This window comes from Leclercia sp. UBA7405 (assembly GCF_037152215.1).
In the GTDB taxonomy this organism is placed as follows: Bacteria; Pseudomonadota; Gammaproteobacteria; order Enterobacterales; family Enterobacteriaceae; genus Enterobacter; species Enterobacter pneumoniae.
Genome location: NZ_JBBCMR010000004.1, coordinates 170069 through 227544, shown reverse-complemented (window position 1 = coordinate 227544; position 57476 = coordinate 170069). Strand labels below are relative to the sequence as shown.

Sequence of the window (57476 nt, the reverse complement as noted above, 5' to 3'; positions counted from 1 at the left end):
CTTTGAGTGCCCACACAGATTGTCTGATAAATTGTTAAAGAGCAGTGCAACGCGGCTTTCAGCTCACCGTTGCGAGGTGGCGTATATTACGCTTTCCTCTTTCAGAGTCAAGCGTTTATTTTCGCTTTTCTCTGCTGGCGTTCATCTCTGAACCCCGCTAACCCGGCGGCCTGTAAGCCGTTGTTCCGTGTCAGTGGAGGCGCATTATAGGGAGTTCTTCGGCGGTGACAAGAGTAAATTTGAAAAAAGTTTCTGACCGTGTTTTTTTTCACCAGATTGACCATTCCAGCGCCAGTAATTGCGCTATTTGCTGTTTTTGCCACCATAATCACACTGCTGATGGCATACTCAATAGCATGAGAAATTAAGGAATATGCGTTATGCCATTAAGCGCACAGCAGCTGGCGGCCCAAAAAAACCTCTCTTATATGCTGGCAGAGAAGCTAGCCCAGCGAATTTTGACGGGTGTCTATGCGCCAGGAACGATTCTCCCGGGGGAACTGGAACTCGGTGAACAGTTTGGCGTTAGTCGTACCGCCGTTCGGGAAGCCGTAAAGACATTAACCGCAAAGGGCATGGTATTACCTCGCCCGCGTATCGGTACGCGCGTATTGCCGCAAAGTAACTGGAACTTCCTCGATCAGGAATTGCTCTCCTGGTGGATGACCGAACAAAACTTTAATCAGGTTATTGAGTATTTCCTTGTTATGCGCAGCAGCCTGGAGCCTCAGGCTTGCTTGCTGGCCGCAACGCAGGGAACGGCAGAGCAGAAAGCACGTCTGAATACATTGATGGCAGAGATGGTGGAACTGAAGAGGAAGTTTAATCGTGAACGCTGGATTGAAGTGGATATGGCCTGGCATGAACATGTCTACGAGATGAGCGGCAACCCCTTCCTGACCTCGTTCGCTTCGCTGTTCCACTCGATCTATCACACCTATTTCACCTCTATTACCCAGGATGAAGTGGTGAAGCTGGATTTACACCAGGCCATTGTCGACGCCATTCTCGAGAGCGATGGGCCGCGAGCCCTGAGCGCCAGTCAGGCATTACTTGCCGCACCAGCCAGGTAGAGGACAATGAATGACCATTAAAAAAGCGCGCAGTATGGCCGGCCTGCCGTGGATAGCGGCGATGGCCTTCTTTATGCAGGCGCTCGATGCCACCATCCTTAACACCGCGCTTCCCGCCATTGCCGAAAGTCTGAATCGCTCTCCACTGGCGATGCAGTCAGCCATTATCAGTTATACCCTGACGGTGGCGATGTTGATCCCGGTTAGCGGCTGGCTAGCCGACCGTTTCGGTACGCAGCGTGTCTTTATGGTGGCGGTATCGCTGTTCACACTGGGATCGCTGGCTTGCGCGCTCTCAGGATCGTTAACTGAACTGGTTATCTTCCGTGTGCTTCAGGGCGTTGGCGGGGCGATGATGATGCCTGTCGCGCGTCTGGCACTCTTACGGGCCTATCCACGCAGTGAATTGTTGCCGGTACTGAATTTCGTGACGATGCCAGGGCTGGTTGGGCCGATACTGGGCCCGGTGCTGGGCGGCGTGTTTGTGACCTGGGCGAGCTGGCACTGGATATTCTTGATTAACATTCCTATCGGAATTGCCGGGCTCCTTTACGCCCGTAAGTGCATGCCCAACTTCACCACGCCGCGGCGGAAGTTTGATATGCGCGGTTTCTTCCTGTTTGGCCTGAGCCTTGTGCTCTTCTCGAGCGGAATGGAGCTTTTTGGCGAAAAGATTGTTGCCAGTGGGTTAGCGCTGTCGGTCATCTTCAGTGGGGTTGTGCTTTTTCTTCTTTATATACGTCACGCGCGTCGTCATCCCACACCGCTCATATCACTCTCTCTGTTCAACACCCGTACCTTTTCAGTCGGCATTGCCGGAAATATCGCTTCACGTCTCGGTACCGGTTGTGTGCCGTTTCTGATGCCGTTGATGCTGCAGGTAGGTTTTGGATACCCGGCGCTTATCGCGGGCTGCATGATGGCCCCTACGGCAGTGGGATCGATTCTGGCTAAGTCAGGTGTGACGCAAGTACTGCGCCGGTTGGGTTACCGTAAAACCCTGGTAGGCGTCACCATCTTCATTGGCGTGATGATTGCGCAATTTTCACTGCAGTCTGCGGCGCTGCCGGTGTGGATGCTGATCTTGCCATTGTTTGTATTGGGGATGGCGATGTCGACGCAGTTTACCTCGATGAATACTATCACCCTCGCGGATCTCACCGATGAAAACGCCAGCAGCGGTAACAGCGTGCTGGCCGTGGCGCAGCAACTCTCAATCAGTCTGGGCGTTGCGGTTAGTGCGGCAGTTCTGCGGTTCTATGAAGGTTTCGACGGTTCTAATACCGTCGAGCAATTCCACTATACCTTTTTAACGATGGGAGCCTTAACGGTGGTCTCGGCGCTGGTCTTTATGTTGTTGAAGCCGAAAGATGGCAGCAACATGATTAAAGAGCGTCACAAACCTAAACCGACCCCCGTTCCATCAGAACAGGAGTAAGCTGCAGCCGCTGTTGCTGCAGCGCGGGTTGCGCCATTCGATGGATCAGCACGTCAATGGCCAGCTCTCCCAGTTCATCTTTAGGTTGATGAATGGTAGTGAGCGGCGGTGTCATATAGCGCGCCAGTTCGATGTCGTCGTAACCCACAATGGCAATGTCGTCCGGCACGCGAAGTCCCGCCTGATATAACGCCTGATAAGCCCCAACCGCCATAGCATCGTTGCCAATAAATACTGCCTGCGGCCGCTCTGCTTTTTGCAGCAGCGTCTGCATCGCCTCGTAACCCCCGCTGAACTCAAAATCGCCGGTAATTTGATAGCCATCCGGGACGGGTAAACCTGCACGCGCCATGGCGACCAGAAAACCCTCCAGGCGCAGGCGTGCCGGCGTTTTATCCAGCGGCCCGGTTATGCAGGCGATGCGGGTATGGCCTTTATCGATAAGATGCTGGGTCGCCATGTCGCCCCCCAGCAGGGAGTTATCCTGAATCAGATCGCTGGTGCCGTCGAACGGCGCCCAGTCCATCATTACCGTCGGAACGGAAGGGTAGCGTTGGATAATCTCCTTCGACGGCTGATGCGTTTCGGTGCATAGCAGCAGTAACCCATCGACGCGTTTCTGCATCAGCGTTTCCAGATTACTGTTCATACGTTGCTCGTCACCTTCGGTATTACACAGCACGAGGCTATAGCCCCGTTCAAAGCAGCTGCGCTCTACGCCGCGAACAAGTTCCGAATAAAAGGGGTTGGTACTGGCGGTAATAAGCATACCGATGGTGCGCGTCTGGTTGAGCTTAAGACTGCGCGCCAGCGCCGAAGGCGCATAGTTGAGTTCTTTGACTGCAGCTTCAACTTTCTCCCTGATCGCCTCACTGACGAAACGATCCTTATTGATAACGTGGGAGACAGTGGAAGTAGAAACGCCCGCCATGCGGGCGACATCTTTCATTGTAGCCAAGCATTACCCCTGTTGACTTAAGAAGTCATCAATCTCGTTACGCCACGGAACGGAAGGCTGAGCACCTTTACGGGTTACCGCAATTGCGGCAGCGGCATGTGCAAAGCGGATGGCATCGTCCAGAGATGAGCCTTCCAGCAGCGCGGTCACCAGCGCGCCGTTAAAGGTATCGCCCGCGGCAATGGTATCGATCGCTTTCACGCGGAATCCAGCCACGCGACGACCTTCCCCCTTGACGCTGGCCCACACGCCGCGACTGCCAAGCGTGATGATAACGGTTTCGATGCCTTTATCATGTAACGCCTTTGCCGCACGCGCCGCGTCGTCGTCGTTTTCAACGCGAATGCCCGTCAGCTTTTCCGCTTCGGTTTCGTTAGGAGTGATGATATCCACCAGCGCCAGTAGCTCGTCTGATAATACACGGGCCGGCGCAGGATTAAGTACGACAGTGGTATGATTTTCATGCGCAATTTTCGCGGCTTCAAGTACGCTTTCTACCGGCGACTCCAGCTGCATAAGCAGAGCCTGAGCGCCTGCAATAATGTCACGCTGCGCCTCCACCCTTTCGGTGGTCAGCTGGGCGTTTGCGCCCGCATGAATACCGATAACATTCTCACCTTCGCCGTTGACGAAAATTAACGCCACCCCGGTAGACTCGCCTTTGACCACACTGATCGGCGTAATATCGATATTGTCGCGTTGCAGCTGCTGACAAACGCGCTCGCCAGTATCGTCATCGCCCGTACAGGCAATAAACGCAATGCTGGCACCGCTGCGCCCGGCGGCAACGGCCTGATTGGCACCTTTACCACCAAATGCAACCTGATACTGGTTACCGGTTACGGTTTCGCCTGGGGAGGGGAATGAATCAAGGTTAAGAATGTGATCGGCATTAATACTGCCAAGGACGACGAGCTTACCTGCGGTTTTCATAATTGAGTGTCCATCTGAGAGCGCCACCGGGGTGACCCGGTGGCGTATGCCACACTTTTCTTTATATGTTGTCCTTCAGGCAGCCTGTTACTGCCTGAGCTGCATATTACTGCTTGATGACCAGTTTCAGGTCAACGGGATATTTGGCCTGAACTTTTTCGCCCTTCAGCACTTTGTCAGCAGTCTGCACGCCAGTAACGCCGATCTGCTCAGGCAGCTGAGCAATGGTCGCAGCCAGTTTGCCATCATTTACCGCTTTTTCACCATCAGGCGTGCCGTCAAATCCAACCACCATCACATCTGATTTACCTGCGGTCTGCAATGCACGCAGCGCGCCCAGAGCCATTTCATCGTTCTGAGCAAATACCGCTTTAACATCCGGATGCGCGGTCAGCAGGTTCTGCATGACGTTCAGACCCTTAGTGCGGTCGAAGTCAGCGGGCTGGCTCGCCAGGACGTTAAATTTGTGGGCAGCAACGGCCTGCTGGAAGCCTTCACCACGCTCACGGGCAGCAGAGGTACCGGCGATACCCTGCAGTTCGATCACTTTCGCGCCTTCACCCGCTTTCTTCGCGATGTAGTCACCGGCAATCTTGCCACCCAGAACGTTGTCAGAGGCGATATGGCTTACCACTTCACCTTTGCTTGCCTGACGGTCAAGGGTAATGACCGGGATGTTAGCCTGGTTAGCCATCTTCACGGCGTTACCTACCGCGTCGGAATCGGTTGGGTTGATCAGCAGAATTTTAGTACCGCGAACGGTCAAGTCCTGAACGTTAGCCAGCTCTTTCGCCGGGTTATTCTGGGAGTCCAGAACCACCAGGTTATAGCCCAGTTTGTCTGCTTCTTTCTGTGCGCCATCCTTCAGGGAGACGAAGAACGGGTTATTCAGCGTAGAGATGACCAGCGCGATGGTGTCTTTCGCCATTGCGTTCGCACTCACGGTTGCGCTCAGTGCTACAGCAGAAACCAGGGTAGCCAGTTTTTTCATGTTCATATCAGAGATGTCCTGTAGTGTCGTCAGTTACTGTTTTTTGTTGTCTACCAGTACCGCCAGCAAAATCACCACTGCTTTAACGATCATCTGGTAATAGGAGGAAACACCTAGCAAATTCAAACCATTATTCAGGAAACCGAGGATCAATGCGCCGATCAGGGTCCCAACAATACGACCTTTACCACCCGCGAGGCTGGTACCGCCCAGCACGACTGCCGCAATGGCATCCAGCTCATAGCCCGTACCCGCCGTCGGCTGTGCCGAGGAGAGACGCGCCACTTCGATAATGCCTGCCAAAGACGCCAGCAGGCCGGACAGAGAGTAAACGATAATTTTGACTTTATTAACGCTGATACCGGACAGGCGCGTTGCCGCTTCGTTCCCCCCCAGGGCATAGATATAACGGCCCAGGCGGGTATGGTGCAGCATGTACCACGCCGCCAGGAAGACAAACCCCATGATCCAGACCGGGGTCGGAATGCCCAGCGGACGGCCAATACCAAACCAGCCAAACAGATCGGCGTTGTCGGTAAAGCCGGTATTTACCGGACTACCATTGGTATAAACCATGGTGACACCACGCAGCAGCAGCATCATAACCAGCGTGGCGATAAACGCCTGGACGCGGCCTTTGGCCACAATCACACCGGTTACCGCACCAATTGCCGCGCCGGCAGCCAGTGCAGCGGCCACGGCCACCAGCGCATTAACTTCAACGCCAACAATCGACGCAGCGATGGCGCCGGTTAGCGCCAGCAGAGAACCGACGGACAGGTCGATCCCCGATGTTAAGATCACCAGCGTCATCCCGACCGCCATAATGGCGTTCACAGATGTCTGCTGAAGGATATTGAACAGGTTATTAACGGTAAAAAAGTTCGGGCTCATGGTAGAGACAATCGCGATCAGCACCAGCAGGGCAATCAGCGATTTTTGTTCCATCAACCATGCCTTAGTGAAATAACGGCGACCAGAAACAGCCTGGGTAGTCATCTTCTTACTCCTGATTCACGCGATTAAGCTTGCCCACAGCGGCAGCCATCAGAACTTCCTGGGTGGCCTGCTCGCGAGTGAATTCACCGCCGAGATGCCCTTCGTGCATAACAATAATGCGATCGCTCATGCCTAATACTTCTGGCATCTCGGAAGAGACCAGAATGATGCTCAGGCCATCGGCCTTGAACTGGTTAATGAGCTGATAGATCTCTTTTTTCGCCCCAACGTCTACACCACGGGTTGGCTCATCGAGGATGAGAACCTTCGGGCGCGTCATCAGGCCGCGGGCAATGGCCACTTTCTGCTGGTTACCACCGGATAACAGGCCAATCGCCTGATCCATCGATGGCGTTTTCACATTAAAGAGGCGCATAAAATCGCTGACCGCCTGCTGCTCGTCTTTATGTTTCACGCTACCGCCGCTACGGCTGAAGTAACGCAGCGCGGTTAAAGACATGTTCTCTTTAACCGACATACCGAGCACCAGACCGTCACGTTTACGATCTTCAGAAATGTAGACGATGCCGTTTGCCAGTCCATCCTGCGGTGAACGGGTGACCACTTCATGACCATCAAGCGTCACATAACCGCTGGTACGGGGCAGCGCTCCGTAGAGGACTTTCATGAGTTCGGTACGCCCGGCACCCATTAGCCCTGCCACGCCGAGAATCTCACCCTGACGCAGCGTAAAGCTCACATCGCTCACTCCAGGGCCGCAGAGATTATCCACCTTCAGACGCAGCGCACCCGGTGCTTTATCGAGACGGGGATATTGATCTTCCAGCTTACGTCCCACCATCATTTCAATCAGCGTATCTTCGTTGAGCGTCGCCACTTCACGTTCGGCAATAAACTGCCCGTCACGGAAGACAGTCACGTCATCGCAAATCTCGAAGATCTCTTTCATGCGGTGTGAGATATAGACCACGCCGCGCCCCTGCGCTTTTAGCTCGCGGATAACGCGGAACAGGGATTCGGTTTCGGTATCAGTGAGCGCATCGGTCGGTTCATCCATAACGATAACCTTCGACTCGAAGCTCAACACCTTGGCGATTTCCACCATCTGTTGATCGCCAATGGAGAGGTCGCCTACCAGCCGGTCGCTCTTAAAGCGCAGGTTGAGCTTCGCCAGCAGCTTATCGGCTTCGGCATACATGGTTTTCCAGTCAATTTTGCCAAAGCGATTAACAAATTCGCGGCCCAGGAAGATGTTCTCCGCAATGGTGAGTTGCGGGATCAGGTTCAGCTCCTGGTGGATAATGCCGATACCGGCTTCCTGCGAGGATTTGGGACCCGTAAAGGTCGTCTCCTGGCCCAGCCACAGCAGCGAACCGGCATCGCGTTGATAGATACCGGTAAGCACTTTCATCATGGTGGATTTGCCGGCGCCGTTTTCACCCACCAGCGCCATCACGCGTCCGGCGTAAACATTTAGCGCCGCGCCGGAGAGGGCCTTTACGCCCGGGAACGACTTATCGATCCCTTTGAGTTGCAATAATGCGTCCATGATGGCCTCAGAAGGTGACGCCAGCACAGAGAATGATATTCGCATACGGGGAACACTCCCCGCTGCGAATCACCGCCTGACTGTCTGCGGTTTGTTGTTTGAACTGTTCGTGCGTTGTGTAACGAATTTCTATGGTGTTTCCCTGGTGTTGTTGCAGTTGCTCAATGTGGCTGAGCAACGTTTCGTGGAGTTGCGGATTATTTTGTTTAATCTCCGTCGCGAGAATGGCCGCCTCAACCTGCATCTCCGCCGTCACCACTTCCAGTACCTGCATAAACGAGGGCACACCCTGCGTTAATGCCATATCAATACGGGTTGTGCTACGGGGAACCGGTAAGCCTGCATCGCAAACCACCAGCGTATCGGTATGCCCAAGCCGGGAAATAACCGATGAGATATCTGCGTTAAGTACGGTGCCTTTCTTCATTTTTTTGCTCCACTAGCGAAACGTTTCGCTGAAGTGAGTTTAATCTGAGGCGTGTTCAGAAAACCATCATGACGTAGCAGAATTGTGATCGGCTTCGAAACGTTTCGCTAACCTAAACTGGCGGGATAAAAAAGAAGACGCCCGGCGGGGAGATCGCCGGGCGGAGGGGTTAAATCTCGACCTGTGTACCTAACTCTATGACGCGATTGGGCGGAATTTCAAACTGGTCAGGCGCACGCAGCGCGTTACGTTGCAGAATGAGATACAGCTTGCCGCGTAAACGTAGATACCACGGGCGTTTACCGATAATCAGCGATTCGTGCGACATGAAGAACGAGGTCTCCATCATCCGGCAGCTAAGTCCCTCCAGACCGCAGCGGTGGAACACCTCTTCGACGTTTGGCGTTTCGCGCCAGCCGTAGCTCGCCACTACGCGCCAGAAGGTCGGCGAGAGCTGCTCAATCTGCACGCGACGCACGTTATGCACGTAAGGGGCATCTTCAGTACGCAGTGTCAGCAGGATGACCCGCTCATGCAGCACCTTGTTGTGCTTGAGATTGTGCATCAGGGCAAACGGGATCACATTTAATGCGCGTGACATATATACCGCGGTACCTGGCACTCGCACCGGCGGGGATTTCTCCAGCGAGGCAATCATCGCCTCAAGGGAATTACCGTGTTCGTGCATGCGACGCAGCAGCCGGAAACGCTCGCTCTTCCAGGTGGTCATCACAATAAACATCACCAGACCCAGCGTCAGCGGCAACCAGCCACCGGAGACAATCTTATCGAGGTTGGCCGAGAACAGCGGTACGTCGATGCAGAGGAAAGCCACCAGGATGATGGCGACGAGGAATTTGTTCCAGTGCCAGTTGCGATAAGCCACCGTAGTAGAAAGAATCGAGGTCAGCACCATGGTGCCGGTGACGGCGATACCGTAAGCCGCGGCCAGATTGCTGGAGTGTTCGAAGCTAACAATAACGATAACTACCGCAAAGTAGAGCAGCCAGTTAATGAAAGGGATGTAAATCTGTCCGGACTCCATTTCAGAGGTATGGATAATCCGCATCGGAGAGAGGTAGCCCAGACGAACGGCCTGACGGGTCAGAGAGAAGACGCCTGATATCACCGCCTGCGAGGCGATCACCGTCGCCAGGGTGGCGATGAACAGCATCGGCACCAGCGCCCACTCCGGTGCCAGCAGGAAGAACGGGTTTTTAATCGCTTCCGGGTTCTTCAGCAACAGCGCGCCCTGACCAAAGTAGTTAAGCACCAGCGAGGGCAGCACGACCGAGAACCATGCGAGGCGAATCGGCAATTTACCGAAGTGGCCCATATCCGCATAGAGTGCTTCCACGCCAGTAATAGAGAGCACCACCGCGCCCAGCGCGACAAAGGAGACGGTTTTATACTCCATGAAGAAGTGGACCGCCCAGGCAGGATTCAGCGCCTGCAGCACTTCCGGGTTGGCGATAATACCGCGCAGGCCCAGCACCGCCAGAATCAGGAACCACGCCAGCATAATCGGGGCAAAAAGCTTACCCACCAGCCCGGTTCCGTGCTTCTGAATCGCAAATAGCAGTGTTAACACCAGAATCGAGAGCGGCACAATCCAGGTATCAAGCTCCGGCGCGATAATCTCCAGCCCCTCGATGGCGGACATCACCGATATCGCCGGGGTTATCACCACCTCGCCATAAAAGAAACTGCCGCCTATCAGGCCGATGATGACCAGAAACGAGGTCATTTTTGGCGAGGTATTACGCCCGGCCAGAGACATCAGGGTCAGGATCCCGCCTTCACCGGCGTTATCCGCGCGCATGACGAACGACAGGTATTTAATAGAAACAACACAGATGAGAAGCCAGAAAATCAGGGATAAAAAACCGAACACAGCGTCACGTTCAACGCCAAAACCAAACTGACCGGACAAACATTCGCGTAGCGTATAAAGCGGGCTGGTGCCAATATCACCGTAGACAACCCCGATCGCCGCAAGCGTGATTGCGGGTAATGATTGCTTATTCTCAGTGCTCATAGACTAGTCTTTTCGTTGATATAACAAATGTGTGCTTAGTCCCTTGGCCCACAAAAAGGCGCACAGTATGCACGATTCATTGCAAAATCGTACCCCTAAATGCAGTCCGCTTAACGTAACGCAAAGAAAATAGCGCCGCACTTCAGTCTATTACCAGCGCATGACGAAACGTCTATACTCGCTTCAACTAGCCGGATCCACGGCGAAAGGATGCAGAATAATTATGGCTCACACTCATTTATTAGCAGAAAGAATTTCTCGTCTAAGCAGTGCGTTAGAAAAAGGGCTGTTCGAACGTAGCCACGCCATTCGGCTCTGTTTACTGGCAGCACTGAGCGGTGAAAGCGTCTTTCTACTTGGCCCACCGGGCATTGCCAAAAGCCTGATCGCCCGCCGTCTGAAGTTTGCTTTTCAGCATGCCCGGGCATTCGAATACCTGATGACGCGCTTCTCCACGCCGGAAGAGGTATTCGGTCCCCTCTCCATTCAGGCGTTAAAAGATGAAGGGCGGTATGAACGACTGACTACAGGATATCTGCCCGAAGCGGAAATCGTTTTTCTTGATGAGATATGGAAAGCCGGTCCGGCGATCCTGAATACCTTGCTTACCGCCATTAACGAACGCCGCTTCCGTAACGGTGCCCACGAAGAGAAGATCCCCATGCGCTTGCTGGTGGCCGCATCGAATGAGCTGCCAGAGGCTGACAGCAGCCTGGAAGCGCTGTATGACCGTATGCTGATTCGCCTGTGGCTCGACAAGGTTCAGGATAAGGCCAATTTCCGCTCGTTGCTGATTAGCCAGCAGGATGAAAATGACAACCCGGTTCCCGCCGGGCTGCAGGTTACCGATGAAGAGTACCAGCAGTGGCAAGGAGAGATCGGCAAAATCACCCTGCCGGATGCGGTCTTTGACCTGATCTTTATGTTACGTCAGCAACTGGATAACCTGTCTGGCGCGCCGTACGTGTCGGATCGCCGCTGGAAAAAAGCGATCCGCTTGCTGCAGGCCAGCGCCTTCTTTAGCGGCCGCGATGCGGTCGCGCCTATCGACCTCATTCTGTTGAAAGATTGTCTCTGGCACGACGCGAATGGCATGAATCTGATGCAGCAACAGCTGGAAGTATTGATGACCGGGCATGCCTGGGGTCAGCAGGAGATGCTCAACCAGCTCGGTGCCATATCGCAACGACGCATTCAGTTGCAGCAGCAACAGAGTGATAAAACAGCACTACGCGTCAGCCGACAGAGCGGCATGTTTGCCCGTAAACCGCACTACGAGCTGCCCGAGGAGCTGAGCGAGACCACGCTGACACTGTTACTCCAGCAGCCGCTCAAACTGCACGATATGCAGGTGATTCATGTCACTATCGAGCGCGAGCCTCTGGCCCAGTGGCTTAGCAAGGGTGGCGAAATCCGCGGCAAACTCAACGGCATTGGCTTTGCTCAGCCGTTGAACATGGAGGTGGACGGCAGTCTGCATCTGGTGATCCGCGACGTGAGTCTTCAGGGATCGCGCCTTGCGCTGCCCGGCAGCACCTCTGACAGCGTTCCCGACGAAATCACCCAGCAGCTGGAAGCGCTGGATAACGCCTGGCACCAGCAACATACGCGCTTTAGCGAGCAGCAAAAATGTCTGTTTATTCACAGCGACTGGTTAGGTCGTATCGAAGCCAGTCTGCAGGATGTAGGCGCGCAGATTAAACAGGCGCGTCAATGCTAACGCTGGATACCTTAAATATCATGCTGGCTGTGGGCGAAGAGGGGTTAATTGAGGAACTCGTTGTTGCGCTACTCGCCTCACCTCAGCTGGCGATCTTTTTTGAAAAGTTTCCCAAATTAAAAACAGCCATTACCGACGATCTTCCCCGCTGGCGAGAAGGATTGCGAAAGCGGATGAAGGACACGCGCGTTCCGCCCGAGCTGACTGAAGAGGTGATGTGCTATCAGCAAAGCCAGCTGCTCTCCACCCCGCAGCTGATTGTCCAGCTTCCGCAGATCCTGACTCTCCTGGATAACGTCCATTCGCCATTCGCAAGCCAGGCCCGACAGCTGGTGGCGGATAACGCCACCTTTACGCCTGCGCTCCACACGCTGTTCCTCCAGCGTTGGCGCCTGAGCTTAGTGGTGCAGGCCACGACGCTTAATCAGCAATTGCTGGAGGAAGAGCGCGAACAATTACTCAGTGAAGTGCATGAACGTATGACCCTGGCTGGCGCGCTGGAGCCGGTACTGGTCGAGAATGACAACGCCGCTGGTCGGCTATGGGACATGAGTGCAGGTCAGCTTAAACGCGGCGACTATCAGTTGATTGTCCGCTACGGCGATTTTCTTACGCAGCAACCCGAACTGATGCAGCTGGCGGAACAGCTGGGGCGCTCCAGAGAGGCCAAATCAGTTCCAAAGAAAGACGCGCCGATGGAGACCTTCCGTACCCTGGTACGTGAACCGGCCACCGTGCCAGAACAGGTCGACGGGCTGCAACAGAGCGATGATATCCTGCGGCTGTTACCGCCTGAGCTGGCCACGCTGGGTATCACCGAACTGGAGTATGAGTTTTATCGACGGCTGGTGGAAAAACAGCTTCTCACTTATCGGCTACACGGTGAGGCCTGGCGGGAGAAGGTGAGTCAGCGACCGGTTGTGCATCAGGATTTTGATGAACAGCCGCGCGGTCCGTTTATCGTCTGTGTAGATACCTCGGGTTCGATGGGGGGCTTTAATGAGCAGTGCGCCAAGGCATTTTGTCTGGCGCTGATGCGGGTTGCCCTCGCCGATCGTCGCCGCTGCTTTATTATGCTCTTCTCCAGCGAAGTGGTGGGCTATGAACTGACAGGCCCGGAGGGGATAGAGCAGGCGATCCGCTTTCTCAGCCAGCGCTTTCGCGGCGGCACGGATCTCGCCAGCTGTTTTCGCGCCATTATCGAGCGCATGCAGGGCGGGGAGTGGTACGATGCGGACGCCGTGGTGATTTCTGACTTTATAGCCCAGCGATTGCCGGAAGAGGTGGTAAACAAAGTGAAGGTGTTGCAGCAGGTGCACCAGCATCGGTTCCATGCCGTAGCGATGTCGGCACATGGAAAACCCGGCATCATGCGCATCTTCGATCATATCTGGCGCTTTGATACCGGGTTACGTAGCCGCCTGCTTCGACGCTGGCGGCGTTAATTAAAGAAGGGCGTCGATGCTTTCACGCACCTGCTGTGGCCAGACACCGCACTGAACCTGGCCGATATGCGACAGCTGTAATAACAGCATCGTCAAACGTGACTGACCGATACCGCCACCAATCGTCTGCGGCATTTCACCGCGCAGCAGCGCCTGATGCCACTCCAGCTGCAGGCGATCTTCATCACCCGTAATAGAAAGCTGACGCTTCAGGGCTTCTGCATCGACACGGATCCCCATTGAAGAGAGTTCAAACGCATCTTCAAGGATAGGGTTCCACACCAGAATATCGCCGTTCAGACCCGCAAAACCGCTCTCGCTTTCACTGCTCCAGTCATCGTAGTCCGGGGCACGTACATCGTGGCGCTGACCATCGGACAGCTTGCCGCCGATACCAATCAGGAATACGGCACCCAACTCTTTAGCAATGGCACGCTCACGGCCTTTGGCATCCAGATCCGGATAACGGGTCAGAAGATCCTGGCTGTGAACGAACTGGATCGTCTCCGGCAGGAACGGGGTCAGCCCAAACTCTTTGTTCACGGCCGCTTCGGTCGCTTTGATCCCGGCGTAGATAGCTTCAACCGTGGATTTCAGCGTGCGGGTATGACGCTCGCCATCCCCCATGACACGTTCCCAGTCCCACTGGTCAACGTAGACAGAGTGAATAGCAGTAAGACGGTCTTCATCGGGGCGAAGGGCTTTCATGTGCGTGTAAAGCCCTTCGCCCGCGCTGAAGTCGTGTTGTCCCAGGGTTTGACGCTTCCACTTCGCCAGTGAATGAACCACTTCGAACTGGGCGTCTGGCAGTGTTTTCACTTTAACCTGAACCGCTTTTTCGCAACCAGACAGGTTATCTTGCGTCCCATCGCCCACACGGCTGAGGATAGGTGCCTGCACTTCTATCAGGCCCAGCCTCTCTTCCAACTGGCGGGAAAAGTGGGATTTAACGAAACTGATCTGGCGTTGTTTTGCGATGTATGCGGTTTTCATATTTATACTCCTGCGTCCTGTTGCAATTGATTAAGCAACAAAAAACGCCGCCATACAATAATCCAACAATAAAATGCCAACTACACTTTTGATTCGTTAAAATAAGACGCTAAAATAGAGCAAATCAGCAATCTACATAAGAAAAACCTATGGAAAATTATCAGATCGACAATCTGGACCGGGGCATCCTGGAAGCGTTAATGGCCAATGCCCGCACCGCCTATGCTGAGCTGGCCAAACAATTTGGCGTCAGTCCAGGTACCATCCATGTGCGCGTAGAGAAGATGAAGCAGGCGGGCATTATTACCGGCGCCCATATTGATGTCAGCCCTAAGCAGCTGGGCTACGACGTCTGCTGCTTTATTGGCATCATACTGAAGAGCGCGAAAGACTATCCTTCGGCGCTGGCCAGGCTGAACGCGCTGGATGAAGTCACCGAGGCGTACTACACCACAGGCCATTACAGCATCTTTATAAAAGTAATGTGCCGATCGATCGATGCCCTGCAGCAGGTACTTATCAACAAGATCCAAACAATCGATGAAATCCAGTCCACCGAAACCTTGATCTCCCTGCAGAACCCGATCATGCGTACCATCCGCCCCTGATCGGGAAAAATTATTCCCACATTTTCCACAGGTAGATCCCAGCTCGCTCACAGCGTACAATGTTTCCCTCTTTATATGAGCGAGCGATCCATGGCAGACATTACTCTTATCAGCGGTAGCACCCTTGGCGGTGCAGAATATGTTGCAGAGCACCTGGCTGAAAAGCTGGAAGAGGCCGGTTTTTCTACTGAAACCCTGCACGGGCCGTTGCTGGAGGATCTCTCTGTGGAGGGGATCTGGCTGTTGATCACCTCGACCCATGGTGCGGGCGATCTCCCCGATAACCTCCAGCCCCTTTACGATGAACTGCAGGAACAGCAGCCAGACCTCTCCGGCGTGCGTTTCGGTTCAATTGGTATTGGCAGCCGCGAATATGACACCTTCTGTGGTGCGGTGGACAAAGTTGATGCCGCATTTACCGCCTGTGGGGCAAAACAGATTGGCGAAACGCTGAAGATCAACGTCCTCGATCATGACATTCCGGAAGATCCAGCCGAAGAATGGTTGGGTAAATGGAAAAATTTACTCAAAAACGATTAAAGATCGCGCGAACAGATGTGGATAACTCTGGTTAAAAGCTTGGATTAACCCGTAGTTATCCCACTAACAACCTTCGATTACTTTTTGTGCTGTGTATAACATCGCGATCTGATCCCAGCTTATACGTCGTAGGATCACCGATCATTCACAGCAAACGATCCTCTCTAACCGCATGATCTTATTTGTGAGATCCGGCTTATCCACAAGATCCGGCGATCCTAATAAGAGATCACAATAGAACAGATCTCTAAAGAAAGAGATCTTCTTTTTAATAGCCCAGGATCCCAGTGCTTTCTCGAAAGACTAAAGTTGAGTAGAATCCTCGGCCCGGGCTTCAATCCATTTTCAAACCGCTTTATGCGAGGCAGACCACCATGTTTTATCAGGATCCTTTTGACGTCATCATCATTGGCGGGGGTCATGCAGGCACTGAGGCCGCGATGGCCGCAGCGCGAATGGGTCAACAGACCCTGCTTTTGACACACAATATCGACACGCTGGGACAGATGTCCTGCAATCCGGCGATTGGCGGCATTGGGAAAGGACACCTGGTAAAAGAAGTGGATGCGCTTGGCGGCCTGATGGCAAAAGCGATCGATCAGGCCGGCATTCAGTTTAGGATACTAAACGCAAGCAAAGGCCCAGCCGTCCGTGCGACCCGTGCTCAGGCAGACCGCGTGCTCTACCGTCAGGCGGTACGCACTGCGCTGGAGAATCAACCGAACCTGATGATCTTCCAGCAGGCGGTTGAGGATCTGATTGTGGAAAACGATCGTGTCGTCGGTGCCGTAACCCAGATGGGGCTGAAATTCCGCGCGAAATCCGTGGTACTGACCGTGGGCACCTTCCTGGATGGCAAAATTCATATTGGAATGGATAACTACAGCGGTGGCCGTGCTGGCGATCCGCCGTCCATTTCGTTGTCGCGCCGTCTGCGTGAGCTGCCGTTGCGCGTTAATCGCCTGAAAACGGGGACACCGCCGCGTATTGACGCTCGTACCATCGATTTCAGCGTACTGGCGCAACAGCATGGTGATAACCCGATGCCGGTCTTCTCGTTCATGGGCAATGCGGCTCAACACCCGCAGCAGGTGCCGTGCTATATCACGCACACTAATGAAAAAACCCACGACGTGATCCGTAATAACCTTGATCGTAGCCCGATGTATGCCGGTGTGATCGAAGGGATCGGCCCGCGCTACTGCCCGTCGATCGAAGACAAGGTCATGCGCTTCGCCGATCGTAACCAACACCAGATCTTCCTCGAACCGGAAGGGCTGACCTCCAACGAAATTTACCCGAACGGTATCTCCACCAGCCTGCCGTTCGATGTACAGATGCAGATTGTGCGCTCCATGCAGGGCATGGAAAACGCGAAGATTGTGCGTCCTGGCTACGCCATTGAGTACGATTTCTTCGATCCGCGCGACCTGAAACCTACCCTCGAGAGCAAATACATCGAGGGGCTGTTCTTTGCCGGCCAGATCAATGGGACCACCGGTTACGAAGAGGCTGCCGCTCAGGGGTTACTGGCCGGTCTCAACGCCGCCCGTTTCTCCGCCGAAAAAGAGGGCTGGGCTCCGCGTCGCGATCAGGCATACCTTGGCGTGCTGGTAGACGATCTCTGTACGCTCGGAACCAAAGAGCCGTACCGCATGTTTACCTCCCGAGCGGAATACCGCCTGATGCTGCGTGAAGACAACGCTGACCTGCGTCTGACCGAAATGGGCCGTGAACTGGGACTGGTGGATGACGAACGCTGGGCGCGCTTCAACGAGAAACTGGAGCGCATCGAAACCGAACGTCAGCGCCTGAAATCGACCTGGGTGAATCCGCTCTCTGACTCAGCTGCTGAAGTGAACGCTCACTTAACTGCGCCACTCTCCAGAGAGGCCAGCGCAGAAGATCTGCTGCGTCGTCCAGAGATGACTTACGCACAGCTGATGCAGATGACGCCGTTCGCACCGGGCCTGGCAGATGCCGAAGCGGCCGAGCAGGTAGAAATTCAGGTGAAATACGAAGGCTATATCGCTCGCCAGCAGGACGAGATTGAAAAACAGCAGCGCAACGAAAACACCTTGCTGCCTGCCGTCCTGGATTACCGCCAGGTTACCGGTCTTTCCAACGAAGTGATCGCCAAGCTGAACGATCACAAGCCGGTCTCAATCGGTCAGGCATCGCGTATCTCTGGCGTGACGCCGGCTGCGATCTCAATTCTGCTGGTCTGGCTGAAAAAACAGGGTATGCTGCGCCGCAGTGCTTAAGATTTGTAAAATTGCCCGGTAAGGCTACGCTTACCGGGCGGATCGAACTTTACAGCAGAGGGAGCTGGCCTCCCTCTGACTGCATCTCAACAGGTATTCACCGTGCTTAACAAACTCTCTCGTCTGCTGGATGAAGCAGGTATTTCGCTCACCGATCACCAGAAAAATCAGCTGGTGGCCTATGTCGACATGCTGAACAAATGGAACAAAGCGTACAACCTGACCTCCGTACGCGACCCCAACGAGATGCTGGTACGTCATATCCTCGACAGTATCGTGGTGGCTCCCCATCTGGAAGGGGCGCGTTTTATCGATGTCGGTACCGGTCCGGGTCTGCCTGGCATTCCATTATCCATTGTGCGCCCTGAGTGCCAGTTCACGTTGCTGGATAGCCTTGGCAAGCGCGTGCGCTTCCTCAAACAGGTGCAGCATGAGCTGAAGCTGGAAAACATTACTCCTGTACAGAGCAGGGTAGAGGAGTTTCCGGCCGAGCCGCCGTTCGATGGGGTGATTAGCCGTGCCTTTGCTTCCCTGAATGATATGGTGAGCTGGTGTCATCACTTGCCGGGCGAGCAGGGGCGTTTTTATGCGCTGAAAGGGGTGATGCCGGAAGAGGAGATTGCGCTGTTGCCGTCGAAATACGCTGTCGAGAAGAGTGTGAAATTAAAGGTACCGCAGCTCACCGGAGAGCGTCATTTGGTGATAATTAAGCCAAACAATATTTAAAATATTAATAAAAAATGTGGAATTTGTGCTGTTCTTTGGGTGTTAAAAAGGCAGGCGTCATTCGAGAACAGGTCTGCCTTAATTTAACCTTGCTGTTACCGTGGATTTTCTTGCCGTTAACTATGGCATGTAGTTAACCAAAAATATAATCAACAGCGAAAGTATCAGCAGGCTAAAAGTCAAAAAAGGTCACTACGCTTAATGTTAAATATTTATTAAGAATGTCAATAAAAGGTTTTTATTGTGTACTGGTCTGTTTTAAAAATAGTTGGGTAAATTCGCCTTTATTTTCAGAAAGATGAATTAAAGCGTTTTAATTGTTTGATTTAAACGACCTTATCGTAAATGTGTATTTTGTGATCCCGTGCACGCTTTATCACCAACGTTTGCGCGCTGTTTGCAGTTTTGTATCCGCACAGGCTGTTTGTGGAAAAGTTAATAAATAGCGCTGGGGAAAAATATTTAAACATTTATTCACCTTTTCGCTACTTATTGTTTGAAATCACGGGGCCGCACCGTATAATTTGTCCGCTTTTTGATGCTTGACTCTGAGCCTCAAAGAACGTTTTATACGACACGCGGCATACCTCGAAGGGAGCAGGAGTAAATACGTGATGTCTGTGTCGCTCTTGAGTCGAAACGTTGCTCGTAAGCTTCTGTTCATTCAGTTTCTGGCCGTGATAGCAAGTGGATTGCTGTTCAGCCTTAAAGACCCCTTCTGGGGCATCTCTGCGTTAAGTGGAGGTTTGGCGGTGGTTCTGCCAAACATGCTGTTTATGATTTTTGCCTGGCGTCATCAGGCGCATACACCTGCCAAAGGCCGCATGGCCTGGTCCTTCGCTCTGGGCGAAGTGTGTAAGGTGTTGCTGACCTTTGCCCTCCTGGTGGTGGCGCTGGCTGTTTTTAAAGTGGTATTTCTGCCGCTGATAGTGACGTGGGTTTTGGTGCTGGTGGTACAAATTCTGGCGCCAGCTGTAATCAATAACAAAGGGTAAAAGGCATCATGGCTTCAGAAAATATGACGCCGCAGGATTACATAGGTCACCATCTGAACAACCTTCAGATCGACCTGCGTACATTCTCGCTGGTGGATCCGCATAACCCCCCGGCCACCTTCTGGACGATTAATATCGACTCCATGTTCTTCTCGGTGGTACTGGGTCTGTTGTTCCTGGCCATTTTCCGTGGCGTAGCGAAACGCGCGACCAGCGGTGTTCCCGGGAAATTCCAGACTTTCATCGAAATGATCATTGGCTTCGTCCATGGCAGCGTCAAAGACATGTACCACGGTAAGAGCAAGGTTATTGCTCCGCTGGCACTGACCGTCTTTGTGTGGGTCTTCCTGATGAACCTGATGGACCTGCTGCCGATCGACCTGCTGCCGTTTATCGGCGAGCACATCTTCGGCCTGCCAGCCCTGCGTGTGGTTCCGTCTGCTGACGTGAACATCACCCTGTCTATGGCGCTGGGCGTGTTCATCCTGATTCTTTTCTACAGCATCAAAATGAAAGGTGTAGGCGGCTTCGTGAAAGAGCTTACCCTGCAGCCGTTCAACCACTGGGCGTTCATTCCAATCAACTTGATTCTGGAAGGCGTTAGCCTGCTGTCCAAACCGATCTCTCTCGGTCTGCGACTGTTCGGCAACATGTATGCGGGTGAGCTGATTTTCATTCTGATCGCGGGTCTTCTGCCGTGGTGGTCACAGTGGGTTCTGAATGTGCCATGGGCCATTTTCCACATCCTGATTATTACGCTGCAAGCCTTTATCTTCATGGTTCTGACGATCGTCTATCTGTCGATGGCGTCTGAAGAGCACTGATTTTTTTACCAACACTACTACGTTTTAACTGAAACAAACTGGAGACTGTCATGGAAAACCTGAATATGGATCTGCTGTACATGGCTGCCGCTGTGATGATGGGTCTGGCGGCGATCGGTGCTGCGATCGGTATCGGCATCCTCGGGGGTAAATTCCTGGAAGGCGCAGCGCGTCAGCCGGATCTGATTCCTCTGCTGCGTACTCAGTTCTTTATCGTTATGGGTCTGGTGGATGCTATCCCGATGATCGCTGTAGGTCTGGGTCTGTACGTGATGTTTGCTGTCGCGTAGTAAGCAGTATTAAACACCCTAAGCCACAGTTGTAAATTTAAAGAGGTATTGTGCTGTGAACATGAACGCAACAATCCTCGGCCAGGCCATCGCGTTTGTTATCTTTGTCTGGTTCTGCATGAAGTATGTATGGCCGCCTTTAATGGCTGCCATCGAAAAACGTCAGAAAGAAATTGCTGACGGTCTGGCTTCTGCAGAACGCGCTAAGAAAGATTTGGACCTTGCACAGGCCAACGCGACCGACCAGCTGAAAAAAGCGAAAGCGGAAGCCCAGGTAATCATCGAGCAGGCGAACAAACGTCGTTCTCAGATCCTGGACGAAGCAAAAGCTGAAGCAGAACAGGAACGCACTAAAATCGTGACGCAAGCGCAGGCTGAAATTGAAGCCGAGCGTAAACGTGCTCGCGAAGAACTGCGTAAGCAGGTTGCGATTCTGGCTGTTGCTGGCGCCGAGAAGATCATCGAACGTTCCGTGGATGAAGCTGCTAATAGCGACATCGTGGATAAACTTGTCGCTGAACTGTAAGGAGGGAGGGGCTGATGTCTGAATTTGTTACGGTAGCTCGCCCCTACGCCAAAGCAGCTTTTGACTTTGCTGTCGAACACCAAAATGTCGATCGCTGGCAGAACATGCTGGCGTTTGCCGCCGAGGTAACGAAAAACGAACAAATGGCAGAGATGCTTTCTGGGGCTATGGCACCAGAAACCCTCGCCGCGTCGTTCATCGCCGTCTGTGGTGAGCAGCTGGATGACAATGGCCAGAACCTGATTAAGGTCATGGCTGAAAACGGTCGTCTGCGTGTGCTCCCGGATGTTCTCGAGCAGTTTGTGCACTTACGTGCCCTCAGTGAAGCCACCGCCGAAGTTGAAGTCACCTCGGCGAACGAACTGAGTGAAGAACAGCTTGCGAAAATCACTGCCGCGATGGAAAAACGTCTGTCACGCAAAGTTAAGCTGAATTGCAAAATCGATAAGTCTGTAATGGCAGGCGTAATCATCCGTGCGGGTGATATGGTCATTGATGGTAGCGTACGCGGCCGTCTTGAGCGCCTTGCAGACGTCTTGCAGTCTTAAGGGGACTGGAGCATGCAACTGAATTCCACCGAAATCAGCGAACTGATCAAGCAGCGCATTGCTCAGTTCAATGTTGTGAGCGAAGCTCATAACGAAGGTACTATTGTTTCTGTAAGTGACGGTGTTATCCGCATTCACGGCCTGGCCGATTGTATGCAGGGTGAGATGATTTCCCTGCCGGGTAACCGTTACGCAATCGCACTGAACCTGGAGCGCGACTCCGTAGGTGCAGTTGTGATGGGTCCATACGCTGACCTCGCCGAAGGCATGAAGGTTAAGTGTACTGGCCGTATTCTGGAAGTGCCGGTTGGCCGTGGCATGCTGGGTCGCGTTGTAAACACCCTGGGTGCGCCAATCGACGGTAAAGGTCCGGTTGATAACGATGGCTTCTCGCCAATCGAAGTTATCGCTCCGGGCGTTATCGATCGTCAGTCTGTTGATCAGCCTGTTCAGACGGGTTACAAATCCGTTGATGCCATGATCCCAATCGGTCGTGGTCAGCGTGAACTGATCATCGGCGACCGTCAGACCGGTAAAACCGCGATGGCTATCGACGCCATCATCAACCAGCGCGATTCCGGCATCAAATGTGTGTACGTCGCTATCGGTCAGAAAGCTTCCACCATCTCTAACGTGGTGCGTAAGCTGGAAGAGCACGGTGCGCTGGCTAACACCATCGTTGTTGTTGCAACCGCGTCTGAATCCGCAGCACTGCAATACCTGGCACCATACGCCGGTTGCGCAATGGGCGAATACTTCCGTGACCGCGGTGAAGATGCGCTGATCGTATACGATGACCTGTCTAAACAGGCTGTTGCTTACCGTCAGGTTTCCCTGCTGCTCCGTCGTCCACCAGGACGTGAAGCATTCCCGGGCGACGTGTTTTACCTCCACTCCCGTCTGCTGGAGCGCGCATCCCGCGTTAACGCGGAATACGTTGAGAACTTCACTAAAGGTGAAGTGAAAGGTCAAACCGGCTCCCTGACCGCTCTGCCGATTATCGAAACCCAGGCGGGTGACGTTTCTGCGTTCGTTCCGACCAACGTAATTTCCATTACCGATGGTCAGATCTTCCTGGAAACCAACCTGTTTAACTCCGGTATTCGTCCGGCAGTTAACCCGGGTATCTCCGTATCCCGTGTAGGTGGTGCAGCTCAGACCAAGATCATCAAGAAACTGTCCGGTGGTATCCGTACCGCGCTGGCACAGTATCGTGAACTTGCAGCGTTCTCCCAGTTTGCATCTGACCTTGACGATGCAACCCGTAAACAGCTTGACCACGGTCAGAAAGTGACCGAACTGCTGAAACAGAAACAGTATGCCCCGATGTCAGTTGCACAGCAGGGCCTGGTACTGTTCGCAGCAGAACGTGGTTATCTGGCGGATGTAGAACTGGCGAAAATCGGTAGCTTCGAAGCCGCTCTGCTGGCTTTCGCTGACCGTGACCACGCTCCGCTGATGCAAGAGATCAACCAGTCCGGTGGCTATAACGACGAAATCGAAGGCAAGCTGAAAAGCCTGCTCGATTCCTTCAAAGCAACCCAGTCCTGGTAACGTCTGGCGGTCTGTCTTAGGGCAGACCGCAAGGCATTGAGGAGAAGCTCATGGCCGGCGCAAAAGAGATACGTAGTAAGATCGCAAGCGTCCAGAACACGCAGAAGATCACTAAAGCGATGGAGATGGTCGCCGCTTCCAAAATGCGTAAATCGCAGGATCGCATGGCGGCCAGCCGTCCTTATGCAGATACCATGCGCAAAGTGATTGGTCACCTTGCAAACGGGAATCTGGAATATAAGCACCCTTACCTGGAAGAACGCGACGTTAAGCGCGTGGGCTACCTGGTGGTGTCTACCGACCGTGGTTTGTGTGGTGGCTTGAACATCAACCTGTTCAAAAAACTGCTGGCGGATATGAAAGCATGGACCGAAAAAGGCGTTCAGAGCGATATCGCGATGATCGGCTCCAAAGGTGTGTCTTTCTTTAATTCCGTGGGTGGCAATATTGTCGCTCAGGTGACCGGTATGGGTGATAACCCGTCCCTGTCCGAACTGATCGGTCCGGTAAAAGTGATGCTGCAGGCCTACGATGAAGGCCGTCTGGACAGACTGTACATCGTAAATAACAAATTTATTAACACCATGTCTCAGGTTCCAACCCTCACGCAGCTGCTGCCTTTGCCGGCATCAGAAGATGACGAGTTGAAACAAAAAGCCTGGGATTACCTGTACGAACCGGATCCGAAACCGCTGCTGGATACCCTGCTGCGTCGTTACGTTGAATCACAGGTTTATCAGGGCGTGGTAGAAAACCTGGCCAGCGAGCAGGCCGCACGTATGGTGGCGATGAAAGCCGCTACCGACAATGGCGGCAGCCTGATTAAAGAGCTGCAGTTGGTTTACAACAAAGCTCGTCAGGCCAGCATTACTCAGGAACTCACCGAGATCGTCGGTGGTGCATCCGCGGTATAACCAGGTTAATTCGTAGAGGATTCAAGATGGCTACTGGAAAAATTGTCCAGGTAATCGGCGCCGTAGTTGACGTCGAATTCCCTCAGGATGCCGTACCGCGCGTGTACGATGCTCTTGAGGTTCAGAATGGTAACGAGAGCCTGGTGCTGGAAGTTCAGCAGCAGCTCGGCGGCGGTATCGTACGTACCATCGCCATGGGTTCTTCTGACGGTCTGCGTCGTGGTCTGGAAGTGAAAGACCTTGAGCACCCGATCGAAGTCCCGGTAGGTAAAGCTACACTGGGTCGTATCATGAACGTATTGGGTCAACCAATCGACATGAAAGGCGACATCGGTGAAGAAGAGCGTTGGGCTATCCACCGCGCAGCACCTTCCTACGAAGAGCTGTCCAGCTCTCAGGAACTGCTGGAAACCGGTATCAAAGTTATCGACCTGATGTGTCCGTTTGCGAAGGGCGGTAAAGTTGGTCTGTTCGGTGGTGCGGGTGTAGGTAAAACCGTAAACATGATGGAGCTGATCCGTAACATCGCGATCGAACACTCCGGTTACTCCGTGTTTGCGGGTGTAGGTGAGCGTACTCGTGAGGGTAACGACTTCTACCACGAAATGACCGACTCCAACGTTCTGGACAAAGTATCCCTGGTTTATGGCCAGATGAACGAGCCACCAGGAAACCGTCTGCGCGTTGCGCTGACCGGCCTGACCATGGCTGAGAAGTTCCGTGACGAAGGTCGTGACGTTCTGCTGTTCGTAGACAACATCTACCGTTACACCCTCGCCGGTACTGAAGTATCTGCACTGCTGGGTCGTATGCCATCAGCGGTAGGCTACCAGCCAACCCTGGCGGAAGAGATGGGTGTTCTGCAGGAACGTATCACCTCTACCAAAACCGGTTCTATCACCTCCGTTCAGGCGGTATACGTACCAGCGGATGACTTGACTGACCCATCCCCAGCCACCACCTTTGCGCACTTAGATGCAACCGTGGTACTGAGCCGTCAGATCGCGTCTCTGGGTATCTACCCGGCCGTTGACCCGCTGGACTCCACCAGCCGTCAATTGGATCCACTGGTTGTTGGCCAGGAACACTACGACACCGCGCGTGGCGTACAGTCCCTGCTGCAGCGTTACCAGGAACTGAAAGACATCATCGCCATCCTCGGTATGGATGAACTGTCTGAAGAAGACAAACTGGTGGTAGCACGTGCGCGTAAGATCCAGCGCTTCCTGTCCCAGCCGTTCTTCGTAGCAGAAGTATTCACCGGTTCTCCGGGTAAATACGTTCCGCTGAAAGATACCATCCGTGGCTTTAAAGGCATCATGGAAGGCGAATACGATCACCTGCCGGAGCAGGCGTTCTACATGGTTGGTTCCATCGACGAAGCCGTGGAAAAAGCCAAAAAACTTTAACGCCTTAATCGGAGGGTGATATGGCAATGACTTACCACCTGGACGTCGTCAGCGCAGAGCAACAAATGTTCTCTGGTCTGGTCGAGAAAATCCAGGTAACGGGCAGTGAAGGTGAACTGGGTATTTTCCCGGGTCACGCACCGCTGCTCACCGCCATTAAGCCTGGTATGATCCGCATCGTTAAACAGTTCGGTCATGAAGAGTTTATCTATCTGTCCGGCGGCATTCTTGAAGTGCAGCCTGGTAGCGTGACCGTTCTGGCTGATACCGCTATTCGTGGCCAGGATCTCGACGAAGCGCGAGCTCTGGAATCGAAACGTAAAGCGGAAGAGCACATTAAGAGCTCTCATGGTGACGTGGATTACGCACAGGCATCAGCGGAGCTGGCCAAAGCGATCGCGAAACTGCGTGTTATCGAGTTGACCAAAAAAGCGATGTAACACCGGCTTGAAAAGTGAAAAGCCAGTCTGGTATCCAGGCTGGCTTTTTTTATGGTTTCGTTTCGGTAAAAATGAAACTGAAATGTCGTTTTATTATTTTGTGATTTACATCACAAAAATGTTGATCGGTTAAAAAATGAGGCGTAGACTCCTTTTTTGTGAAGTGTGTCACAAAATAAACCTCAATAAATCAGGATACCATCATGAAACTGATCAACAAAATCATCGCTCTCTTCAGCAACATGAACGTCTCTTTCGGTACGTTCAACCACTAATCTGCTGAATGCCGAGTGGCGCTGCGCTTACCGTTGTGTGATAAGCGATGCGCCATCTGGCAGCGCCTCACCCACGCTGTTCACGCTTTTTCCTTTTTCAATAAAATAGTTCGTCTCATCGATATTACCCACCACTGCATCGTCATACTGCCCCGGCTGTGTGCGCACTGACTTGTTACCTTTGAATACTCCCTGTGTTGACGCATCGCCGTAAGGACTGGGGCGGAAGATAAAGTTGAATCGGTGGTTATCAACGGCCAGGTTATTCTCCACCACTAACTGGCCCGGGTTGAAGTTATCGGTAAATCCATCCAGATGATTCCCTTCCGCTTTACTGTTACGAATCTCGTGTGCCACCGGCTGCCCTTCCCCGCCGAGCTTAAAGCCATTGCTGGTGTTATTGCGGGCAATTGAATTCTCGATCACCACAACGCCATTAGCCCCGTCTTCGATTTTATTAAACAGGTCAAAGCCGTCGTCGATATTGTCGTGGGAATAGCAGTTTTCCAGGCGGTTCCCCTCTCCGACCCGCATTTTCACGGCAAAGCCATCAGCATTGATTTTGCCCGGATCTTCATTGGCAAAAGATTCCGCGTTGACGACCCGGTTATAGCTGGCCCAAAGCGGACGGCCAATCTTTTCCGGGGAAGAGATTTGAATGCCGGTGTCGTCGTTACGGTATGCCGTGACCCCTTCAATCAGGTTGTAGCTACCCTGTATGCGCAGGCTTTTAGCGGTAACATCAATCCCTTTGATATGCCAGTAGCTGGCGTCCAGCAGCAGCCCGTGCAGAACGGCTTTACCCTCCGCCTCGAGCGTCTTCACCTGCTCAGCGCTGCCGCTGGCGGAGAGTGGAATTTCACTACGGGGGTAGTCACCCGCGGCAAGCGTAATCTTGCCGCCAGGGGCGAGCAGGCTTATGGCGGTGGCGAAATCCATTGGCGAGGCAAGCGTCCCTTTCCCGTCAGCTTTGCCCTCCGGTGCGACATAGAGATGTGAAGCCTTGATGCCGGTGACCTTCTCAACGGAGAAGCGCTGCTCTACGGCTTCGCCGCGGGTGGGGGTGAAGGTGAGGCTGAATAGGTTACTCTCTTTTAGAGTCGCTGGCGCGGAGTACATCTCTCCGGCTTTAACCGGTTTTTCGTTACCGATCACCACTTCGTTCTGGCGCAGGGTAAAAGCACCGTCATAGTTGGCTCGGGCCTGCACCTGATAGTGCTCTTGTGCGCTTTTGCTGGCCGAATGGATCTGCACGACTACCGGTTGCGCTTTGGCCTGCCAGGGCTTACTGGCGACGCTATGCGCAGCGGAAGTGGTCAGCGAGGCATTGGATACGGTAATTTTGGCATTACGCGAGGCAAAAAAGCCGACGTAATAGTGGTCCTGATTCTGTACCGAGATCAGGTCTGCGCGCGGAACACTTTTACTCACCCATTCGTCGCTACCGACAGGTGACCAGGCGGTGATAAAGCCGTCGTTAGTACGTTGTAGCTTCAGGCGAAACTCTGGCGTCTGGTTGAGATCGACCTCCTCTTTATAGCTCTGTTTCACAATGGCCGCACCGGCATTTCCCCAGGGCTGCGAGATCCCCTCGCGGGTGATTGCCTGAAGCTTTATCCGATGATGATCTTTTTTATCCTGCGTCATAATGGCATTCATGACCAGGTTCGAGGCGGCCGGAAATTCTTCATAGCCCTCTTTCAGCGGTTGCTGGCGGGGCACACCAATAACATCACGCACCAGCAGGCCAGCACCCTCCTGCGCGGCGGGTTTTGCGCCATTCTCCGGCCCAAACTGATCAACTCTCACCGTTGCCTGCAGAGTAAAGTTTTCGCTGCTGGGAAGCTCAGTGTAGAAAAAGGTGAGTCCATCATGGGAATTGGCAATTTTGCCGCCCCGGCTCTCAATCACAACGGGTTTAGACAGATCAGCAGCATCCTCCGGCTCGAGAATTTTACCATCGATAGTGACATCATTAACGCCCACCTTTTCCGGCAAAACATTCGAGGAGAAATTGACGTCTGTGGACTGGCCGAACGCAATTGCTCGCCAGACCTGCGGCTGCTCCGCCGCGTTAACAGCACAGGCGCTGCAGATCATTAAGGCCAGAGGTAATTTATAATTCATTTTTATTCTCCTGAGTGATAATTGAGCGCCATTATCATCAGGATGAAACACCGTTTCTTTTTTCTTTGTCACATTATTGGATAATTAAAACGATGTTTTGTTTTTGACCGATCTTTATTTTTGCGGCGAAAAAATAGCTAACCTGTTGTGTGAACAAGAGAGTTCCAGCAATGACGCTATTTTCCGGACGAAAAGTGATTTACTCTGCCCTGAAAAGTATCTTCAAATAGCCCGTATTGACTGATGTTGTGCGTTTTACCGCCGCTCCATTTTTTGGCGCAAAATATGTAGAATTTTCAACGTCAAAGGGTTTTACTTCTCACTCAAATTACAGTCAGGACGTGTATGTTGAACAATGCGATGAGCGTGGTCATCCTTGCCGCTGGTAAAGGCACCCGCATGTATTCCGATCTTCCGAAGGTGCTGCATACCCTTGCAGGGAAAGCGATGGTGCAGCATGTCATTGATGCCGCTAACGAAATGGGTGCCGACCAGGTTCATCTTGTTTACGGTCACGGCGCCGATATGCTGAAACAGACCCTCAGTGACGACAAACTGAACTGGGTGCTGCAGGCTGAGCAACTGGGAACCGGCCATGCGATGCAGCAGGCTGCGCCGTTCTTTGCTGACGACGAAGATATTCTGATGCTTTACGGCGACGTGCCGCTGATTTCCGTTGAGACGCTTACCCGCCTGCGTGATGCTAAACCGCAGGGCGGCATTGGCCTCCTTACCGTTAAGCTTGATGATCCAACCGGCTACGGCCGCATCACCCGCGAAAACGGCACTGTCACCGGTATTGTTGAACATAAAGATGCCACAGAAGCGCAGCGTAAAATTCAGGAAATCAATACCGGTATCCTGATTGCCAACGGCGCGGATATGAAGCGCTGGCTATCGAAGCTGAACAATAATAACGCCCAGGGTGAGTTCTACATCACCGATATCATTGCGCTGGCGCATCAGGAAGGCCGCGAAATCGCCGCCGTCCACCCGGATCGCTTAAGTGAAGTGGAGGGCGTGAACAACCGCCTGCAACTCTCCCGCCTGGAACGCGTTTATCAGGCTGAGCAGGCTGAAAAGCTGCTGCTCGCAGGCGTTATGCTGCGCGACCCTTCGCGTTTCGATCTGCGCGGTGAACTGAACCACGGGCGCGACGTTGAAATTGATACTAACGTTATTCTGGAAGGGAAGGTCACTCTCGGCCATCGCGTTAAAATTGGCGCAGGCTGCGTGATCAAAAACAGCGTGATCGGCGACGACTGTGAAATCAGCCCGTACAGCGTGGTGGAAGATGCCAACCTGGCCGCTGCCTGCACCATCGGGCCGTTTGCACGTCTGCGCCCTGGTGCGGAGCTGCTGGAAGGCGCCCACGTGGGTAACTTCGTTGAAATGAAAAAGGCGCGCCTGGGCAAAGGCTCCAAGGCGGGCCATTTGACCTATCTGGGCGATGCGGAAATTGGCGATAACGTCAATATCGGCGCGGGTACCATCACCTGTAACTATGATGGCGCCAATAAATTCAAAACCATCATCGGCGACGATGTATTTGTAGGCTCGGATTCACAGCTGGTCGCGCCGGTGACCATTGGCAAAGGCGTGACCATTGCCGCCGGTACCACGGTAACCCGCGATGTAGCGGATGACGAACTGGTATTAAGCCGCGTGCCACAGGTGCACAAAAAGGGCTGGAAACGCCCGGTGAAGAAAAAGTAATTACTCCGCATTTTAACCCTCTCTCCTCAGGGGAGAGGGATGATTCGATGCGGTGTGTCGGGTGAGGAGATAAATATATATCCCCCCCAATAGCAGTACCTATAACAATAACCCCACTCTCTACAAGGCTCGGGGCGCCCGTAAAACGGGCAACAACAGGTCAGCGACAACGCATGGCATAACGCCATAATCAGGAAATTTAACTATGTGTGGAATTGTTGGCGCAGTCGCGCAGCGTGATATTGCTGAAATCCTTCTCGAAGGATTACGTCGTCTGGAATACCGTGGTTACGACTCTGCCGGTCTGGCAGTGGTCGATGCAGAAGGTCACATGACCCGTCTGCGCCGCCTCGGTAAAGTACAAATGCTGGCACAGGCCGCGGAAGAACATCCGCTGCATGGCGGCACAGGTATTGCTCACACCCGTTGGGCGACCCACGGCGAGCCCTCTGAAGGCAATGCGCACCCGCATGTCTCTGAACATATCGTGGTGGTGCATAACGGCATCATAGAAAACCACGAACCGCTGCGTGAAGAGCTGAAAGCGCGCGGTTATACCTTCGTCTCTGAAACTGACACCGAAGTCATTGCCCACCTGGTACATTGGGAACTGGCACAGGGCGGTACGCTGCGTGAAGCGGTACTGCGCGCTATTCCTCAACTGCGTGGCGCTTACGGCACGGTGATCATGGATTCCCGCGATCCGTCCACGCTGCTGGCGGCTCGCTCCGGCAGCCCGATGGTTATCGGCCTGGGCATGGGTGAAAACTTCATTGCTTCCGACCAGCTGGCCCTGTTGCCGGTGACCCGTCGCTTTATCTTCCTCGAAGAGGGTGACATCGCGGAAGTGACACGCCGTAGTGTGACCGTATTCGACACCAAAGGCGTACAGGTTAAACGCGCTGAGATCGAATCTAACCTGCAGTATGACGCGGGCGACAAGGGCGCGTATCGTCACTACATGCAGAAAGAGATCTACGAGCAGCCAAACGCCATCAAAAACACTTTGACCGGGCGTATCAGCCACGGTGAAGTGGATCTGAGCGAACTGGGGGCCAATGCCAATGAGATGCTGGCGAAAGTTGAGCATATCCAGATCGTGGCCTGCGGGACCTCTTACAACTCCGGTATGGTTTCTCGCTACTGGTTCGAATCGCTGGCCGGTGTGCCTTGTGATGTGGAGATCGCTTCCGAATTCCGCTATCGCAAATCGGCCGTACGCAAAAACAGCCTGATGATCACCCTGTCTCAGTCCGGTGAGACCGCCGATACACTCGCGGCGCTGCGCCTGTCGAAAGAGCTGGGCTATCTCGGTTCGCTGGCAATCTGCAACGTTCCGGGCTCGTCCCTGGTGCGTGAATCCGATCTGGCGCTGATGACCAAAGCGGGCACCGAAATCGGCGTGGCCTCTACCAAGGCCTTTACCACCCAACTGACCGTTCTGCTGATGCTAGTGGCGAAACTGGCGCGTCTGAAAGGCCAGGATGCTTCTGTTGAGCACGACATCGTTCACGGTCTGCAGGCGTTGCCGAGCCGTATCGAGCAGATGCTGTCGCAGGATAAGCGTATCGAAGCGCTGGCTGAAGATTTCTCCGACAAACATCACGCACTGTTCCTGGGGCGTGGCGATCAGTATCCCATTGCGCTGGAAGGTGCATTGAAGCTGAAAGAGATCTCCTACATCCATGCAGAAGCCTACGCAGCAGGCGAGCTGAAACACGGTCCGCTGGCGCTGATTGATGCTGATATGCCGGTTATCGTTGTCGCACCTAACAATGAACTGCTGGAAAAACTGAAGTCCAACATCGAAGAAGTGCGCGCCCGTGGTGGCCAGCTGTATGTCTTCGCCGATCAGGATGCCGGTTTTGTGAGTAACGACAACATGCACATCATTGAGATGCCGCATGTGGAAGAGGTCATTGCACCTATCTTCTACACCGTGCCGCTGCAGCTTCTGTCTTATCACGTCGCGCTGATTAAAGGCACCGACGTTGACCAGCCACGTAACCTGGCGAAGTCGGTTACTGTCGAGTAATACCTCCAGGCTCCACCTTTGGGTGGAGCTTTTCTCCCCGTTTTTTTCTTCTTGTGATGATGACAACCTGTCATCTTCAGCTATTTTTTGAGTGTCATAGAAAGAAAATTTTTCTGCAATCTTACTGTCAAAAAACCCATCAAATTACTGATAATAAAGAGTTATCTGTTTTAGATTAAAGTGAAATTTTCACTGTAATAAAACTGTCATAATTCGGACATTTATCTGTCACCTGTTTGTCCTATTTTGCTCCTCGTAGCCACTAAACAACGATTTACCAAAATCTTGCAGGAGACATTATGAAAGTTATGCGTACCACTGTCGCAACTGTTGTCGCCGCGACCTTATCGATGAGCGCGTTCTCTGTGTTCGCAGAGGCAAGCCTGACTGGTGCTGGTGCAACCTTCCCTGCGCCGGTGTATGCCAAATGGGCTGATACTTACCAGAAAGAGACTGGTAATAAGGTGAACTACCAGGGTATCGGCTCCTCCGGTGGCGTTAAACAAATTACCGCGAATACCGTTGATTTCGGCGCATCAGACGCTCCGCTGTCTGATGAGAAACTGAACCAGGAAGGTCTGTTCCAGTTCCCGACCGTTATCGGCGGTGTTGTGCTGGCCGTGAATATCCCGGGCCTGAAGTCTGGCGAGCTGGTGCTGGATGGTAAAACGCTGGGTGATATCTACCTCGGCAAAATCAAAAAATGGGATGACGAAGCCATCACTAAACTGAACCCGGGCGTGAAACTGCCTTCGCAGAACATCGCTGTGGTTCGTCGTGCTGACGGTTCCGGTACCTCCTTCGTCTTCACCAGCTACCTGGCGAAAGTGAACGAAGAGTGGAAATCCAAAGTAGGTTCTGGCTCTACCGTGAACTGGCCGACCGGTCTGGGCGGTAAAGGTAACGACGGTATCGCCGCGTTCGTACAGCGTCTGCCAGGCTCAATCGGCTACGTAGAGTACGCGTACGCGAAGCAGAACAACCTGGCTTACACCAAGCTGGTTTCTGCTGACGGCAAACCGGTGAGCCCGACCGAAGAGACCTTTGCTAACGCAGCAAAAGGCGCTGACTGGAGCAAATCCTTCGCACAGGATCTGACAAACCAGAAAGGTGACGAAGCCTGGCCAATCACCTCCACGACCTTCATTCTGGTTCATAAAGATCAGAAGAAACCTGAACAAGGCACAGAAGTGCTGAAGTTCTTCGACTGGGCATACAAAAACGGCGGCAAACAGGCTAATGACCTTGATTACGCCAGCCTGCCGGACAGCGTAGTTGAGCAGATTCGTGCTGCATGGAAAACTAACGTGAAAGATAGCAGCGGTAAAGCGCTGTACTAACAGGATATTTTTGACGAAGATGGCGGGGGCGCAAGCGCCCGCCATCTTTCGTGAAACGACGTTAACAGAAGAGTAATTTATGGCTGCAACCAAGCCTGCTTTTAATCCTCCGGGAAAAAAAGGCGACATGATCTTCAGCGCGCTAGTAAAACTGGCTGCGCTGATTGTGCTATTGCTGCTGGGCGGCATTATCGTGTCTCTGATTTTCTCCTCCTGGCCGAGTATTCAGAAATTCGGTTTCTCCTTCCTGTGGACCAAAGAGTGGGATGCGCCAAACGAAGTCTTTGGTGCGCTGGTACCCATTTACGGTACCCTGGTGACCTCGCTCATTGCCCTGCTGATTGCAGTTCCGGTGAGTTTTGGTATCGCCCTGTTCCTGACGGAGCTGGCACCTGGCTGGCTGCGACGTCCGCTTGGTATCGCCATTGAACTGCTGGCGGCCATTCCGAGTATCGTATACGGCATGTGGGGCCTGTTTATCTTTGCGCCGCTGTTCGCCACATACTTCCAGGAGCCGGTAGGGAATGTGCTCTCTGCCATTCCGTTTGTAGGCGCGCTGTTCTCAGGCCCGGCGTTCGGTATCGGTATTTTGGCTGCAGGCGTGATCCTCGCCATCATGATTATTCCGTACATTGCGGCGGTTATGCGCGATGTCTTCGAACAAACCCCGGTGATGATGAAAGAGTCGGCCTACGGGATCGGCTGTACCACCTGGGAAGTTATCTGGCGCATCGTTCTTCCGTTCACCAAAAATGGGGTGATCGGGGGCATCATGTTGGGCCTGGGGCGTGCGCTGGGCGAAACCATGGCGGTGACCTTTATCATTGGTAACACCTACCAGCTCGATAGCGTCTCACTTTATATGCCGGGTAACAGCATTACTTCTGCGCTGGCGAACGAATTCGCCGAAGCGGAATCGGGGCTGCACGTTGCGGCGCTGATGGAACTGGGTCTGATTCTGTTTGTTATCACCTTCATTGTTCTGGCGATTTCTAAGCTGATGATTATGCGTCTCGCTAAAAATGAGGGGGCACGCTAATGGCGACTCTCGAAATGCAAAACACCGCTGAGCTGGCGGAATCCCGCCGCAAAATGCAGGCCAGACGCCGCACGAAGAACCGCATTGCGCTGACGCTCTCCATGGGGACGATGGCATTCGGTCTGTTCTGGCTGGTCTGGATTCTTTTCTCCACCGTGGTACGCGGTATCGATGGAATGTCGCTGGCGCTGTTCACCGAGATGACCCCGCCACCAAACACGGCGGGCGGTGGGCTGGCAAACGCCCTGGCGGGCAGTGGCCTGCTGATCCTCTGGGCGACGGTCTTTGGTACGCCGCTGGGCATCATGGCGGGGATTTATCTGGCGGAGTACGGCCGTAAATCCTGGCTGGCTGAAGTCATTCGCTTCATCAATGACATCCTGCTGTCTGCGCCCTCTATCGTCGTCGGTCTGTTTGTTTATACCGTAGTGGTGGCACAGATGGAGCACTTCTCCGGCTGGGCTGGCGTGATTGCGCTGGCGCTGCTGCAGGTGCCTATCGTCATTCGAACCACCGAGAACATGTTGAAACTGGTGCCGGACAGCCTGCGTGAAGCGGCTTACGCGCTGGGAACGCCAAAGTGGAAAATGATCTCCGCGATTACGTTGAAAGCGTCTGTCTCCGGGATCATGACCGGTATCCTGCTGGCCGTTGCCCGTATCGCCGGTGAAACCGCCCCGCTGCTGTTTACGTCTCTCTCCAACCAGTTCTGGAGCACGGACATGATGCAGCCGATCGCCAACCTGCCGGTGACGATCTTTAAATTTGCGATGAGCCCATTCGTAGAATGGCAGCAGCTGGCCTGGGCCGGGGTGCTGATCATCACGCTTTGCGTACTGTTGCTGAACATTCTGGCGCGCGTCATTTTCGCGAAGAAGAAACACGGTTAATTTTTTACGGCGCGGCACACCGCGGCGCCGAATAAGGAAAAGAGTCAATGAGTATGGTTGATACTGCCCCGGGTAAGATTCAGGTTCGTGATTTGAACTTCTACTACGGCAAATTCCATGCACTGAAGAATATCAACCTGGATATCGCCAAGAACCAGGTTACGGCATTCATCGGTCCGTCTGGCTGTGGGAAATCCACGTTGCTGCGTACCTTTAACAAGATGTATTCGCTCTACCCAGAGCAGCGCGCTGAAGGCGAAATCATCCTGGACGGCGAAAACATCCTGACGCATGCCCAGGATATCGCCCTGCTGCGCGCAAAAGTGGGCATGGTATTCCAGAAGCCGACCCCGTTCCCGATGTCGATTTATGACAACATCGCCTTTGGCGTGCGCCTGTTTGAGAAACTCTCCCGTGCCGATATGGACGAGCGTGTTCAGTGGGCCTTGACCAAGGCCGCATTGTGGAACGAAACCAAAGATAAGTTGCACCAGAGCGGGTACTCTCTCTCCGGTGGTCAGCAGCAGCGTCTGTGCATCGCCCGCGGTATCGCTATTCGCCCGGACGTATTGCTGCTGGACGAGCCGTGCTCGGCGCTGGACCCTATTTCAACCGGGCGTATTGAAGAGCTGATCACCGAGCTGAAGCAGGATTACACCGTGGTGATCGTGACCCACAACATGCAGCAGGCTGCGCGTTGTTCCGACCATACGGCGTTTATGTACCTGGGCGAGTTGATTGAGTTCAGCGATACGGACGCGCTGTTCACCCGCCCCGCGAAGAAACAAACTGAAGATTATATTACTGGCCGCTACGGTTGATTTGGAGTGAACCATGGACAACCTCAATCTTAATAAACATATTTCCGGCCAGTTCAACGCAGAGCTGGAAAGCATCCGCACCCAGGTGATGACCATGGGCGGTATGGTGGAACAGCAGCTGACCGATGCCATCACGGCGATGCACAACCAGGACAGCGAGCTGGCGAAGCGCGTTATTGCTGGCGATCAGAACGTCAACATGATGGAAGTGGCCATCGACGAGGCCTGCGTGCGCATTATTGCCAAGCGTCAGCCAACGGCGAGCGACCTGCGTCTGGTGATGGCGATCATCAAAACTATTGCCGAGCTGGAACGTATTGGCGACGTGGCGGATAAAATCTGCCGCACCGCGCTGGAGAAGTTCTCCCAGCAGCATCAGCCGCTGCTGGTGAGCCTGGAGTCGCTGGGCCGCCACACCGTGCAGATGCTGCACGACGTGCTGGACGCCTTTGCACGTATGGATCTGGACGAAGCAGTACGTATCTACCGCGAAGATAAGAAAGTCGACCAGGAGTATGAGGGCATTGTGCGTCAGCTGATGACCTACATGATGGAAGACTCCCGCACCATTCCCAGCGTTCTGACCGCGCTGTTCTGTGCTCGCTCTATTGAGCGTATCGGCGACCGTTGTCAGAACATCTGTGAATACATCTTCTACTTCGTGAAGGGGCAGGACTTCCGTCACGTAGGCGGAGATGAGCTGGATAAGATGCTGGCGGGTAAAGATCCGAAAGAGTAATATTATTAACGCCAGCAAAGCTGGCGTTATATTTTTATAGAATCCATTCCCCATATAAATAACACCTGATCTATTTTTTGCCGGTGCGCGAATTAATTAGGCGTTAGTCACATTTTACCCTCCCCTGAATTGTTTTTATTTTTGCTCTGGAATAAAAAAGAGCGGCGCAGTTGTGTCATCAGACGCTATTTTTAGTTAATACCTTAAACATTGATAACTGGATTGTTACCGTCAACGTACGGGCAAAACCTGAAAGAGGTCCTCTCTGCATAGAGGTGCCTTTTTCAGGTTTTTTTTATTTCCCGGCGGCGGTTAAAGGATGAACAAATGGAATTAGCCGAAAAAATTGTCACAGGCGTAGGGGGCAAAGAAAATATTCTGAGCTTGCTTCATTGTGCAACCCGCCTGCGTTTCAGATTAAAAGAGAGAGATAAAGCTACGCCTGAGATCTTAAAAAATACGCCGGGTATCATCATGGTCGTTGAAAGCGCCGGTCAGTTTCAGGTCGTGATTGGCAATCATGTCCATGATGTTTATAACGCTATCAATGCCCTTATCGGGGAGAAAGCACCCGCCAGTATGGACACGGCGACGGGCAACCTTATTAATCGTTTTATTTATACGGTATCCAGTATTTTTACCCCGTTAATAGGCGTGATGGCGGCAACCGGCATACTGAAAGGGGCCCTGGCAGCCGGGGTGGTCTTTGATGTGTTAACAGAGCAGAGCGGGACTTATCGCATTCTGTTCAGCGCCAGCGATGCCCTGTTCTACTTTTTCCCGGTTATTCTGGGCTATACGGCCGGTAAACAATTTGGCGGTAATCCTTTTGTCTCGATGGCCATTGGTGGCGCATTAATACATCCCACCATCATTCAGTCTCTGGGAAGTGCGGCGGCTACGCCACATGAATTTATGGGTTTACCCGTTACGTTTATCAATTATAGCGCTTCCGTCATCCCCATAATCTTCTCAGCCTGGTTTTGTGGCGTCGTAGAGAAACGCCTTAATAAGTGGCTCCCTTCATCAATGAAAAATTTCGTCACGCCGCTTCTTTGTCTGATGGTGACGACCCCTCTGGCCTTTCTGGTTATTGGGCCACTCGCCACCTGGATAAGTAACGGCATTGCACAGGGTTATTTGGCGCTCTACGGCTTTGCTCCGGGGGTTGCTGGCATCGTTATGGGCGGATTATGGCAAGTGTTTGTCATGTTTGGCCTGCACTGGGGGCTGGTGCCGTTATGCATTAATAACTTCACGGTGCTGGGATATGACTCGCTCCTGCCTTTGCTGGTGCCAGCCATTCTTGCGCAGGTTGGCGCTGCGCTGGCCATGTTCTGCTTTGAACGCGACCCGCAAAAGAGAGTGGTTGCCGGATCGGCTGCAATCACCGGGCTCTTTGGTATCACCGAACCGGCCGTTTATGGCGTTAATTTACCGCGCAAATATCCCTTTTATATCGCCTGTGTCAGTGGCGCCTGCGGAGGGCTGTTGGTCGGGCTCGCGCAAACCAAAGCCTGGTCTTTTGGGATGCCAGGCATCTTCACCTTTATGCAAATTCTTCCCCCCGGCGGGGTGGATTATAGCGTCTGGGCTTGTTTGTTGGGTTCAGCCCTCGCTCTCGCCGCGGCTTTTATTGCCTCTTTGCTCTTTTGCTATTTCGCGGATAAGGCATCCGCCGTCGCTTAATTCATTTGAAAAAGGAATTCATTATGTTCAGGAGAAATATCATAGCCTCTGCGCTTGTCATGATACTGCCGGGTTTGAGCTGGGCGGGCTCATTGACGGTCGAACAACGCCTGGAGATGCTTGAAAAAGCGTTAAAGGAGACGCAGGCCGAATTACAGCATTACAAAAATCAGGCCGTCCCCGTTCAGGTCGCCGATAAACCGGCGAAAAAGCCGGCCACCGTGCTGGTGAAAAATGAGAGCAAAGATGTATCTGCTATCACCATGAAGGATTTCAGTAAGTTTGTTAAAGATGAGATTGGCTTTAGCTATAACGGCTATTTCCGTTCCGGCTGGGGCAGTGCGTCTCACGGCTCGCCCAAATCCTGGGCCATTGGCTCTCTCGGGCGACTGGGTAATGAATATACCGGCTGGTTTGATTTACAGCTGAAACAGCGTGTCTGGTATGAGGGCAACAAACGTGTCGATGCGATCGTTATGCTGGATGGCAACGTCAGTCAGCAGTACTCCACCGGCTGGTTTGGTGACAATGCGGGTGGCGAAAACTATTTACAGTTCTCCGACATGTACGTCACCACGCAGGGTTTCCTGCCATTTGCGCCGGAAGCCGACTTCTGGGTGGGTAAACATGGCGCACCGAAAATCGAAATCCAGATGCTGGACTGGAAAACACAGCGTACGGATGCTGCCGCAGGGGTGGGGCTGGAAAACTGGAAAGTGGGCCCCGGCAAGGTGGATATTGCGCTGGTGCGTGAAGATGTGGATGACTACGACCGCGATCTGAATAACAAACAGCAAATCAATACCAATACCGTCGACCTTCGCTATAAAGAGCTCCCTCTGTGGGAAGACGCCACGCTGATGCTCAGCGGGCGCTATGTGGCGGGTAATCAGAGCGCCAGCGAGAAAAGTAATCAGGATAATAATGGCTATTACCGCTGGAAAGACACCTGGATGGTGGGCAGTACCCTCACGCAGAAACTCTCTGACGGCGGCTTTAATGAGTTTTCGCTGCTGGTTGCGAATAACTCCATAGCCAGCAGTTTTTCACGTTATGCGGGCTCCAGCCCGTTCACCACGAATAATGGCCGTTACTATGGTGACCATACTAACGGGACAGCTGTCCGTCTGGCCTCACAGGGAGAGATGTATCTCGGCGATAAGGTGATTGTCGCCAATGCGCTGGTCTACTCCTTCGGCAACGATGTCTACAGCTATGAAACGGGTGCCCACAGCGATTTTGATTCGATACGTGCCGTTGTCCGTCCGGCCTGGATCTGGGATAACTTCAACCAGACCGGCGTAGAGCTCGGTTACTTCAGACAGAAAAATACCGATCTGAACGGCAAGAACTATTACGAGTCGGGTTATAAAACCACGCTGTTCCACACCTTTAAAGTCAACACCAGCATGTTGACCTCCCGTCCCGAAATCCGTTTTTACGGCACCTACATTAAAGCGGATGAGACCGATTTAGATTACTTCACTTTCGAAGACCAAAAACAGGACCAGTTTGCGCTCGGTGCGCAGGCTGAAATCTGGTGGTAACAGGCTACTTAACAAGGATGAGACTGATGAACAAAATGAAGACCGCTTTATCCATCATTACGCTTTCAGTTTGCTTCGCTCAGCAACTTTATGCGATGCCGCTACCTGCGATGCCGGATCCCGCGCAGCCCGTGAACCGGTTTGTTACGCAGGTGAATGCGGATAATTCCATTACCTTTCGCTATTTTGCACCACAGGCAAAAAGCGTCTCTGTGGTGGTGGGCATACCTACGCCAGAGAGCATCCACCCCATGACCAAAGACAGTACCGGTTTATGGAGCTGGCGCGGGCCGGTGATGGAGCCCAATTTGTATGAGTATTTTTTCAACGTTGACGGCGTGCGCAGTATCGATACCGGCACGGCGATGACCAAGCCGCAGCGCCAGGTTAACACCAGCATGGTGCTGGTGCCTGGTAGCATGCTGGATACCAATCCGGTACCGCATGGTGATCTGATAACGCTGACCTACCACTCGGATGCGTTGAAATCAGAACGGCAGCTCTTTGTCTGGACGCCGCCAGGCTATAGCGGTCAGGGTGACCCGCTACCGGTGCTCTATTTTTATCACGGGTTTGGCGATACGGTGCGTTCCGCGGTCGACCAGGGGCGTATCGCGCAGATCATGGACAATTTGTTAGCGAAAGGAGCAATTAAACCGATGCTGGTGGTGGTACCGGATACGGAAACGGACGCAGAGGGCATCGTTCCTGAAACCTTTGTGCCCGCTGAACGGCGGAAAGTGTTCTACCCCCTGAATGCTAAAGCCGCTGACCAGGAGCTGATGACCGACATCATTCCATTAATCAGCAAGCGCTTTCATGTACGAAACGATGCCGAAGGGCGCGCGCTCGCCGGGCTCTCCCAGGGAGGATACCAGGCGCTCGTCTCTGCCCTTAACCACCCCGACAGTTTCGGCTGGCTTGCATCTTTTAGTGGCGTGACCACCACCACGGTGCCTGATGCAGGCGTTAGCGCACGCCTGGATGACCCGACCTCGATTAATCAACAGCTACATAATTTTACCCTGGCGGTGGGCAGCAAGGATGACGTGACCGGGAAGGATATCGCCGGGCTGAAGGCCGAGCTGGAAAAGCGGAATATCCGTTTTGAATACCATGAGTATCCGGGGCTTAACCATGAAATGGATGTCTGGCGCCCGGCCTATGCGCAATTCGTGCAGACAGTATTCAAATAACTTTTGGATCAGGATGATCACATGAAACTTATATTGACCGACGATTACGAACAGATGAGCCATGCAGCCGCGCAACATCTCCTGAGCTATATGACCAGACCGGGCCGGGTGAATCTGGCCATCACCGCCGGGAAGACCCCGAAACGCATGTATGAGCTGTTAATCCCGATGATGAAGAGCAAGCAGGGGATAAATAGCCATTTTTACAACTTCGACGAGATCCCTTTTCGCGGCAAAACAGGCGATGGCGTGACAATCACCAATCTGCGTCGTCTCTTTTTTACCCCGGCGCAGATAGAGGAATCCCGCATCCACCCGCTGACGGTTGAAAACTATCAGCAGCACGACGCCACTCTGGCCGCAGAGGGGGGGCTTGATCTGGTGGTGATGGGGCTGGGGGCTGACGGCCATTTTTGCGGGAACCTCCCCGGAACGACCCACTTCCATGAGATGACCACCAAAGTGGCGATTGAAGGGGAGATGGTCGCGATGGTGGCTCATGGCGAACTGGGGGGTGATTTTTCGCTGGTACCGGATTGTTATGTCACGATGGGGCCAAAAAGCATTATGGCTGCGAGAAATCTACTGCTTATCGTCAATGGCGCAGCGAAGGCGCAGGCGTTAAAAGGGGCGCTGGAAGGGCCAGTGAGCGAGCGCCTGCCTGCATCGGTGTTGCAGCTTCACGCCTCGCTGACGGTTATTGCAGATAATGCCGCCGCCGCGGCGCTCTCGTCCAACGCCTGAGCAACGCTAAAGCTCCGCCGCGGCCTGCGGCGGAGCTGATCTTAACGGGTGATATGCCAGCCGCGCGCTTTCCACAGGCCGGGCAATTCTGCCAGATCGGTAAAGGTGGTCACCTTAGGATGGTGGATCGGCTTGTTATGCGGGTCGGCACAGAAGTAAAACACCTCCATCCCCGCATCAATCCCTGATTGCGCGCCCGCGGAGGAGTCATCCACCAGAATGCAGTTTTCCACGTTCACATTCATCGCTTTTGCCGCGTGAAACATCAGGGCCGGATCGGGCTTCCAGCGCTGAATATCGTAACCGCTGAACAGTTTTTCCGGGAAGTGGTGCAGCATCTCTAGCTTACCGAGTGAATGCTGCATTTTGCTGACCGGGCCGTTAGAAACCACGCACATTGGCACGGTCATCGCCTCCAGCAAGGCGTTTGCGCCTGCGATCACCTCAAGTTCCGCATCGAAAAGGCGTGCGACCTCGGCGCGGTAAACCGGTTCGAGATCGGCTTTCGCCAGATCAACGCCGTGCTCAGTATTAATAATGTCGATAATTTCGTAGAGCTTAACGCCTTTAAAGCGTTTAAAAATCTCGTCGAGATCGAGCGTAATGCCAAACTCCTGGAACATGGCGACATACGCACGGGCGCAAATGACCTCACTGTCGACCAGCGTACCGTCGCAGTCGAAAAATACCGCTTCAATCTGAGACATGCCTTTCCCTTTTTAACAGGTTTAACGTTTACGTACTGATTGTTTGTGGCACGCAATCGTTGCCGTATAAGCAAAATCAATGAAAAAAAGTACGCCACAAACACCCCTATTGTCGCATTTTGGTATAGGATAGCGACGGATTTTCCCTCCCTGTTCGGAAATAGATGATGAGTCAACAACATACTACCCAGGCATCTGGCAAGGGTCTGCTTGAGCGCGTGTTTAAACTGCGCGAGCACGGTACAACGGCGCGCACCGAAGTGATCGCGGGTTTTACCACCTTCCTGACAATGGTCTATATCGTTTTTGTTAACCCGCAAATTCTGGGCGTGGCTGGCATGGATACCAGCGCCGTCTTCGTTACCACCTGTCTGATCGCCGCGTTCGGCAGCATTTTAATGGGGCTGTTCGCCAACCTGCCGGTTGCGCTGGCTCCGGCGATGGGTCTGAACGCATTCTTCGCCTTCGTCGTGGTTCAGGCCATGGGCTTGCCATGGCAGGTCGGTATGGGTGCGATTTTCTGGGGCGCAGTCGGTCTGTTGCTGCTGACCATTTTCCGCGTACGTTACTGGATGATTGCCAATATCCCGGTGAGCCTGCGCGTGGGCATCACCAGCGGTATCGGTCTGTTTATCGGGATGATGGGGCTGAAAAATGCTGGCGTGATCGTGGCGAACCCGGAAACCCTGGTCAGTATCGGTAACCTGACCTCCCACAGCGTGCTGCTGGGCATCCTGGGCTTCTTTATCATCGCTATTCTGGCGTCCCGTAACATTCATGCTGCGGTACTGGTTTCGATCATCGTAACCACGCTGCTGGGCTGGATGCTGGGCGACGTGCACTACAGCGGCATCATCTCTGCGCCGCCGAGCGTCAGCACCGTGGTCGGTCACGTGGATCTGGCCGGCTCCCTGAATCTGGGTCTGGCAGGCGTGATCTTCTCCTTTATGCTGGTGAACCTGTTCGACTCCTCCGGTACCCTGATTGGCGTGACCGATAAAGCGGGCCTGGCAGATGAGAAAGGCAAATTCCCGCGCATGAAGCAGGCACTGTTCGTGGATAGCGTCTCCTCGGTAACCGGCTCTTTTATCGGTACCTCTTCTGTTACCGCTTACATTGAGTCCTCTTCAGGCGTGTCTGTGGGCGGTCGTACTGGCCTGACAGCGGTTGTTGTGGGTCTGCTGTTCCTGCTGGTTATCTTCCTTTCGCCGCTGGCGGGGATGGTTCCGCCGTATGCGGCCGCAGGTGCGCTGATTTACGTGGGCGTACTGATGACCTCCAGCCTGTCGCGCGTGAAGTGGGACGACCTTACCGAAGCAGTACCGGCGTTTATTACCGCGGTAATGATGCCGTTCAGCTTCTCGATTACCGAAGGTATCGCGCTGGGCTTTATCTCTTACTGTGTGATGAAGGCGGGCACCGGACGTTTCCGTGAAATTAGCCCGTGTGTGATCGTGGTAGCGCTGCTGTTCGTGCTGAAGATTGTCTTTATCGATGCAAAATAAACAGCAAGCTCGTTTCTAAACGGGCTTGCTGGTTTGTGTCCTCTCCCGGCGGGAGAGGACATCAGGCTGTGCTTACGCCTTCACCCGCTTGATGTAATCACCAAACGCGGTCAACTGCCCCGAGAGATGGTCCAGCGTGCTCTGGTCAATCACTTCACCTGTTTGTGGGTCGACCTTGTTCTGAATCACGCCGCCCATAAATTCCGGTTTGTTCATGACCATTGCGTCGAGGAACACCAGGATCTGACGCAGATGGTACTGGCAGCGCGCGCCGCCGATGGCACCCATCGAGCTGGTCTGGATCAGCACCGGTTTACCCGCCAGCGGCTGTTCCGGCAGACGAGAGAGCCAGTCGATCGCATTTTTTAATCCACCCGGTACCGAGTAGTTATATTCCGGGGTCACAATCACCACCCCATCTGCCTGGCGAATCTGTTCAGCCAGCGCTTCAACGCTTTGCGGGAACCCCTCTTCTTGCTGCACATCGGCATCGTACAGCGGGATATCCCCAATAGACGGCAGGGCGTCGACCGTCATCCCCTCTGGCGCCAGTTTCGGCAGCGTACGGGCAACCATCCCGTTAAATGAACCTTTGCGCAGGCTTCCCAGTAACGTAACAACTTTCAACGTATCAGACATGATTACTCCTGTTTCATCATGATGGCCCTGGACGGGTCAGCTAAGGGTAAATGCTTTCTCTGCGGGTAAACTGGTTAATCTCATCAGACGCGTGGCGGGTTCGTTGGCACGCTCGGGAACGTCCGCCAGGCTATTCCAGCCATGCTTGCTGTCAAATTCCCAGATATTCAAACGCTCAATCGCGGGCGTAACGGCGAGAGACCAGATCAGCACATCTTCTGCGTCGCTGAGGGCCTCTACAAGCGTTGCCTGGGTGGCGCGAAGTCGTCCGGAACCTGGAAGCAATTGTAGCAGCCGGGCATCGTCAGAGGCGCATCCGCAGAGTTTACGGATACTCTGGCGCAGGGTAATAAGCTGCGCCTTGGCTTCATTGGGATCGTTTTGATTACGCACCCACAGCAGTTCATTGCTGGATAACGGATAGGTGTCGTGGGCATGCGGCCCGCCGTGGAAGCCACGAATAGCGCGCTGCAGTTCCATATCCAGACCACAATCGCCCTCTGTCGTGAGCGCTACACCGACAATATTCCCCGTATAGGCGATGGAAAAACGAGGCAGTTCAGGGTTGGCAAATACAGGGCGCCCCTCCGGCAGGGTGATGATATCCGGTAGCTCAGTGGTGCCGTAAAGCATAAACAGCAGTTCGGCGAGCAGCGCTCTTGAGGCGATAAAACGTGAGCGGCGATGTTCCGGCAGTATCCGTGCTTCATCATGACAGGCGGGGGAGAGCCTGGTAGAGACAAGATGTCCCTGGGTAAGTATCCCTCTAGCAAAGTGCGTTGCCATTTTTCGCTCCGTGATAATGGTTTGTGCCTGGTTAAACGGTTACATCATTATCGCTTAACTCTTCCTCAGTTTTAATCCGTAAAGTTGATTATTAGAAGTCCCGACACCGAACTTTACATTTTCAGATATAAAAATCGGATTCCTCGCGCAATGAATCACGATAGAGGGCCTTGATCGTCTCTTTAAGCCAGATGATTTTCGGGTTATGGCTGTTACGTTTGTGCCAGATAAGCGTAAAGGGCACGGTAAGTTTTTCCGCCATCGCTTCGTCGATAGGGATCGGACGCGTCACCAGCTTACGCTGGTGGAGATGATTATAGTGCCGGCAGTAGTGCGGCGCGGTCGCAATGTAGTCATGGTGCGGCTGCGCAGCCATAAACATCGACTGCTCAAACCCCGGCAGGCTCATAGCGATATTGCGCGTCAGCCCCATCTCATTTAACACCTCGTCCAGCGCCCAAGTGTCGCTACGCTCCCAAAAGATACTGATATGGGGGTAGCGGAGAAACGTCTCGAGATTCCACTCCTCCTGAAGCGCCGGATGGCCCTCACGCAGGTAGACGCAGGGGCGGTCGGAAAAGAGAATTTCATGGTCGATAAACCACGGCAGCAATTTCAACAGTTCGCGGGAGCGAGGATGGGTTTCGCGACCGGTAAAGCCGATATCCACTTCACCCCGGGTTATGGCATCCAGCGAGTCGTAGTCCCAGTGGCGCATACGCACCGAGGCCTGGGGGTAGCGCTGGTTTATCCTGTCCAGTAGCGCGTTAAAGCGGATCAACATTAACGGCGTTTCTGCCGCCAGTTCAAACTTCATCCCCCCCGGGGAGTCATTGTGTGACTTGTCGAGGATCTGATTGCCTATCTGCATCCAGTCGGCAAGATCGTGCTCCAGGCTTACCGTCAGCGGCGTTGGCAGTAACCCGAGCGGGGTTTTCACAAATAACGGATCATCGAACCAGGCGCGCAGCTTTGCCAGCGCTTTGCTGACCGCGGACGGCGTGATATTCATTCGCTTCGCCGCCCGGGTAACGCTTCGCTCCTGCAACAACAGTTGCAGGGTGAGTAACAGATTAAGATCCAGACTGCTGAGGGGCTTCTTCATAATGGGCTATGGGCCGAATCGCCAGAAGGAGAACAATGCAGAGAATGCTACAGCCAATCAGAATCCCGATCAGCATATTCAGCGCATTAAGGCCGAGCACGGCGGCGAGCCAAATCCACAGCGACGAGCCGCACACCTGCGCGATACCTAATACTGAACTGGCCACGCCTGCCCGCAACGAAAAGGGTCCTAACGCCTGACTCATCGCTACGCCAAAGCCGACGGAGAAACCTGCGCAAATCAGCGTAATGCCCGCCAACATCAAAGAGTGCGAACTTGCCGATGCGAGCAGCACGCCTGCGGCCAGGAACAGTACCTGTGAAGTCAACATCAGGGTGCGCTGGCTAAAGATATTTAGCGCAAAAGGAGTAGAGAAGGAGACGGCCATACTTACCAGCGCGGTAGAGGCCATCACTGTAGAGTATTCGCCGCGATCAAAGCCCATGGTTTCCATCAGCAATACCGGGGAAACGTTTACATAGGTCAGGATCACCGCCACGCTGAGGGTCGTGACCAGCAGTCTGCTAATAAAAAATCGGTTTAGCAGTTTTTCCGCCGGATGGAAGGTAGTCCCCGTCCGGGAGTGTTGTGAACCCGGGTGGGTCTCTTTCAATACCGCAATAGAGAGGAGGAAGACCAACATCCCCATTATCGCCATGGTCCAGAACAGGCTTTGCCAGGGCAATTTGAGCATAATCAGATAACCGATGACCGGCGCCAGTACCGGAATAATGCAGGTAATGCCGTTAAGCATCGAGAGCACTTTCGCACGGCGCTGGGCGCTTAACGTATCGCGCAGAATAGCAAACGCCACCACGTAGCAGCCGCCAGCGCCGACGCCCTGAATGAAGCGTCCGATCAGGAAGAGGGTGCTTTCTTGCGCTTGTGAACAGAGTACTGACGCGAGGGCAAAAATCACGGCGCCGGTAATCGCCACGGGCTGACGTCCTGCTTTATCGGCAATTTTCCCGGCAAACACCATTGAGGAGGCCATTCCCGCGAGGTAGGCCGAAAAGGCAATGTGCAACTGCGCTTCACTGGCCCCCAGGTCGCGGGCGATATGCGGCAAACCGACCAGATACATATCAATGCCAGACGGATAAAGCAGAACCAGTGCAAAGCTACAAAACAGAAAACGAGCCATAGATCCCCCATAGATGCAGGCAAGCAGAATAGGGGTTGGGAAGGGGATAAGCGAGTTGCCATTTGGACAAAGGTGATTTCCTGTCAGGAAAGCCACCCGGGCGGGTGGCGTAGACAACGAGCGCGGACGTTAACCGAAGCGTGGCAAAACGTTAAAGGTGCTGCCGAACCAGCAGAGAATAACCGCAATACCAAACAGAATGACCAGCCCCGGAATAAACAGCCCTCCCCAGACGGTGAAGGTTTTTTCGGGAAACTTTTTTCTCGCTTTTAATGCCAGCACGGCAGGAACAATCACGGCCCAGATGGTTGCGCACAAACCCGCACCGCCAATGCCATAGATAAAGCCATTCGGGAAGATGAGATAGAGAATGGCGGGGGGCAGAAAGGTTAACAAAACCGTTTTCAGGCGTCCGACAGGAGAGTTATCGATGTTAAAGAGATCGGCAAGATAGTCGAACAGCCCCAGGGTGACGCCGAAGAAAGAGCTGGCGACCGCGAGGTTAGAGAAGACCAGCAGGCAAAATTCGATCACGCCGTGCTGTCGGGTGCCGAGGAATGATTTCACCAGCGAATCGACATTGCCGCCTGAAGAGATAATCTCGTTAAAGCTCTCGCGGGTAATATTGCCCATCGTGCAGTACAACCAGAACAGATAAATGAACAGGGCCAACAGCGAGCCAAAGACAATGCTTTTAATCAGTTTATCTTTTCGTTTGCCGTAGCAGATGATTAAGCTGGGTATATTGCCATGAAAACCAAACGACGCCAGACAGACCGGCAAGGCCATAAAAATATAGGGGAAATAGGCTGTGTTGCTGGTGGTACTGACATTAATGTCCCGTAAAATGGCGTAGTCCACCTGGAAGAAAAACGACCCAAAAACAATAATAAACGCAATGATCTTAATCCCCAGGAAAAGCGAGGTAATACGGCTGGCCGCCAGGGAACTGACCCATAATACCGCCGCAACAAAGATCGCTGTACCTATCCCTACGAGGCGCGGATTAACATGCGTCCCCTGGTTCATGGCAATGGTTTCGCTAATGATCGCGCCATTGGCAGAGATATACGCATAAGTAAGAATATACAGAACAAAGGCGACCGTGAAGCCACTCACCACATTCCATTTATTGCCAATGAGATCTTTGGTGATGGTATTAAAGCTGGAACCGACAGGATAATTTAAATTGGCCTCTAACAGTAATAATCCTGAGTGAAGCATTGAAAACCAGGCAATGATTAAAATAAATGCGCCCCAAAAAAACCACGAGCCTGCTAAATCCACGGGTAAAGCAAACATTCCCCCGCCAATAACCGTACCTGCTATTACCATGACACCCCAAAACGAGGAGTGTTTAGTCTTCAAACTGTTATCCATGGTGCACCCATTAATTATGGTTAGCCTGATGTTGTTGGTGTGTAATGAATTCCGGGTGACTAACAGGGCGTTAGTCACCCGGAAGGTGCGGGTTAAACTTCTTTCAGTTTGGCAGTGAAGTGACGTAAAACTTTCGGTTCGTAGGTGAAGGTTAACCCCTTAATATTGCTGGCGTTCTCTTTCACATGTTTAAAGGCTTCGACAATAAAGTCCATGTGCGTCTGTGTGTAGGTCGCGCGTGGAATGGTTAAACGCAGTAACTCTGCCGGGCAGGGCAGCTGTTTGCCGGTTTTAGGATCGCGGCCTAACAAAAACGACCCGATTTCTACCGCCCGAATGCCCGCCACCTTATAGAGCTCGCAGGCTAACGCCTGTGCCGGGAACTGTTCAGCCGGAATATGCGGCAGTAGTTTTCCTGCATCAACAAATGCCGCATGCCCTCCCGCCTGCTGACACACTACACCGATGGCTTCCAGGCCATCGACCAGGTATTGCACCTGATTGATACGGTACGCCAGCCAGTCCGGATTCATGCCATCATGCAGACCGACGGCCAGGCGCTCCATCGCACCGCCTTCAAGGCCACCGTAGGTCGGGAAGCCTTCCTGCACCACGCAAAGGGTTCGGCATTCGGTATAGACGTCGAAGAAGCGGTCATCCTTAATACACAGCAGGCCGCCCATGGGCACCATCGCGTCTTTTTTGGCCGACATCGCCAGCATATCGGCATATTTATAGGTTTCACGGGTAATGTCTGAAATGCTCCAGTCGCGGTATTCCGCTTCACGCTTCTGGATAAAGTAGGCGTTCTCCGCGAAGCGCGCGGAGTCCATTACCACCGGAATGTCATATTTTTGCGCGATGGCGTACATCGCCTTCAGGTTGGCCAGCGAGACCGGCTGGCCGCCGGCGGAGTTGCTGGTAATGGTTGCGACGATATAAGGCACATTATTGGCGCCCACCTCCTGAATGCCGCGCTCCAGTCCTTCGAGGTCAAAGTTGCCTTTAAAATCGTAACGAATACCGGTATCAAACGCCTCTTTGATATAGACGTTACGCACCGTGCAGCCATTAATCTGGCTATGGCCCTGAGTCGTATCAAAGAAATAGTTGGAGAACGCGACCATTTTGCTGCGGTCCAGCCCTTTTTCCTGCTCGCGTTTTTTGATCAAGACCGGAATGTAAATCTGTTCAGCGCCCCGTCCCTGGTGAGTCGGGATAGTGTATTGATAGCCAAAAATGGTTTTCACCGCATCGGAGAGCGCGTAATAACTGCGGCTGCCGCTGTAGGCTTCGTCCCCACGTAACATAGCGGCCTGCATATTTTGTGTGACTGCCCCGGTACCGCTGTCGGTCAGCAGGTCAATAAAGACATCTTCGCTATCAAGCAGAAACGGGTTCATGCCCGATTCAACAATGGCATTTTCCCGGTGCTCGCGGGTGGTGCGTTTCACTGGCTCAATAACACGAATACGGAAAGGCTCAGGTAAATGTTTGAAGTTTTCCATTTGTTCATCCTTTTTGCACGCAGCGGTGCTGAGGGCTATTTAATAACCCTAAGTACAGAGATGTATATGCCAGCCATCATTTAATGCCGCCTGTGGAAATAAAGCATGCAGACGATCGGAGCTGGCAAGAATATATTGCAGACATACCAAATAAGCAGATTAATAAACCTGGTTAGTTAGCATTTAGCAAAGGACGAGCAAAGGGGGGATTATGGGTGGTGATTGACAATTTTATTGTCAATATTAAACCACTTAGAAGTGATGTATGTATTTAAGATAATCATCATTGATTTATCCTCATTAGACACTCAGCTACATTATTATAATGAGAATAACGGGTCTATCTGCAGGATAATTAATTGTGAGTGTAATCACAGCCACAATAACCTGACGATTACTGTGGCTGTGCAGGGTTATTTCCCGATACAGAAGCTCGAGAAGATGCGGCCCAACAGATCGTCCGAGGAGAACTCCCCGGTGATCTCACTCAGATTCTGCTGCGCCAGGCGCAGCTCTTCCGCCAGCAGCTCACCCGCCCAGGCACCAATCAGCTGCGCTTTCCCCTGAACAAGATGATTCGCCGCCTCTTCCAGCGCCTGCAGGTGACGACGGCGCGCCAGGAAGCCGCCCTCCATGCTGGTATCAAAGCCCATGCTCTGTTTGAGATGGTTACGCAGGTCATCCACGCCTTCGCCGGTACGTGCCGAGAGGCGAATAAGTGAGTGACCATTTACTTCACTCATACCCAGCGTCTCGCCCGTCACATCGGCTTTGTTACGCACAACGGTGATCGGCAGTTTAGCGGGCAGACGGGCGATAAAGTCCGGCCAGATATCTGCGGGATCCACCGCGTCAGTGGTGGTGCCGTCTACCATAAATAGCACGCGGTCAGCCTGCTCAATCTCCTGCCAGGCGCGCTCGATACCGATACGCTCCACTTCGTCGCTGGCATCGCGCAGACCCGCGGTGTCGATAATATGCAGAGGCATGCCGTCGATGTGGATATGCTCGCGCAGTACATCGCGGGTGGTGCCGGCGATATCAGTAACGATGGCAGCCTCACGACCCGCCAGCGCGTTCAGCAGGCTCGATTTACCGGCATTAGGGCGACCGGCAATCACCACCTTCATCCCTTCACGCAGCAGGCTGCCCTGGCGCGCTTCGGCACGCACCGCGTCGAGATCGGTCATCACGCTGTTGAGCTGGGCTTCGATTTTGCCATCGGAAAGGAAGTCGATTTCCTCATCCGGGAAATCAATCGCCGCCTCCACGTAGATCCTGAGGTGAGTAAGTGCTTCCACCAGATGGTTTACGCGGGCAGAAAATGCCCCCTGCAGCGAGTTGAGCGCAGAGCGGGCCGCCTGCTCAGAGCTGGCGTCGATCAGGTCGGCAATCGCCTCGGCCTGCGCCAGATCGAGTTTATCGTTCAGAAAGGCACGCTCAGAAAACTCACCCGGCTTCGCAATGCGCAGGCCCGGCAAGGTCAGAATACGTTTTAACAGTAAATCGAGGATCACCGGGCCGCCGTGGCCCTGAAGTTCGAGCACATCTTCGCCGGTAAAGGAGTTTGGCCCCGGAAACCACAGCGCAATGCCCTGATCCAGCGCGGTACCGTCGCTGTCTTTAAACGGCAAATAATCGGCGTAGCGCGGCTTCGGCAGTTTCCCCAGTACGGCTTCTGCCACCTCGCGCGCCTTTTGGCCGGAGATGCGCAGGATGCCCACACCACCGCGTCCCGGTGGGGTTGCCTGGGCGACGATAGTGTCGTTATGGCTCATGGTTTTTCTCAACTGTGTTGCAATAAAAAAAGGCGGTCATTTGACCGCCCTTATTCTAGCTACTGCTCAACCGAATCAGGAACTTTTCTTTTCGCGGCTATGCAGGCCACGTTTTTCCAGACCACGGTAAATCAGCTGCTGCTGGATAATGGTCACCAGGTTGCTGACGATGTAGTACAGCACCAGACCTGACGGGAACCACAGGAAGAACACGGTGAAGATGACCGGCATGAAGGTCATGATCTTCTGCTGCATCGGGTCGGTCACGGTGGTCGGCGACATCTTCTGGATGAAGAACATCGTCACGCCCATCAGGATCGGCAGGATGTAGTACGGGTCCTGTGCAGACAGGTCATGGATCCACAGGGCGAACGGCGCATGGCGCAGCTCAACGGAACCCATCAGCATGTAGTACAGCGCAAGGAAGATTGGCATCTGAATCAGCAGCGGGAAGCAACCACCCAGCGGGTTCACTTTCTCTGCTTTATACAGGGCCATCATCTCCTGGCTCTGACGCTGTTTGTCATCGCCCAGACGCTCACGCATCGCCGCAATCTTCGGCTGCAGCATGCGCATCTTCGCCATGGAGGTGTACTGCGCTTTAGTCAGCGGGTACATGATGCCACGAACGATAAAGGTGATAACGATGATGGAGAAGCCCCAGTTACCCAGGAAGCTATGGATCCACTTCAGCAGCTTAAACAGCGGCTGAGAGATGAACCACAACCAGCCGTAATCCACGGTCAGATCCAGGTGCGGCGCTACTGCAGCCATTTTGTCCTGAATTTCCGGGCCGACCCACAGGGTGCTCGCCAGCTTACCGGTTTGACCCGGCTGCACCAGAACCGGCTGAGATTTGTAGCCGATAGCTGCAATACCGTTGCCGAGGTTCGCGGTGTAGAAGTTGTTGGTACCGTCGTTATTAGGCACCCACGCCGTTGCGAAATACTGTTGCAGCATCGCAACCCAACCGCCTTTAGCGCTGACGTTCAGGTTCTCGTTATCCGCGATAGTATCGAATTTGTATTTCTCATACTTCGAATCTGGCGTGGAGTACGCTGCGCCACGGAAGGTATGCAGCGCGAAGTTGCTGCTTCCGGTGTCACGATGAGACGGCAGATCGATGGATTGCTTCAGCTGACCAAAGGTCGAGATTTCCAGCGGTTTCTCGCTGGCGTTCTGCACGCTGTAGCCAACGTTCACCGCATACTCACCGCGTTTCAGGGTGAAGGTTTTGGTGAAGGTGTTGCCTGCGGCGTCGGTATAGGTCATCGGGATAGCCAGCTCGTTCTGACCATCAGCCAGCACAAAGGTATCACTCTCGACGTTATACAGTGGACGCGCACCGTTAGCCGGGTTATCCGGGCCATCACGACCGGTCAGACCGCTCTGCGCCTGATAAAGGAACTGCGGTGTGGTTTCCAGTAACTGGAACGGTTCGGTAGACTTCAGCTCTTTTGGGTAGGTCAACAGCAGCGCCTGCTCAACATCACCACCACGGGTGTTGATAGTCAGCTCAAGCACATCGGTCTTAACCGTAATCTGTTTCCCCTGGCCACTGGCCGGTACGCCCTGGTCGGCGGCGCTACCCGCTGCGGTGGTCGTGGTCTGCGTGGTCTGCTGCTGGGGTTGAGGATTTTTATCCTGCTCCCATGCCTGCCAGATCATGAAAGACACGAACAACAAAGCGATGATAAGAAGATTGCGTTGCGAATCCATCGTTAGTGTTCTCTGGTATCAAAGGGTCCGGGGGGGACGGGGTCGTCTCCACCTGGGTGTAAAGGGTGGCATTTTAATACGCGTTTCACCGTCAACCAACTGCCTTTTATCACTCCAAACCTGCGCAATGCCTCAATTCCATAGCTTGAGCATGTCGGTGTGAAACGGCAGTGCGGCCCGAGTAGCGGACTAATCAGGCGTTGATAGACCCTAATGAGGGCTATCAGGACCCGTGAGCCAGGCGACAGTGGCGGCGCCATAATTTTTCCAACGCTTCCGAGAGAGCACGGTTATCGAGGTCGGCAACCCCTTTTTTCGCCACCACCACAAAATCCATCGAAGGGAGTTCATGTTGACGTAAACGGAAGCTTTCACGCGTCAGACGTTTAATCCGGTTGCGTTCATGCGCACGCTTAACGTTTTTCTTGGCGACAGTAAGACCGATACGGGGATGCCCCAGCGAATTTTGGCGGCCGAGGATGGTGATTTGCGGCGTGCCAGCCCGTTGTGGCTGCTGGAAGACGAAAGTGAAATGAGTGGGAGTTAACAAACGTAACTCCCTGGGAAATGCGAGCTTAACCACCAGGGGTTAGCTTTATTACTTGGAAACGGTCAGACGAGCGCGGCCTTTAGCACGACGACGTGCCAGAACCTGACGACCATTTTTAGTAGCCATACGAGCACGGAAGCCGTGAGAACGGTTGCGCTTCAGTACAGACGGTTGAAAAGTGCGTTTCATGGCGATTTCTACCTAAACTTGAATAAATTCAATGGCTTTTTACGATGCCCGAACGAATATCGCACGACGGACGCCGAAGCCATGGGTGATTAAAGAGGCCGGATTGTAATAATTGTACACTCCGGAGTCAATTCTCTTTCCTTATTTCCCGCGTAAATTCACACGATTTATTTCCCGCGTAAATTCACACGATTTCGCATGCAAAATGAACAGCGTTAAACGCGCGGGAAGCCGAGCATTACGCGACGGGTGGAGGATTATACGACCTCACCGGTAAAGCGCAAGGATCGTCCAGGATCTTCGTTAGATCTTTTAAGCAAAAATTTGTCACGACTCAGTAATTTTTCCAATATGCGGCCTAAATCCCGGGGCAGGCTAACCAGGATCGATTACACTTACCCGGTTTCGGATCTTCCTGTGGATAAATCGGGAAGAATCTGTGAGAAACAGAAGATCTCTGGCTCAGTTTAGGCTATGATCCGCGGTCCCGATCGGGATCCCAGCGGTTACGATCGGGTATAAAACCGCAGACAGCGGTTCGCACGTCCCCCTTATGCGCAGGGCTTTTCGACGTGCGTCTACAATCATGACTATTCAATAGCTTTCTTTTTATTGTTCGAGTGGAGTCCGCCGTGTCACTTTCGCTTTGGCAGCAATGTCTTGCCCGATTGCAGGATGAGTTACCAGCCACAGAATTCAGTATGTGGATCCGCCCGTTGCAGGCGGAACTGAGCGATAACACGCTGGCTTTGTATGCGCCAAACCGTTTTGTGCTCGATTGGGTAAGGGACAAGTACCTTAATAATATCAATGGACTGCTAAACGATTTTTGCGGTACCGATGCCCCACAGCTGCGTTTTGAAGTGGGCACCAAGCCGGTCACCCAAACCCTTAAAGAGACCGTTAACGTTGCCGCCCCTGCGCAGGCGACACAGGTCCATCAGCCGCGCGTCGTGCCTGCGGCACGTTCAGGCTGGGATAATGTTCCGGCCCCGGCGGAGCCGACCTACCGTTCCAACGTTAACGTCAAACATACCTTCGATAACTTCGTAGAAGGTAAATCAAACCAGCTGGCCCGTGCGGCAGCCCGTCAGGTAGCGGATAACCCCGGCGGGGCGTATAACCCCCTGTTTTTATATGGCGGTACCGGTCTGGGTAAAACGCACCTGCTGCATGCCGTGGGCAATGGCATCATGGCGCGCAAGCCAAACGCCAAAGTGGTGTATATGCACTCCGAACGCTTCGTTCAGGACATGGTAAAAGCCCTGCAAAACAATGCGATCGAAGAGTTTAAACGCTACTACCGTTCCGTTGATGCCCTGCTGATCGATGACATTCAGTTCTTCGCTAATAAAGAACGATCCCAGGAAGAGTTTTTCCACACCTTCAACGCTCTGCTGGAAGGTAATCAACAGATCATTTTGACCTCGGATCGTTATCCAAAAGAGATCAACGGCGTTGAAGATCGTCTTAAGTCCCGCTTCGGCTGGGGCCTGACCGTGGCGATCGAACCGCCGGAGCTGGAAACCCGTGTGGCGATCCTGATGAAAAAGGCAGATGAAAACGACATTCGCCTGCCGGGTGAAGTGGCATTCTTCATTGCTAAGCGCCTACGCTCTAACGTGCGTGAGCTGGAAGGGGCACTGAACCGCGTCATCGCCAACGCCAACTTTACCGGCCGGGCCATCACCATTGATTTCGTGCGTGAAGCGCTGCGCGATCTGCTGGCGTTGCAGGAAAAACTGGTCACCATCGACAATATTCAGAAGACGGTGGCGGAGTACTACAAAATTAAAGTGGCCGACTTATTGTCGAAACGCCGTTCACGCTCGGTAGCCCGACCTCGCCAGATGGCGATGGCGCTGGCAAAGGAGTTAACCAACCACAGTCTGCCGGAGATCGGCGATGCGTTTGGTGGCCGTGACCACACCACCGTGCTGCACGCTTGTCGTAAAATCGAGCAGCTGCGGGAAGAAAGCCACGACATAAAAGAAGACTTCTCCAATTTAATCAGAACATTATCATCGTGACGCTATGAAATTTACCGTTGAACGTGAACATTTATTAAAGCCGCTACAACAGGTGAGTGGCCCATTAGGCGGCCGCCCGACGCTGCCTATTCTTGGTAACCTGCTGCTGCAGGTC

The 57476-nt window shown here is 53.4% G+C and carries 53 protein-coding genes and 1 pseudogene (1 of these 54 cut by a window edge); 31 read left to right on the top strand and 23 right to left on the bottom strand.

All coding sequences use genetic code 11. The features are described 5' to 3' along the window. Nucleotides 1-380: 380 nt before the first annotated feature. The gene (locus WFN75_RS19115) at nt 381-1073 is read left to right on the top strand and encodes a FadR/GntR family transcriptional regulator (protein ID WP_040077682.1); all 693 of its coding nucleotides are present in this window, start codon (nt 381-383) and stop codon (nt 1071-1073) included. 10 nt (nt 1074-1083) lie between these two features. Continuing rightward, a complete protein-coding gene (mdtD, locus tag WFN75_RS19110) occupies nt 1084-2511 on the top strand; it encodes a multidrug transporter subunit MdtD (RefSeq protein WP_046886372.1) in 1428 nt (475 codons plus the stop codon). Here the strand turns inward: mdtD and rbsR are convergent. From rbsR to kup, 7 genes are all read right to left on the bottom strand, one after another. Next, nucleotides 2477-3469, bottom strand: a complete 993-nt coding sequence (gene rbsR / locus WFN75_RS19105) for a ribose operon transcriptional repressor RbsR (protein WP_154298904.1) — start codon at nt 3467-3469, stop codon at nt 2477-2479. The genes mdtD and rbsR overlap by 35 nt on opposite strands. 3 nt (nt 3470-3472) lie before the next feature. Continuing rightward, nucleotides 3473-4402 carry a ribokinase gene (gene rbsK, locus WFN75_RS19100; protein WP_212478230.1) on the bottom strand — a complete coding sequence of 310 codons (930 nt, stop codon included), beginning with the start codon at nt 4400-4402 and terminating at the stop codon, nt 3473-3475. 106 nt (nt 4403-4508) lie between these two features. Continuing rightward, a complete protein-coding gene (gene rbsB, locus WFN75_RS19095; protein ID WP_040077687.1) occupies nt 4509-5399 on the bottom strand; it encodes a ribose ABC transporter substrate-binding protein RbsB in 891 nt (296 codons plus the stop codon). A gap of 27 nt (nt 5400-5426) precedes the next feature. Further along, nucleotides 5427-6392, bottom strand: coding sequence for a ribose ABC transporter permease (gene rbsC, locus WFN75_RS19090; protein ID WP_040077688.1), 966 nt, complete (start codon nt 6390-6392; stop codon nt 5427-5429). Between the two features lie 4 nt (nt 6393-6396). After that, a complete protein-coding gene (gene rbsA, locus WFN75_RS19085; protein ID WP_212478229.1) occupies nt 6397-7902 on the bottom strand; it encodes a ribose ABC transporter ATP-binding protein RbsA in 1506 nt (501 codons plus the stop codon). Nucleotides 7903-7909: 7 nt separating this feature from the next. Next, complete coding sequence (rbsD, locus tag WFN75_RS19080; protein WP_040077691.1) at nt 7910-8329, bottom strand: D-ribose pyranase; 420 nt, start codon at nt 8327-8329, stop codon at nt 7910-7912. A 169-nt stretch (nt 8330-8498) separates the two neighbouring features. After that, nucleotides 8499-10367, bottom strand: a complete 1869-nt coding sequence (gene kup, locus WFN75_RS19075; protein WP_046886368.1) for a low affinity potassium transporter Kup — start codon at nt 10365-10367, stop codon at nt 8499-8501. Nucleotides 10368-10590: 223 nt separating this feature from the next. Between kup and ravA the strand changes: the two genes are divergently transcribed. Next, nucleotides 10591-12087 carry an ATPase RavA gene (gene ravA / locus WFN75_RS19070; protein WP_263616583.1) on the top strand — a complete coding sequence of 499 codons (1497 nt, stop codon included), beginning with the start codon at nt 10591-10593 and terminating at the stop codon, nt 12085-12087. After that, complete coding sequence (gene viaA, locus WFN75_RS19065) at nt 12081-13532, top strand: ATPase RavA stimulator ViaA (protein WP_336996673.1); 1452 nt, start codon at nt 12081-12083, stop codon at nt 13530-13532. The genes ravA and viaA overlap by 7 nt, the downstream gene beginning before the upstream one ends. Here the strand turns inward: viaA and asnA are convergent, their stop codons facing one another. After that, a complete protein-coding gene (gene asnA / locus WFN75_RS19060) occupies nt 13533-14525 on the bottom strand; it encodes an aspartate--ammonia ligase (RefSeq protein ID WP_336996672.1) in 993 nt (330 codons plus the stop codon). It abuts the gene before it with no gap. A gap of 149 nt (nt 14526-14674) precedes the next feature. On the opposite strand from asnA, the gene asnC reads away from it, so the two are divergent. The 13 genes from asnC to WFN75_RS18995 all read left to right on the top strand — a co-directional run bounded on the left by asnC (nt 14675) and on the right by WFN75_RS18995 (nt 26163). Further along, the gene (asnC, locus tag WFN75_RS19055) at nt 14675-15133 is read left to right on the top strand and encodes a transcriptional regulator AsnC (protein WP_023331653.1); all 459 of its coding nucleotides are present in this window, start codon (nt 14675-14677) and stop codon (nt 15131-15133) included. A gap of 90 nt (nt 15134-15223) precedes the next feature. Next, nucleotides 15224-15673, top strand: coding sequence for an FMN-binding protein MioC (mioC, locus tag WFN75_RS19050; protein WP_040077698.1), 450 nt, complete (start codon nt 15224-15226; stop codon nt 15671-15673). Between the two features lie 374 nt (nt 15674-16047). Continuing rightward, nucleotides 16048-17937 (top strand): tRNA uridine-5-carboxymethylaminomethyl(34) synthesis enzyme MnmG, encoded by a 1890-nt coding sequence (gene mnmG, locus WFN75_RS19045; protein ID WP_046886365.1) that lies wholly within the window; start codon nt 16048-16050, stop codon nt 17935-17937. Between the two features lie 102 nt (nt 17938-18039). After that, nucleotides 18040-18663, top strand: a complete 624-nt coding sequence (rsmG, locus tag WFN75_RS19040) for a 16S rRNA (guanine(527)-N(7))-methyltransferase RsmG (protein WP_040077700.1) — start codon at nt 18040-18042, stop codon at nt 18661-18663. A gap of 614 nt (nt 18664-19277) precedes the next feature. Then, entirely contained in the window at nt 19278-19658 is a 381-nt protein-coding gene (gene atpI / locus WFN75_RS19035) for a F0F1 ATP synthase subunit I (RefSeq protein WP_040077701.1), read from the top strand. 8 nt (nt 19659-19666) lie between these two features. Beyond that, nucleotides 19667-20482: a F0F1 ATP synthase subunit A gene (atpB, locus tag WFN75_RS19030; protein WP_040077702.1), complete on the top strand. Its 816-nt coding sequence runs from the start codon at nt 19667-19669 to the stop codon at nt 20480-20482. Nucleotides 20483-20532: 50 nt separating this feature from the next. Then, nucleotides 20533-20772, top strand: coding sequence for a F0F1 ATP synthase subunit C (gene atpE, locus WFN75_RS19025; RefSeq protein ID WP_000429386.1), 240 nt, complete (start codon nt 20533-20535; stop codon nt 20770-20772). A 55-nt stretch (nt 20773-20827) separates the two neighbouring features. Then, the gene (gene atpF, locus WFN75_RS19020) at nt 20828-21298 is read left to right on the top strand and encodes a F0F1 ATP synthase subunit B (RefSeq protein ID WP_040077703.1); all 471 of its coding nucleotides are present in this window, start codon (nt 20828-20830) and stop codon (nt 21296-21298) included. A 14-nt stretch (nt 21299-21312) separates the two neighbouring features. After that, nucleotides 21313-21846: a F0F1 ATP synthase subunit delta gene (atpH, locus tag WFN75_RS19015; RefSeq protein WP_040077704.1), complete on the top strand. Its 534-nt coding sequence runs from the start codon at nt 21313-21315 to the stop codon at nt 21844-21846. Nucleotides 21847-21858: 12 nt separating this feature from the next. Then, entirely contained in the window at nt 21859-23400 is a 1542-nt protein-coding gene (gene atpA, locus WFN75_RS19010) for a F0F1 ATP synthase subunit alpha (RefSeq protein WP_040077705.1), read from the top strand. A gap of 50 nt (nt 23401-23450) precedes the next feature. Beyond that, on the top strand, nt 23451-24314 hold the full coding sequence (gene atpG / locus WFN75_RS19005) for a F0F1 ATP synthase subunit gamma (protein ID WP_040077706.1): 864 nt from the start codon (nt 23451-23453) through the stop codon (nt 24312-24314). A 26-nt stretch (nt 24315-24340) separates the two neighbouring features. After that, nucleotides 24341-25723: a F0F1 ATP synthase subunit beta gene (gene atpD, locus WFN75_RS19000; protein WP_040077707.1), complete on the top strand. Its 1383-nt coding sequence runs from the start codon at nt 24341-24343 to the stop codon at nt 25721-25723. A gap of 20 nt (nt 25724-25743) precedes the next feature. Then, complete coding sequence (locus WFN75_RS18995) at nt 25744-26163, top strand: F0F1 ATP synthase subunit epsilon (RefSeq protein WP_040077708.1); 420 nt, start codon at nt 25744-25746, stop codon at nt 26161-26163. Between the two features lie 302 nt (nt 26164-26465). Here the strand turns inward: WFN75_RS18995 and WFN75_RS18990 are convergent, their stop codons facing one another. Beyond that, nucleotides 26466-28565: a right-handed parallel beta-helix repeat-containing protein gene (locus WFN75_RS18990; RefSeq protein WP_336996671.1), complete on the bottom strand. Its 2100-nt coding sequence runs from the start codon at nt 28563-28565 to the stop codon at nt 26466-26468. Nucleotides 28566-28910: 345 nt separating this feature from the next. Between WFN75_RS18990 and glmU the strand changes: the two genes are divergently transcribed. From glmU to WFN75_RS18935, 11 genes and pseudogenes are all read left to right on the top strand, one after another. Beyond that, nucleotides 28911-30281, top strand: a complete 1371-nt coding sequence (gene glmU / locus WFN75_RS18985; RefSeq protein WP_046886363.1) for a bifunctional UDP-N-acetylglucosamine diphosphorylase/glucosamine-1-phosphate N-acetyltransferase GlmU — start codon at nt 28911-28913, stop codon at nt 30279-30281. Between the two features lie 205 nt (nt 30282-30486). Next, nucleotides 30487-32316, top strand: coding sequence for a glutamine--fructose-6-phosphate transaminase (isomerizing) (gene glmS / locus WFN75_RS18980; RefSeq protein WP_286776536.1), 1830 nt, complete (start codon nt 30487-30489; stop codon nt 32314-32316). Nucleotides 32317-32615: 299 nt separating this feature from the next. After that, nucleotides 32616-33656, top strand: a complete 1041-nt coding sequence (gene pstS / locus WFN75_RS18975) for a phosphate ABC transporter substrate-binding protein PstS (RefSeq protein WP_040077712.1) — start codon at nt 32616-32618, stop codon at nt 33654-33656. A gap of 79 nt (nt 33657-33735) precedes the next feature. Then, nucleotides 33736-34695, top strand: coding sequence for a phosphate ABC transporter permease PstC (gene pstC, locus WFN75_RS18970; RefSeq protein WP_040077714.1), 960 nt, complete (start codon nt 33736-33738; stop codon nt 34693-34695). Continuing rightward, nucleotides 34695-35585 carry a phosphate ABC transporter permease PstA gene (gene pstA / locus WFN75_RS18965; protein WP_040077715.1) on the top strand — a complete coding sequence of 297 codons (891 nt, stop codon included), beginning with the start codon at nt 34695-34697 and terminating at the stop codon, nt 35583-35585. The genes pstC and pstA overlap by 1 nt, the downstream gene beginning before the upstream one ends. A 47-nt stretch (nt 35586-35632) precedes the next feature. Then, nucleotides 35633-36406, top strand: a complete 774-nt coding sequence (gene pstB, locus WFN75_RS18960; protein ID WP_040077716.1) for a phosphate ABC transporter ATP-binding protein PstB — start codon at nt 35633-35635, stop codon at nt 36404-36406. Nucleotides 36407-36419: 13 nt separating this feature from the next. Then, nucleotides 36420-37145, top strand: a complete 726-nt coding sequence (gene phoU / locus WFN75_RS18955) for a phosphate signaling complex protein PhoU (RefSeq protein WP_040077717.1) — start codon at nt 36420-36422, stop codon at nt 37143-37145. 327 nt (nt 37146-37472) lie between these two features. Continuing rightward, a pseudogene (locus WFN75_RS18950) lies at nt 37473-38816 on the top strand (PTS transporter subunit EIIC); the annotation flags it as partial. Between the two features lie 41 nt (nt 38817-38857). Continuing rightward, nucleotides 38858-40381, top strand: a complete 1524-nt coding sequence (locus WFN75_RS18945) for a carbohydrate porin (protein WP_336996670.1) — start codon at nt 38858-38860, stop codon at nt 40379-40381. Nucleotides 40382-40407: 26 nt separating this feature from the next. Further along, nucleotides 40408-41577, top strand: a complete 1170-nt coding sequence (locus tag WFN75_RS18940; protein WP_040077720.1) for an alpha/beta hydrolase — start codon at nt 40408-40410, stop codon at nt 41575-41577. A gap of 21 nt (nt 41578-41598) precedes the next feature. Further along, the gene (locus WFN75_RS18935) at nt 41599-42321 is read left to right on the top strand and encodes a glucosamine-6-phosphate deaminase (RefSeq protein ID WP_336996669.1); all 723 of its coding nucleotides are present in this window, start codon (nt 41599-41601) and stop codon (nt 42319-42321) included. A 41-nt stretch (nt 42322-42362) separates the two neighbouring features. On the opposite strand, the gene yieH is transcribed toward WFN75_RS18935, so the two are convergent. Continuing rightward, nucleotides 42363-43028 (bottom strand): 6-phosphogluconate phosphatase, encoded by a 666-nt coding sequence (gene yieH, locus WFN75_RS18930; RefSeq protein ID WP_046886358.1) that lies wholly within the window; start codon nt 43026-43028, stop codon nt 42363-42365. A gap of 167 nt (nt 43029-43195) precedes the next feature. Between yieH and adeP the strand changes: the two genes are divergently transcribed. Continuing rightward, nucleotides 43196-44533, top strand: coding sequence for an adenine permease AdeP (adeP, locus tag WFN75_RS18925; protein ID WP_154298909.1), 1338 nt, complete (start codon nt 43196-43198; stop codon nt 44531-44533). A 72-nt stretch (nt 44534-44605) separates the two neighbouring features. Here adeP and WFN75_RS18920 read toward each other — a convergent pair whose 3' ends face one another. From WFN75_RS18920 to WFN75_RS22705, 13 genes are all read right to left on the bottom strand, one after another. Continuing rightward, the gene (locus WFN75_RS18920; RefSeq protein WP_040077725.1) at nt 44606-45172 is read right to left on the bottom strand and encodes an NADPH-dependent FMN reductase; all 567 of its coding nucleotides are present in this window, start codon (nt 45170-45172) and stop codon (nt 44606-44608) included. A gap of 36 nt (nt 45173-45208) precedes the next feature. Further along, nucleotides 45209-45958, bottom strand: a complete 750-nt coding sequence (locus tag WFN75_RS18915; RefSeq protein ID WP_046886357.1) for a 4'-phosphopantetheinyl transferase family protein — start codon at nt 45956-45958, stop codon at nt 45209-45211. A 121-nt stretch (nt 45959-46079) separates the two neighbouring features. Then, nucleotides 46080-47063: an HTH-type transcriptional regulator YidZ gene (yidZ, locus tag WFN75_RS18910; RefSeq protein ID WP_040077727.1), complete on the bottom strand. Its 984-nt coding sequence runs from the start codon at nt 47061-47063 to the stop codon at nt 46080-46082. Then, nucleotides 47032-48207 carry an MFS transporter gene (locus WFN75_RS18905; protein ID WP_336996668.1) on the bottom strand — a complete coding sequence of 392 codons (1176 nt, stop codon included), beginning with the start codon at nt 48205-48207 and terminating at the stop codon, nt 47032-47034. Before WFN75_RS18905 ends, yidZ begins: the two co-directional genes overlap by 32 nt. A 129-nt stretch (nt 48208-48336) precedes the next feature. Next, nucleotides 48337-49587, bottom strand: coding sequence for a low affinity tryptophan permease TnaB (tnaB, locus tag WFN75_RS18900; protein WP_046886355.1), 1251 nt, complete (start codon nt 49585-49587; stop codon nt 48337-48339). 92 nt (nt 49588-49679) lie between these two features. Beyond that, nucleotides 49680-51095 (bottom strand): tryptophanase, encoded by a 1416-nt coding sequence (gene tnaA, locus WFN75_RS18895; RefSeq protein ID WP_336996667.1) that lies wholly within the window; start codon nt 51093-51095, stop codon nt 49680-49682. A 209-nt stretch (nt 51096-51304) separates the two neighbouring features. Beyond that, nucleotides 51305-51379, bottom strand: a complete 75-nt coding sequence (gene tnaC / locus WFN75_RS22710) for a tryptophanase leader peptide (RefSeq protein ID WP_103181005.1) — start codon at nt 51377-51379, stop codon at nt 51305-51307. Nucleotides 51380-51508: 129 nt separating this feature from the next. After that, the gene (gene mnmE, locus WFN75_RS18890; protein ID WP_040077732.1) at nt 51509-52873 is read right to left on the bottom strand and encodes a tRNA uridine-5-carboxymethylaminomethyl(34) synthesis GTPase MnmE; all 1365 of its coding nucleotides are present in this window, start codon (nt 52871-52873) and stop codon (nt 51509-51511) included. A gap of 75 nt (nt 52874-52948) precedes the next feature. Then, the gene (gene yidC, locus WFN75_RS18885) at nt 52949-54592 is read right to left on the bottom strand and encodes a membrane protein insertase YidC (RefSeq protein ID WP_040077734.1); all 1644 of its coding nucleotides are present in this window, start codon (nt 54590-54592) and stop codon (nt 52949-52951) included. A 2-nt stretch (nt 54593-54594) separates the two neighbouring features. Next, a complete protein-coding gene (gene yidD, locus WFN75_RS18880; RefSeq protein ID WP_001307474.1) occupies nt 54595-54852 on the bottom strand; it encodes a membrane protein insertion efficiency factor YidD in 258 nt (85 codons plus the stop codon). Further along, on the bottom strand, nt 54816-55175 hold the full coding sequence (gene rnpA, locus WFN75_RS18875) for a ribonuclease P protein component (protein ID WP_014072458.1): 360 nt from the start codon (nt 55173-55175) through the stop codon (nt 54816-54818). Before rnpA ends, yidD begins: the two co-directional genes overlap by 37 nt. A 15-nt stretch (nt 55176-55190) precedes the next feature. Then, the gene (gene rpmH, locus WFN75_RS18870) at nt 55191-55331 is read right to left on the bottom strand and encodes a 50S ribosomal protein L34 (protein ID WP_000831330.1); all 141 of its coding nucleotides are present in this window, start codon (nt 55329-55331) and stop codon (nt 55191-55193) included. 257 nt (nt 55332-55588) lie between these two features. Beyond that, nucleotides 55589-55681 (bottom strand): hypothetical protein, encoded by a 93-nt coding sequence (locus WFN75_RS22705; protein ID WP_419395832.1) that lies wholly within the window; start codon nt 55679-55681, stop codon nt 55589-55591. Nucleotides 55682-55963: 282 nt separating this feature from the next. Here WFN75_RS22705 and dnaA point away from each other — a divergent pair, with 282 nt between their 5' ends. Further along, a complete protein-coding gene (dnaA, locus tag WFN75_RS18865; protein ID WP_040077736.1) occupies nt 55964-57361 on the top strand; it encodes a chromosomal replication initiator protein DnaA in 1398 nt (465 codons plus the stop codon). Between the two features lie 4 nt (nt 57362-57365). Beyond that, a protein-coding gene (gene dnaN / locus WFN75_RS18860) for a DNA polymerase III subunit beta (RefSeq protein ID WP_040077737.1) crosses the window boundary here: on the top strand, nt 57366-57476 show its 5' portion. 990 nt of this gene lie beyond the right edge of the window; 111 of the gene's 1101 nt are visible here — the first part of the coding sequence; it begins with the start codon at nt 57366-57368; the stop codon falls past the right edge of the window.

Coding starts and splice junctions, on each gene's coding strand:
- viaA (WP_336996673.1), top strand. CDS start 12,081: ATGCTAACGCTGGATACCTTAAATATCATGCTGGCTGTGGGCGAAGAG.
- atpH (WP_040077704.1), top strand. CDS start 21,313: ATGTCTGAATTTGTTACGGTAGCTCGCCCCTACGCCAAAGCAGCTTTT.
- phoU (WP_040077717.1), top strand. CDS start 36,420: ATGGACAACCTCAATCTTAATAAACATATTTCCGGCCAGTTCAACGCA.
- atpA (WP_040077705.1), top strand. CDS start 21,859: ATGCAACTGAATTCCACCGAAATCAGCGAACTGATCAAGCAGCGCATT.
- atpB (WP_040077702.1), top strand. CDS start 19,667: ATGGCTTCAGAAAATATGACGCCGCAGGATTACATAGGTCACCATCTG.
- pstA (WP_040077715.1), top strand. CDS start 34,695: ATGGCGACTCTCGAAATGCAAAACACCGCTGAGCTGGCGGAATCCCGC.
- WFN75_RS18905 (WP_336996668.1), bottom strand. CDS start 48,207: ATGGCTCGTTTTCTGTTTTGTAGCTTTGCACTGGTTCTGCTTTATCCG.
- rbsK (WP_212478230.1), bottom strand. CDS start 4,402: ATGAAAACCGCAGGTAAGCTCGTCGTCCTTGGCAGTATTAATGCCGAT.
- WFN75_RS18915 (WP_046886357.1), bottom strand. CDS start 45,958: ATGGCAACGCACTTTGCTAGAGGGATACTTACCCAGGGACATCTTGTC.
- yidC (WP_040077734.1), bottom strand. CDS start 54,592: ATGGATTCGCAACGCAATCTTCTTATCATCGCTTTGTTGTTCGTGTCT.
- yidZ (WP_040077727.1), bottom strand. CDS start 47,063: ATGAAGAAGCCCCTCAGCAGTCTGGATCTTAATCTGTTACTCACCCTG.
- tnaA (WP_336996667.1), bottom strand. CDS start 51,095: ATGGAAAACTTCAAACATTTACCTGAGCCTTTCCGTATTCGTGTTATT.
- pstB (WP_040077716.1), top strand. CDS start 35,633: ATGAGTATGGTTGATACTGCCCCGGGTAAGATTCAGGTTCGTGATTTG.
- atpE (WP_000429386.1), top strand. CDS start 20,533: ATGGAAAACCTGAATATGGATCTGCTGTACATGGCTGCCGCTGTGATG.
- rbsB (WP_040077687.1), bottom strand. CDS start 5,399: ATGAACATGAAAAAACTGGCTACCCTGGTTTCTGCTGTAGCACTGAGC.
- WFN75_RS18945 (WP_336996670.1), top strand. CDS start 38,858: ATGTTCAGGAGAAATATCATAGCCTCTGCGCTTGTCATGATACTGCCG.
- WFN75_RS18935 (WP_336996669.1), top strand. CDS start 41,599: ATGAAACTTATATTGACCGACGATTACGAACAGATGAGCCATGCAGCC.
- WFN75_RS18920 (WP_040077725.1), bottom strand. CDS start 45,172: ATGTCTGATACGTTGAAAGTTGTTACGTTACTGGGAAGCCTGCGCAAA.
- glmS (WP_286776536.1), top strand. CDS start 30,487: ATGTGTGGAATTGTTGGCGCAGTCGCGCAGCGTGATATTGCTGAAATC.
- WFN75_RS18995 (WP_040077708.1), top strand. CDS start 25,744: ATGGCAATGACTTACCACCTGGACGTCGTCAGCGCAGAGCAACAAATG.
- yidD (WP_001307474.1), bottom strand. CDS start 54,852: ATGGCGCCGCCACTGTCGCCTGGCTCACGGGTCCTGATAGCCCTCATT.
- pstS (WP_040077712.1), top strand. CDS start 32,616: ATGAAAGTTATGCGTACCACTGTCGCAACTGTTGTCGCCGCGACCTTA.
- mnmG (WP_046886365.1), top strand. CDS start 16,048: ATGTTTTATCAGGATCCTTTTGACGTCATCATCATTGGCGGGGGTCAT.
- WFN75_RS18940 (WP_040077720.1), top strand. CDS start 40,408: ATGAACAAAATGAAGACCGCTTTATCCATCATTACGCTTTCAGTTTGC.
- rbsA (WP_212478229.1), bottom strand. CDS start 7,902: ATGGACGCATTATTGCAACTCAAAGGGATCGATAAGTCGTTCCCGGGC.
- mioC (WP_040077698.1), top strand. CDS start 15,224: ATGGCAGACATTACTCTTATCAGCGGTAGCACCCTTGGCGGTGCAGAA.
- ravA (WP_263616583.1), top strand. CDS start 10,591: ATGGCTCACACTCATTTATTAGCAGAAAGAATTTCTCGTCTAAGCAGT.
- kup (WP_046886368.1), bottom strand. CDS start 10,367: ATGAGCACTGAGAATAAGCAATCATTACCCGCAATCACGCTTGCGGCG.
- atpG (WP_040077706.1), top strand. CDS start 23,451: ATGGCCGGCGCAAAAGAGATACGTAGTAAGATCGCAAGCGTCCAGAAC.
- atpD (WP_040077707.1), top strand. CDS start 24,341: ATGGCTACTGGAAAAATTGTCCAGGTAATCGGCGCCGTAGTTGACGTC.
- rbsC (WP_040077688.1), bottom strand. CDS start 6,392: ATGACTACCCAGGCTGTTTCTGGTCGCCGTTATTTCACTAAGGCATGG.
- adeP (WP_154298909.1), top strand. CDS start 43,196: ATGAGTCAACAACATACTACCCAGGCATCTGGCAAGGGTCTGCTTGAG.
- WFN75_RS18990 (WP_336996671.1), bottom strand. CDS start 28,565: ATGAATTATAAATTACCTCTGGCCTTAATGATCTGCAGCGCCTGTGCT.
- WFN75_RS19115 (WP_040077682.1), top strand. CDS start 381: ATGCCATTAAGCGCACAGCAGCTGGCGGCCCAAAAAAACCTCTCTTAT.
- yieH (WP_046886358.1), bottom strand. CDS start 43,028: ATGTCTCAGATTGAAGCGGTATTTTTCGACTGCGACGGTACGCTGGTC.
- atpI (WP_040077701.1), top strand. CDS start 19,278: ATGTCTGTGTCGCTCTTGAGTCGAAACGTTGCTCGTAAGCTTCTGTTC.
- mnmE (WP_040077732.1), bottom strand. CDS start 52,873: ATGAGCCATAACGACACTATCGTCGCCCAGGCAACCCCACCGGGACGC.
- rpmH (WP_000831330.1), bottom strand. CDS start 55,331: ATGAAACGCACTTTTCAACCGTCTGTACTGAAGCGCAACCGTTCTCAC.
- tnaB (WP_046886355.1), bottom strand. CDS start 49,587: ATGGATAACAGTTTGAAGACTAAACACTCCTCGTTTTGGGGTGTCATG.
- asnA (WP_336996672.1), bottom strand. CDS start 14,525: ATGAAAACCGCATACATCGCAAAACAACGCCAGATCAGTTTCGTTAAA.
- asnC (WP_023331653.1), top strand. CDS start 14,675: ATGGAAAATTATCAGATCGACAATCTGGACCGGGGCATCCTGGAAGCG.
- mdtD (WP_046886372.1), top strand. CDS start 1,084: ATGACCATTAAAAAAGCGCGCAGTATGGCCGGCCTGCCGTGGATAGCG.
- glmU (WP_046886363.1), top strand. CDS start 28,911: ATGTTGAACAATGCGATGAGCGTGGTCATCCTTGCCGCTGGTAAAGGC.
- pstC (WP_040077714.1), top strand. CDS start 33,736: ATGGCTGCAACCAAGCCTGCTTTTAATCCTCCGGGAAAAAAAGGCGAC.
- rbsD (WP_040077691.1), bottom strand. CDS start 8,329: ATGAAGAAAGGCACCGTACTTAACGCAGATATCTCATCGGTTATTTCC.